This window comes from Marinomonas profundimaris (assembly GCF_000508165.1).
GTDB classification, from domain to species: Bacteria; Pseudomonadota; Gammaproteobacteria; order Pseudomonadales; family Marinomonadaceae; genus Marinomonas; species Marinomonas profundimaris.
Map to the genome: position 1 here is coordinate 57672 of NZ_AYOZ01000004.1, position 57671 is coordinate 115342.

Here is a 57671-nt window from a genome sequence, read left to right on the forward strand (position 1 = left end):
AGCAGCATCGATTACGTTAAACAAAAAGCCAACATCCAGTTTAAATCCTTAAACTTTATGCGCGGGCGCTCTTTTAATAACGCCTTAATTATCATAGATGAAGCGCAAGGACTCACTCAATTTCAATTGAAATCCATCGTGACTCGCATTGGCAGCAATTCAAAAATCATCGTTTTGGGCAACTTGGCTCAAATTGACAATAAATACATTACGCCACTCACCTCAGGACTTACCTATTTAGTCGAAAAGTCCAAAGCTTTTAAATACGCCAGCATCATGCATGTAAATGGCATAGAGCGAAGCAGGCTCGCGGAGTTTGCGGAAGAAAACCTATAAGCAGAAACTAGGATCAATAGAAGCAAAAAAAGGGAAAGACCGACGTCTTTCCCTTTTTTAATACCGCTGTTCCGACCTTAAAGCAGGCGTTACTGAGCGACAGATTTTGCCAGTTCAGTAATTTCATCCCACTTACCCGCTTTAACAAGGTCTGTAGGTACAATCCAAGATCCCCCCACACAAAGCACATTTGGAAGCGCCAAGTATTCACGGAAGTTGTTCGCGCCGATACCACCCGTTGGGCAAAATTTAATCTGCGGCAATGGACCACCAAACGCTTTTAACGCTTTAACGCCGCCATTCACTTCTGCTGGGAAAAATTTGAAACGATCGTAACCGTATTCCATGCCCAACAATATGTCGGAGATGGTCGCAACCGCAGGCAAATAAGGCACGTCATATTCTTTGCCAACAGCCAATAAATCCGCCGTCATACCTGGGCTAATAATGAACTGAGAGCCAGCTTCGATCGCTTGAATATATTGAGCACGGGAGCAAACAGTACCCGCCCCCACAATCGCGTCAGGCACTTCTTTACGAAGTGCCGTAATTGCCTCCAAAGCTGCAGGTGTTCGTAGTGTCACCTCTAAAACAGGTACACCACCCGCAACCAACGCTTTACCCAATGCCACAGCCTGTGCCACATCATCCACAACAATAACAGGGACAACCGGTGTCGCCGTCATTACTTGCTCTGCAGTGTAAGAAGTTGTCATCGTGCTTTCCTTATTTTAAGGCTTAATAATCATGCCAATTACGGCCATCTTTAATCGGTAATGCCATAGAAGCAGCAGGCCCCCAAGAACCAGAAGCGTATTCTTTTGGTCGCTCACTCGTTTGATTCCAAGCAGACATAATGCCATCCACCCACTTCCAAGCCGCTTCAACTTCGTCATAACGCATAAACAAAGTCGCATCATTACGCATCACATCCAGCAACAGACGCTCGTAAGCTTCTGGACTGCGTTTATCATTAAAGGCTTCTGTAAGACTCAAGTTCAAATCTACTGGCTGAAGATTCATCCCCTCGCTCGCACCCGGCACTTTGTTCATTACAGTTAAAGAGATCTTCTCTTCTGGCTGAAGACGAATAATTAGCTGGTTACGCTGTAGCTGGCGATTACTTTCATCACTAAAAATACTGTGCGGAACCGCTTTATACTGAATAACGATTTCAGAATAACGCTGACCCAGACGCTTCCCTGTTCTTAAATAGAAAGGAACACCAGCCCAACGCCAATTATCAATATCAGCGCGTAACGCAACAAAGGTTTCGGTTCTTGAGTCTGGGTTACTTCCTTCTTCATCAAAGTAACCTTTTACATCCTTCCCTTTGATCATGCCTTTTGCATATTGACCACGCACTGTTTTGTTGTATGCATTCGCACCAGCAATCGGGCGCAAAGCTTTTAGCACTTTGATTTTTTCATCGCGAACAGAGTCAGCATCCATTCGACCTGGAGGCTCCATCGCCACCAAGCACAAAAGCTGTATCAAATGGTTTTGCACCATGTCTCGCATCGCACCAGCGTTATCGTAATAACCCCAACGCCCTTCAACACCAACTGTTTCAGACACGGTGATTTGTACATTATCAATGTGAGCACTGTCCCACAAAGGCTCAAAAAGCGTATTTCCAAATCGAATGGCCAATAGGTTTTGTACGGTTTCTTTGCCTAAATAATGGTCAATACGAAACGCTTGCTGTTCATTAAAGTTTTTCATTACTTCATCGTTAATGGCACGAGAAGAAGCAAGGTCTCGCCCAAGTGGTTTTTCTAACACCACTCGCATGCGATCAGCATTAAGACCGTGAGATGCCAATGAAGAACAAATAGAGCCGAATAGGTCCGGTGAGGTTGCCAAGTAAAACACAACGTCGCGGTCTTCTTGACCAACTTTATGGTCATTTAATCGAGAAAAATCAGATTCTTGCTGCGCATCAACGGAAACATAGCTCAAGCGCTCTTTAAAACGCGGCCATGTCTTTTCATCACCAATGCTGGAAGGGACAAACTCATCAAGCGCCGCTCGAATTTTTGTTTGGTATTCTTCTGTACTTACTTCACGTCTCGAAGCACCGATAATACGGGTCGTTGGAGCAAGTAAACCATCCATATCCAAATGGTACAAAGCTGGCAGCAACTTACGCATAGCAAGATCGCCACCGCCACCAAAAATAACAACATCACAGGCTTTTAAACTGGCCTTCATTCTTTATTCTCCAACTAATCTAGGCTTTCGACACAAGATAGGACGCGTAACAGGCACAGCCCATCAGCCCTGGGTATTCAGACATCACAACAAAAGTCGGAATGGGCGAAACAAAATTTCTCATACGACCTTTGTCTTGCATCGCATCACGGAAACCACTTTTCAGAATTTCATTCAAATAACGAGGAACAATGCCGCCCGCGATGTAAACGCCACCACGAGATTCAATCGATAAAACAAGGTCCCCGATAACACGCCCTAGAAACACAAAAAACTGCTCTAAGGCAGCCGTCGCAATAGGGTCATTGCCAGACTTTAACGCCTCACCAATTTCTGGCGCCGTTAAGCGCCTCGTTATTCCTTCACGCAATGCTAAGGCTTCGTATATATTTTCTAAACCCATTCCAGACAAAACACGCTCCGCCGATACTCGCTTATGACGTGTGCGTAGGAATTTAAGAATGTCATCTTCGACATCATTACACGCAGATAAATCAACATGTCCACCTTCGCCAGGCAAAACGATATTTGGACCATTGTCTTGCGGTACAACACATGAAATACCCAGCCCTGTTCCAGCACCGACAACCCAGCATGCGCCTTTGGGATCTATCTCTGAATGCTCACCAATTACGACCATATCAGCAGGCGTAAGGATTTCCAAACAATGCCCAACGGCGTCAAAATCGTTCAGTAATGCAACGGCTTTATCTTCACCAAAATAGGCTTGAACTTCATCACGAGTAAAGTGCCATGGATTATTGGAAAAGCGTATGACAGGCTGGTTCACAGGACCCGCAATGGCCAACACAACCGCTTTGATATTGCCCATATCAACACTACAATTCTCAATATAATCAGCGGCAGCATCAAAGAAGCTTTCGTAATTATCACAAGGAAGCACTCTTACTTCTTGAGGCTCATATTGACTGATTGGAACCAAGGCAAAACGTGCATTTGTTCCACCAAGATCGGCGATTAAAGCATGGGACATAAACGAACCCTATTTGAATTTTTTGAAATTTTACAACAAAATTGAGGTGAAAAATACCGCGAGCTTAAAAAATTAGCACTGTAATGTAATTAAATTACAAAGCCTACCTAAGTCTATTTAAAAACTTAAAGACCTTCGTCGGCACCAATCTTTTACGGTTATTTTTATAATCATAGAGACGCTCATCTGCTATCTTCAACAGATGCTTATAGTTAGTGGGTGCATCAGACATAACACTGGCACCACCGTAACTAATAGTAATAGGTACAAGATTAGATTTATACCTTAAAGGGTTAGATTGTAGGTATTCATGAATGGATTCCGCAACTAAAAGCGCCTGCTCATAGGTTTTTCCGGGCATAACGAAAACAAATTCATCACCGGCAAAACGAAACGCCAAGCCTTGCTTATGAACGTATTTTAACAATCGCTTAGCGATATACTCTAAAACCTCGTCACCACAGTTATGACCCAAGGTGTCGTTAATCGATTTGAACGCATCACAATCGATAAACACCACGGTTAAATCACGCTCCTTCATCTTGGAACGAGCGAACTCACGATCCAGCATCAACTCTAATTGCCGACGGTTTAACAGACCAGTCAAAGGGTCTCGTGTTGCAAGGTATTCAAGCTTCTCTCTTGCCGTTACATTACTGAGACAAATGGAAATTTTGATGGCGAGCTGATCAAGCAGGAAGGTATCTTTCGTCGTTGCATCATAACGCGTACTGTCTGAATCCGCCTGACAAAAAAGCCCAACCAATTCGCCATCTATGGTTAAAGGCGAAATGGCTACAGAGGAAATAATATCGCGATAAACTGGAGGAATAATATCCCAGCAACGGCTTAAATTTGTATTTACTAAAATGGTTTTATTGCTGGATTTGATAATATCAATCATGGATCGTCGACGAGTAAATAACACTCGATCACGCAAGTCTGGCATTTTTTCCAAACTTTCAATCAGATGGGAGAGAGGCGCTTCATTTATGAGGTTTACCCAAACATAGGGCACGTTAAACTGCTTTTGCACTTCTTTGGTTAACGTAGAAACAAACTGATCACAACGACCAATCGAAAGAATACAACGCTCTATTTCAAAGAATTTGCGTGCAATCTCTTCATTGCGTCGAACATTGTCGATCAGTTCATTGATATCATGCATCCATTTTGCCCCACCGCACGAATATTAAACGGTTCACTTATCTTAATAAAAGCAACAGACCCTAAAAATATTATTGATCTATAATGCTTTATAGTACGATGCTTATAGACTTTGAGCCACTCATTGCATAAATTTTGATAGGTAGACATACAAAAAATAACAATCCCCCGTCACCAATAACCGAACACCTCTATGTTCAAAAAAGCCCCCCCCGTACACCAGCATAACTCTAACTAGCCATTCTAATTAATTCACTGTTTTCTTTAAGAAAAATCACTCTGTGCCGATAGCATTATCGTAGCGAATTTAATAGGCAATGAGATGAATATAAGAGACATTGTTGAAACACAGGTAACCCAGAGCAGTAAAGCGGGAAAACCGGTTTCTGGCAACGCTCAATTCGCCTTATTGATGAGTCTATTTAATCAACCTGGCCCATCTCTTATTGAGACGCCTGACACACTAAACGCGCATCAACCTCACGCAATCACTCGCCCGATGCAGTTTTCCCATAGTATTAGTGAAAACCCCATTGCCAACATTGCCCTATTGAAAGCTCTCAGCCTCGAACCCTTAGCCGAAGGTCCCGCCTACCAATACGATGCGGTAGAGAGCTTAGAGCAGCAAATTAATGTTCGAATCTAAACTCACCCTTTAACGGGAACAGAACATAACGCAAACAACTCACTCCAGTGCCTAGCATGAGTCTGAGACGCTCGCTGAAAACGCAACCATTCACTGTTGAATTCGATCAATGAAAATTGATTCATAAACGTTGACATATTAACCCGCAATGGCGCACTTAATTCAGCCAAACGATTCAAAAGCGGCAATACTTGATAAGCACTGCGAGTCACCCGCCCCATATAGGGTTGAATTATTTTTATGTAATTCACATCAAACTGCCGCTGAAAATAAACCATAGAAGCACCGCACGCCATGCTATCCAATTGACTCACCGCTTTAGATACTGTCGCCAGATAACGGCTAATTTGAGCCAAGGTATACAACAACCTTCCGGCATACTCACTGTCCATTAATGCCTTTAAATCTGCCTCGAACGCCTTTCCATTAAGATTGGGTAATTCATTAAGGTGTTCTCCTATGCTGACCAAGCGATTCAGAGCACTTAGTAACACCTGCTGGTCCGCAGTGGAATAATCAAGTGGTAGAAAACCATTAGAAAGACTAAAAAACACTTTACTCTCCGCACCGCTAAAGAGCGCATTACCAAACGCAATAGGCAACTCAAGTCGCTTTTTCTGTGCGATTAAGTTCAGCGCTTTCGATAATTCGCTATCAGAAATATCACACGACTCTATGGCTCGAATAATATCGAGTTCATACAAAAAGCGCTGACTGTCAGGCATGACCTTACCAAGTATGCTGTTTTTCCTACCGGCAACAATTCCAACATCGCACCGCTGCAGCGAGAGGAAATCCAACAAGCCAATATCAAACGTCGATAAGGGTGTTTGGCGGTCTCGTAAGGCAGGTAAACCATTTGGCATTAGAATTGCTGGAACACTAATAGAAAGTAGCTGTGATCGGTTCAAATCACTCACATATTGCGATAAAACAGTGTCAGGTTTGAAACGAGTGTCACAACCACTAATCCCAATGAGTATAATGCCGCTCAACAGAATCATAGAAAGAAAAGGTTTCACTAACATGAACAAACTACTCATACAGAAACGCGAAGAAATATCAGAAACACGCGTTGCCAAAATGGTTTTTCCAGCAACCACTAATCACTATGACACATTATTTGGAGGTATAGCGCTTCAATGGATGGATGAAGTGGCTTACATTGCCGCTACTCGATTCTCAAGAAAAACAATGGTGACCATTTCGACAGAGCAAATCGATTTTAAACAACCAATCCCTTCCGGCATTTTAGTTGAATTGATTGCACGCGTTGTTCATGTTGGACGAACGTCTTTAAAAGTAGAAGTGTCAATTTTTCTAGAACAGTTAGACAGCGATAAGCGAACAAAGGCAGTAACTGGACATTTTAATTTTGTCGCCGTAGATGAAAATAAAAAGCCGACACCCATTTTTGATGAAGAAAACGCCTCATAACGCTCTTCGAACAGAATCGAAAGTGATGAGTAACTCGTTTTCAGTGTTACTCATCACCAATACGTTAGTTCGCGTGACGCTTCGCTATCTCTGACGCTAATTCATCAAAGCTTTTTTCAGATTCTAACTTTTGAAACAACGCTGCTTCGTTTCTCATCGAGGTACGAAGAATACTTTCAGCAATGCCTTCCGCTTGAGCGGGGTCCAACCCCACTAAGACAACCAAACCACCGGATGGCGTGGGCATCTGACGAACCACTTGAGAGCCGATCAGTTTCTGTTCCGTTACTTGCTTAGTCACAACACTGTTCACACGATCTACTGTTTCCGCGTCTCCAGCGCCCGTCGTTTCAACATATTGCTTCACCATATTTTGCAAATCAACACTCAGCACTTGAGCCAATTCAACTCGAGCCGCCGTCGCCGCCATTTGCTTCATATAATTCGGCCCTGCTGCAGACTTTTCACTGTAACCAACCGCAGACAACGCGACACCGTCGAGTGGCACACCACAAACCCAATCAGGAGCCGCTTGATTTGAACCATCGGCAAAAACACAATCAGGGATAGCGGCAACCGGTGTATTAACAACGTCTTTACTACACGCAACCAACACAACACTTGATGCTATTAGACTTGCAAGTTTCAATTTCATTTTATTTCCCTTCAATAACGAACCACTCAGTAAGGCAACATTTAACCTATTGCATGAATCATACTATCTTAGTGTATTTATCCTGTTAAACACAAAAAAAGGGCGCTATAAATAGCGCCCTTTAACATCAATTTACACTCAAAATCACTCAGTGTAAGACGCTTTCTCTTCTTCCGTTACGTCTTTCATAGACAGTTTGATACGGCCACGCGCATCAACGTCTAGTACTTTAACGATTACGTCTTGTCCTTCAGAAAGGAAGTCAGTCACAGCACGAATACGCTCTTCAGCGATCTGAGAAATGTGAACCAAACCATCTTTACCAGGTAAGATGTTTACGAAAGCACCGAATTCAGCAAGACGAACTACTTTACCTTTGTAAAGCTTATCAACTTCCGCTTCCGCTGTGATTTCATGAATTTTCAACAAAGCCGCATCTGAAGACGATTTGTCCGCTGCATAAATGCGTACGGTACCATCATCATCAAGGTCGATAGACGCACCAGTTTGTTCAGTAATGGAACGAATCATCGCGCCGCCTTTACCGATAACGTCACGAATTTTCTCAGGATCAATTTTGATCGTCGCCATCGATGGCGCATTTGGAGAAACTTCTGGACGAGCGTAACCAATAACCGCCGCCATTTCACGCAGGATGTGCTTACGCGCTTCCATTGCTTGAGTTAGTGCGATATCCATGATTTCTTCATTGATACCTTCGATTTTGATGTCCATTTGAAGCGCCGTAATACCTTCTTCTGTACCAGCAACTTTAAAGTCCATATCACCTAGGTGATCTTCGTCACCCAAGATATCAGTCAATACTGCAAAACCGTCGTCTTCTTTGATAAGACCCATTGCGATACCCGCAACTGGCGCTTTAAGAGGAACACCAGCGTCCATCATAGACAAAGATGCACCACAAACAGACGCCATTGAGCTTGAACCGTTCGATTCAGTGATCTCAGAAACGATACGAATTGTGTATGGGAATTCATCTTCACTTGGCAATACGGCTTGAACACCACGACGCGCTAGACGACCGTGACCGATTTCACGACGACCAACGCCGCCCATACGACCACATTCACCAACTGAGTATGGAGGGAAGTTGTAATGAAGCATGAAGCTGTCTTTACTTTCGCCTGTCAAACCATCACTCATTTGAGCATCACGACTTGTACCTAAAGTACAGGTTGCAATCGCTTGCGTTTCACCACGAGTGAACAAAGCAGAGCCGTGTGTTTTGCTAAGCAAACCGACTTCTACATTGATTGGGCGAACAGTTTTATTGTCACGACCATCAATACGAGGCTGACCATCGATAACACGACGACGAACTGTACGTTTCTCAAGTTTAGAGAAAGCACCCGTTACATCTGATTCTGAAAACTCACCGCCTTCAGTAACCAAAGCAGCAACTGCGGCATTACGTACTTCGCCTAATTTAGCGTAGCGTGCCATTTTCTCACTGATACCGTATGCTTCTTCGATTTGCGCTGCATAACCCGTTGCTAAAGCGTCGGTCAATGAAACGTTAACCGCTTCCGGCTCCCACTCCCAACGAGGTTTAGCAGATTCAGCCGCAAACTCAGTGATCGCAGTAATCGCAACTTGCATTTCTTTGTGTGCGTAAAGAACAGCACCCAACATTTCGTCTTCAGTAAGCTCTTGCGCTTCAGACTCAACCATTAGGACCGCGTCTTTCGTACCCGCTACAACCATGTCCAACAAAGAACCATCTAGATCAGAGTAGCTAGGATTAAGAATGTAGCCTGACTCATCATTGAAACCAACACGTGCCGCACCGATTGGGCCGTTGAATGGAATACCAGAAATAGTCAATGCAGCAGACGTTGCCAACATAGCCGCGATGTCAGCGTCCAAGTTAGTGTTAGTCGACATAACCATACAAACAACCTGAACTTCGTTCATGTAACCTTTTGGAAACAATGGACGAATTGGGCGGTCGATTAAACGAGATGTCAGTGTTTCTTTTTCTGAAGGACGACCTTCGCGCTTCAAGAAACCACCTGGAATTTTACCGACAGCGTAAGCACGCTCTTGGTAATGAACAGACAATGGGAAGAAATCTTGGCCAGGTTTTGCTGTTTTAGCGCCAACAACAGTAGCAAGTACTTGTGCATCGCCAATAGTACATAGAACAGCGCCTGTTGCTTGACGAGCAATGCGGCCTGTTTCTAGCGTTACGGTATCGTTACCGAACTGGAAAGTTTTTGTCGTAATACTCACACGTATTCCTTTTTGTTAAAAAAATTGCTTTCTCCCAAAGACCATCTTTTTAAGCCAGTACTCATATGCACTCTTTTATCTCGGTCATATTATTCGAGAAAAACACATATGAAGTACAGGCTGTCCCTTGGGAGACCAATAAAAAAAGGGCCATAATAATTTATGGCCCTTCCTCAGTCTTAGCGACGCAGACCTAGTTTTTTGATCAAACCAGTGTAACGAGCTGCATCTTTACGCTTAAGGTAATCCAACAATTTACGACGTTGGTTTACCATGCGGATTAGACCGCGACGAGAATGGTGGTCATGGATATGAGCTTTAAAGTGACCTTGAAGACCTTCGATGTTCTTAGTCAACAATGCTACTTGAACTTCAGGAGAACCAGTGTCGCCTTCCGCTACTTGAAACTCTTTAACCAATGCTGCTTTTGATTCTGCAGTTAATGCCATAATCTTTATCTCCAAATTAATATGCTATTCAAAAGTAAAGGATAGCCGAGCATATTTTCAGTTATCCTAGGCGAGCAAGTCTAACATTAATTATTAGCTAACTCACTGGTATTTACGAGTCTATGCGGCCTAATAATAGTATCTTTTAATACTCCTAAGCCTAAAAAACGCTGCGTATTATGATCATAGAGCCTAACCAAGCTTCCGTCTTCAAATGACGTAAGATTAGAGACACTTCGACCAAACAGCATTTCCTTTGTCTCTTCTGGACTCAACTCTACTCTATTCAAATGCTCAACGGCAGTATCCATCGTCATTAAATAGGTGTCTAGCTCCGTCTCGCCTTGTTCAGCAATGCGTTCAAACTCTTCCAGTGACAACATACCATCTGGAGAATAACCCGCCGTTGAAACACGATGCAAAGAATGCAAATGAGCCCCACAACCAAGCGCTTCACCAATGTCTTCACCAATGGTTCTAATATACGTTCCTTTGGTACATTGAATATCCAACGTCAGTGTGTCTTCTGTTCGAGACACTAGCGTTAAATTAGAAATGGTGACGGTACGACGCTTGCGTTCAATAACAATGCCTTGACGAGCATATTCATACAGAGGCTTACCTTCATGTTTTAAAGCAGAATACATAGGAGGAATCTGCTCTATCACACCACGAAAGCCATCTAACACCAATTCAAGCGCTTCATCCGTCAAGGTCGGAATCGGCTCATCGGTCAGAATATCACCTTCACGGTCGCCTGTTGTCGTTCTTTTTCCCAACTGAATACAAGTAACATAACGCTTATCTGCATCCAATAGGAATTGTGAAAACTTGGTCGCCTCACCCAAACACAATGGCAACATACCGGTTGCCAAAGGGTCAAGCGCACCAGTGTGCCCCGCTTTCGCCGCTCGATAGAGACGACGGACACGCTGTAACGCTTGGTTCGAGCTTAAACCTATCGGCTTGTTCAGTAGAACGATACCGTCTACTGAACGCCACTTTGTCTTAGACATACGACATTATTACTCGTCTTCGTTACCGTTTTTCGTTTCATCATCACGAATTGCTTCGTCAATCAAACTCGACATTCGCGAACCGTTGACCACACTTTGGTCATAATGGAAGCGCAAATGCGGCATCACTCGAAGTTTTACTTCTTTCGCTAAACGACGACGTAAAAAACCTTTGGCACTGTCTAGTGCCGCCTGATTCTCTGCCAGCACTTCTGGCTGATCGTCTTTACCGAGTACGGTGTAATAAATATCCGCATACCCTAAATCTTTTGCAACACGTACTTCGTTGACAGTAACCAACCCCAAACGAGGGTCTTTTACTTCAAACTGGATCAAGGACGCCAGCTCCTTTTGGAGCTGGTCACCAATCCGACTAGTACGACTAAATTCGCCTGCCATGATTTTTCCTATTAAAGCGTACGAGCAACTTCGACGGTTTCAAAAACCTCGATTTTGTCGCCTACTTTGACATCGTTGTAGTTTTTCACACCGATACCACATTCCATTCCACGGCTCACTTCGTTGACGGCGTCTTTAAAGCGACGAAGAGACTCAAGTTCACCTTCGTAAATAACCACATCGTCACGTAACACACGAATCTGCTTATTACGGTAAACCGTTCCTTCGATCACCATACAACCAGCAATCAAACCAAACTTAGGTGAGCGGAATACATCGCGAACCTCGGCAGTACCTTGAATATCTTCACGAAGATCTGGAGACAACATACCAGACAACGCAGATTTAACATCATCAATGATGTTATAGATAATGCTGTAGTAACGAAGATCAATACTTTCACGCTCGATAAATTGCTTAGCAGAGTTATCCGCACGAACATTGAAACCAAAGATAACCGCATCAGAAGCAAGTGCCAATGTCGCATCAGTCTCAGTGATACCACCTACACCGCTAGAAACAACATTCACTTTTACTTCATCAGTATTCAGGTCAACCAATGACTTGATCAACGCTTCAAGAGAGCCACGAACGTCTGCTTTTAGAACAACGTTCAAAGTACGAACTTCGTCTTTGCCCATTTCAGAGAACAAGTTCTCTAATTTAGCAGAATGCTGACGTGCGAATCGCACTTCACGGTATTTACCTTGACGGAAGTTAGCTACTTCACGAGCTTTACGCTCATCCGCAACAACAATAAATTCTTCACCTGCTTCTGGTGTGCCATCAAGACCTAAAATCTCAACTGGAATAGACGGACCCGCTTCGCTAATTGCATCGCCATTTTCATCCAACAATGCACGAACACGACCCATCTGCAGACCAGCTAGGACGATATCACCTTTGCGTAAAGTACCGTTTTGAACCAACAAAGTAGCCACAGAACCACGACCGCGATCTAGGCGAGATTCAACAACAACACCTTTACCAGGTGAGCTTGGTACAGCCGTCAATTCTAGCACTTCAGATTGCAATAGAACCGCTTCTAGAAGCGCTTCGATACCTTCACCAGATTTAGCAGAAACACCAACAAACTGAACGTCACCGCCCCATTCTTCTGGTACCACTTCTTGTGCAACCAATTCGTTTTTAACGCGATCAAGATCCGCGCCTTCTTTGTCTATCTTAGTGATAGCAACAACCATTGGTACGCCAGCAGCACGAGAATGCTGAATAGCTTCAATCGTTTGCGGCATAACACCATCGTCAGCAGCACAAACAAGGATAACGATGTCTGTTGCTTTAGCACCACGAGCACGCATAGAAGTAAAGGCAGCGTGTCCAGGTGTATCTAGGAAGCTGACCATACCGTGTGGTGTTTCAACATGGTATGCACCAATATGCTGTGTAATACCGCCAGACTCACCCGCGGCAACACGTGTCGTACGGATGTAATCAAGCAGCGATGTTTTACCGTGGTCAACATGACCCATAACGGTAACAACAGGTGCGCGTTTAATTGCTTCACCTTCATAATCAATCGCTTCAATCATGTCGTTTTCAACGGCATTTTCGTCGATCAAAGTTACGGTATGACCCATTTCTTCAACAACAAGCGTTGCTGTATCACGGTCAATTGTTTGGTTAATGGTCGCCATCGCACCCATTTTAAACATGACCTTAATAACTTCTGCGCCCTTCACTGCCATTTTTTCAGCAAGATCCGCAACAGTAATACTTTCTGGCAAAGCCACTTCGTGGATCATCTTAGCCGTTGGTTTTTGGAAACCATGCTCTTGCTTCGACGGTTTTTTACCTTTACGACCCAATTTGCCACGACGAGTAAACTCATCATCACCATTCACATTAACGCGAGAGGTGCGCTTATTTTCTGGGTTGTTACGACCACGAGGTTTTTCTTTGTCTTTATCGTTGTCGTGCCTTACTGGCCCTTTCTTACCTTTAGGCGCAACAGATGGTTTTTTATTATCCATTGCTGGCTGAGGCACTTTCTTCGCTGCTTTTGGCTGCTTAGGTGATTCCACGGGTTCTGCCGCTCCTGTATCGGAAACATTCTGCTCCGTTTCATTTACCGCGCCAGCATCCGCTACGACTGTCTTAACAGCAGCTTCTTGACGCGCTTTTTCTTCAGCTTCAGCCTGAGCTTTGGCTGCTTTCTCTTTTTCTAACTGACGCTCTGCATCTAAACGCGCTTCTTCTGCCGCTTGCTCTTCTAAAAGACGCTTTGCCAGCAATTCTTCTTGCTTTTGAGTTTCTTCATCCACATCGTCGCGCTTAACATAGGTACGCTTCTTTTTAACCGCAACATTAACCGCTTTTCCACCATCTCCACGAGAAAGTGTACTTGTTGTTTTGCGCTGTAGCGTAATACGTTGGCTGCTATCGCCTTCTTCACCGTGTTGACGTTTCAAAAAATTCAACAAGGTTTGCTTTTCAACTTCAGAGACTTCTTGGCTTGCACTCGTTTGAGGAAGGCCAGCGTCTTTCATCTGAGTTAGTAGCTTATCGACTGGTGTTTTCACCAACTCGGATAGTATCTTTACGGTTTGAACTGTCATTAAGTTCCCCCTTATGTACTCAGATTTTATTCAGATTCAGCAAACCAAGGCGCACGAGCTGTCAAAATGAGACTTGCAGCACGTGTTTCTGTCATACCTTCAACATCAAGCAATTCATCAACTGACTGTTCAGCCAAATCTTCCATTGTAATTACCCCAATAGAGGCAAGAACCAAGGCAAGATGGTTATCCATTCCTTCCATTGCTAATAGATCAGCAGCAGGTTTGGCACCATCCAATTGCTCTTCAGCCTGAAGCGCTTTATTTAACAACGCCTCTTTTGCTCGTGAACGTAATTCATTTACTAAATCTTCATCAAATCCGTCAATATCTAACATTTCTTCCATTGGGATATAAGCGACTTCTTCAAGGGAAGTGAAACCCTCGTCAACCATTTGAATGGCCAAGTCGTCATCAATATCCAAACCAGAAACAAAGACATCAATCAATTTTTGTGATTCTTCTTGCTGTTTAGCTTCTGCATCTTCGCTGGTCATGACATTTAAAGACCAACCAGTCAGCGTAGACGCCAAACGAACATTCTGACCATTACGGCCAATGGCTTGCGCTAGGTTGTCACTCTTAACCGCAACATCCATAGAATGGGCATCTTCATCAATAACAATAGAGTCTACTTCTGCAGGCGCCATCGCATTAATAACTAATTGAGCTGGATTATCATCCCAAAGCACGATATCAACACGCTCACCATTCATTTCATTCGAAACAGCTTGAACTCGAGCGCCACGCATACCAACACACGCACCAATCGGATCAATACGGCGATCATTTGTCTTCACCGCAATTTTTGCACGCAAACCTGGATCGCGTGAAGCACTGCGAATTTCAATCACTTCTTCAGCAATTTCCGGCACTTCTAAGCGAAACAATTCGATCATAAACGCCGGAGCGTTACGAGATAATATCAATTGAGCGCCACGACTGTCTTCACGAATTTCAAGCAACAACGCACGAATACGGTCATTCATTCTGAAGCTTTCACGCGAAATCAACTGATCTTTTGGCAATGACGCTTCCGCGTTTTCACCAAGATCAATAATCAAACTATCACGCGTCACTTTCTTGACTTGACCATGAACAAGCTTGCCAACTTTTTCAGTGTATAAAGCCACCATTTTAGCGCGCTCAGCTTCACGTACTTTCTGTACGATAACTTGCTTCGCCGTTTGCGCTGCAATGCGGCCAAATATTTCAGACTCTACTTCTTCTTCGTAAATCCCGCCAATATCAATGCCAAGATTTTGTTCTTCAGAATCGTCTATAGTTAATTCTGATGCTGGATTAGAATAATCTTCGTCTGCGACAATATTCCACTGACGGTAAGTTTTATAATCACCTGTACGCTGATCAATAGAGACACGAATTAATGCGTCTTCTTCAAAACGGCGTTTGGCAGCACTAGCTAAAGCAATTTCAACGGCTTCGAAAATAACTTGTTTCGGAACATCTTTCTCGTTGGAAACGGCTTCCACTACCAAAAGAATTTCTTTGCTCATCCTTTTAGCCTCTCTTCAAGGTTAATTTTTAAAATTGTGGAACAACATTTGCCTTATCGATTAAATCAATTGGCAATAAGTATTCTTCTTGATCTACGCGAATAACAATATCTTCGCTTTCGATCCCCATTAGTTGCCCTTTAAATTTACGGCGGCCATCAAACGGCACTCGTAAACGTAAAGAAACAATAGAACCGATATACGCCTGATATTGAGCCAAACTGAATAAAGGCCGATCTAAACCTGGTGATGATACTTCTAGGTTGTACTCCCCTGTAATAGGGTCTTCAACGTCTAGAATAGAACTCACTTGACGACTAACTCGGGCGCAATTTTCTACATCGATCCCCTTTTCGTCGTCCGTTTCAATAAAAATACGAAGCACAGAATCCTTGCCTAATGACAAGTATTCCATACCCCAAAACTCAAACCCCAAACCTTCAACGACTGGTCGAATAAGTTCTTCTAAAATCGTATATTTTGCTGACAATCGTTTTCTCCGAAAACCAATTTTGTAAAACGCAGAAACAAAAAACGGGCTCAAGGCCCATTTTCATTAAACAGTACAACAGTGCAGATAATAAAAAACCCCATATAGGGGCTCTCAGTACTCACATCGATTAAAATCGAGAGAGCATCCTTCATTGAAGAAGGTCGTCAATCCTGACACTTAATACCAAGAACAAACTGGTGCGGATACCTAAAAAGGAAAACCATGAGAAAAGCACATCAAAGGCACTTTAAACTCGACAAACCAGATCACTCTGCATCAATATCTCGACATCATACACACAATACGACATCAATTCAAGATTGGTGCGGATGGGGGGACTCGAACCCCCACGAGCAAAGCTCACCACCCCCTCAAGGTGGCGCGTCTACCAATTCCGCCACATCCGCAAACTCTTTACCCGACAACGAATCGCCTTACAGAACAAAAACTTATTCAGTAACAGGAATATCCGATGTCGTTTTCTTACTACCACCTAACTCAGGTAAACCAACAGTTTCTTCAACTTGAGGCGCCGAAGGAACATAATCAAGCGCACCAGAAACACTTTTTGCTTGTTCGCTAGCAAAGAAAGCCAAACCAAAACTAGTCAAAAAGAATACCAACGCAAAGACAGCGGTCATCTTACCAAAGAAACTACCGCCACCTTGACTACCAAAAACGGTCTGAGACGAACCGCCACCAAAAGAGGCTCCAGCGTCCGCACCCTTACCTTGCTGCAACAAAACCAACGCAATAATGGCCACTGCCGCCAGTACATGCAAAACTAAAATAAGTGCTTCCATCAATTAACCCGCTGCTTTTACTATTGCTATAAATTCTTTTGCATCAAGTGATGCACCGCCAACAAGAGCACCATCGACATCAGGCATTTGAAACAAAGCCGAGCAAGTTGATGCTTTAACACTTCCACCGTACAAAATCTGAACCTTTTGAGACACAGACTCTGACGACTTAGCCAAAAAGGCTCTAATTGATTGATGTACTTCTTGAGCTTGCTCTGCGCTTGCCGACAAACCAGTTCCAATTGCCCAAACTGGCTCATAAGCTACAACCATATTTTCAAACGCTTCAATGCCGACAGCATCAATAACCACTTGAATTTGGCGCTCACAAACAGAAAGAGTCTGATTCGATTCACGCTCTTCTAGCGTCTCACCAATACACAACATTGGTGTCAATCCAAACTCCAGTGCCACTTTCACCTTTGCCGCAACAACACTATCTGTTTCACGGTAAATGGCGCGCCGCTCTGAATGCCCAAGCAATACATACTTAACCCCAAAGTCACCCAACATAGAAGCCGAAACTTCACCAGTATAAGCGCCTTTCACCTCATCACTTATATTCTGAGCTGCTAAGACAAGACAACCCCCATCAACAAGTGCATTCACTTGTGACAAATAAGGAAAAGAAGGTGCAATAACCACTTCGGAATTAGAATCCCCCATCTCAAGCAAGCCGCTCAACAGTGAAAAAATCGACTCTTTTGAGCCATTCATTTTCCAGTTACCAGCAACTATTTTTTGACGAATCATATTCCAACCCCTAAATTCGAGGCGCCCATTCTATGGAAAGCCCACTTTGGTTTCAAGTATTTATTAATATTCAGCACATAAAATACGCGATTATGCCTTCATTTTTTCAGCAACAACCGACTTCACCTCTTCGACCAGATAATCAACAAGCTCATCCACGGTTTTATCATCCCGCCCTTCAACCATTACTCGAATCAAAGGCTCAGTCCCTGAAGCACGAAGTAAAACACGACCCAGGCCATTTAATCGCTCATTCGCTACCGCAATGGCCTTTTGCAAAGCAGGCTCTTCATTAGGAACAAACCGCTTCGCCACTCGAATGTTTTTTAATTTCTGAGGAAATTTCACCAAGCCAACTAAAAGCTCATCGAGCGCCTTACCCTCTTCGACCATAGCGCGAAGAACCTGTAGTGCTGCGATAATACCATCACCCGTTGTCGTAATGGATCGACAAACAATGTGTCCTGACGGCTCACCACCTAACACCCAGCCATGCTGCATTAGCTTCTCATTGACATACCTATCGCCTACCGCAGCACGACTAAAGCCAATACCTGTTTCGGAGAACGCCAATTCCAAACCAAAGTTACTCATCAAGGTACCAACAACGCCACCACTAAAACGCCCTGTCCGCATTAAATGATTCGCAATAATATAAAGAATATCATCGCCGTCACGAACAACCCCATGTCGATCAACTAATATCAATCGATCGCCATCACCATCTAGAGCAATACCGAGGTCAGCTTCTTCAGCCAAAACATTTTTACGCAACAACTCAGGCTTAGTCGCACCACTAAACTCATTGATATTTAATCCATCAGGATTCACACCAATGGAAATAACCTCAGCACCGAGTTCAGAAAATACTCGTGGAGCAACATGGTAAGTCGCACCATCGGCGCAATCGACAACAATTTTCAAACCGCTCAATTGCAAACCAATAGGAAAGGTGCCTTTACAGTATTCGATATAACGACCAGCAGCATCATCAATGCGTTTTGCCCGACCAATCAAACTAGACTCAACTACTTCCATTGGCTGCTCAAGGAAGTACTCGATACGTTCCTCTATTTCGTCGGAAATCTTACCGCCTTCCGCAGAGAAAAATTTAATACCATTATCCGTATAGGGGTTATGCGACGCACTGATCACAATGCCGGCGCTGGCACGAAAGGTTCGTGTCAAATAAGCAATTGCTGGTGTTGGCATAGGACCAACCAGGCGAACATCCGCACCCGCCGCAACAATGCCAGACTCAAGTGCTGACTCAAACATATAGCCCGAAATCCGCGTATCTTTACCTATCAGGATTTTCTTGTCATTTTCTTTAAAAACCTGCCCTGCCGCCCAACCAAGCTTGAGCATAAACTCTGGCGTAATTGGCGTCGTACCGACTTTTCCACGAATTCCATCTGTACCAAAATATTTACGCATTAGTTTTCTCTCTCAATACTAGACATTAACGCCAACATTTGAACATGCGGCTTAACGTCATGAACTCTAAAAATACGAGCTCCCTTTGAATAGGCGGCAGCATTTGCCCCCATAGTGCCGTACAGGCGCTCTTCTACCGGAAGACTTAATACATCCCCAATCATCGTCTTTCTAGAAAGACCAATAAGGACGTCAAAGCCTAATTTTTTAAAATGATCAGTGTGATTCAATAAAGACAGATTATGAGAAAGCGATTTGCCGAAACCGATACCTGGATCAAGAATAAGACGAGTACGATCGATACCAGCCGCCTCACATTCACCGACACGCGATAACAAGTAATTTGAAACATCCGTCACGACCGAATCATAATCGGGGTGATCCTGCATTGTTTGCGGCACACCTTTCATATGCATTAGACAAATTGGGAGGCTGGTTTCCGCCGCTGCCTGCAAAGCGCCTTCTCGCTCTAACGCTCGCACATCATTAATCAATCCGGCCCGTAAAAGAGCCGCACCTCGAATCACTTCCTCAGTACTCGTGTCGACAGAAACCACGATATCAAAACGCGTCTTTATAGCGTCAACAACAGGCAATACGCGATCAAGTTCTTGCTGAATAGAAACAGGGGACGCTCCGGGACGAGTAGACTCGCCACCCACATCAATAATGCTAGCGCCCTCTTGAATCATCTTATCGGCTTGATGCAACGCGGCATCTAAGGAATTAAACGCACCGCCATCAGAAAATGAATCTGGCGTGATATTTAGTATCCCCATAACATGAGGAAGGGACAAGTCTAACGACTTGTCCCCAAAAGGCATTAACGACATGAAAAGACCACATCAGTAATTAATGACACAAGCTACTCACCCGCAGGTTTAGGTGCTTGATCCGACGGTTCAACCTGATCATCTGAAGATAAACCCACCTCTGGAGAGGCTGTTTCATCAGTAGATTCAACACCATCATTTTTCGATGGGTTAGCCCCTGGATCAGACCACCCTTCAGGAGCAGATGGTTTTTTACCGTCCATTATTTCTTTGATTTGCTTAGCATCAATGGTTTCATACTGCATCAAAGCTTCAGTCATCACTTCAAGCTTATCGCGATTATCTGTCAGAATTTGTGTCGCTTTTGCATAACAACGACTAATAATATCCTGAACTTCCGCGTCAATTATTTTCCCAGTCTCAGGTGAGAAATAGTTTGCTTTCCCCCCTGTAGGCGCAGAAATAAAACCACCACCATTATCGTCTTCTTCGTAAGCAAATGGCCCCAACTTTTCAGACAAGCCCCATTTAGTCACCATGTTACGCGCAATACTCGTAGCACGCTCAATGTCATTGGAAGCACCCGTCGAAACGCCATCAAAACCATGAATAAGCTCTTCCGCAATACGACCACCGTAAAGACTACACACCTGGCTCTCTAACCCGGTTTTACTAACACTGTATTTATCCTCTTCAGGCAAATACATAGTAACCCCAAGCGCACGTCCACGAGGAATAATAGAAACCTTGTAAACAGGGTCATGCTCAGGCATCAAATAACCAATAATGGTATGACCCGCTTCATGATACGCCGTGTTTAATTTTTCTTTGTCACTCATCACCATGGTTTTGCGCTCGGCACCCATGAGAATTTTATCTTTCGCCAGCTCAAGTTGCTCCATGTTCACCAAACGGCGATTAGAACGCGCCGCAAACAATGCCGCCTCGTTAACCAAGTTAGCTAAATCCGCACCGGAGAAACCAGGCGTACCACGAGCAATGTTTTTTGGTTCAACATCGTCATCGCAAGGCACTTTACGCAAATGCACTTTAAGAATTTGTTCACGTCCACGAATATCCGGCAAACCAACTTGCACTTGACGGTCAAAACGCCCCGGACGCAACAACGCTGGATCCAATACATCAGGACGGTTAGTGGCTGCAATAACAATAATGCCTTCATTGCCTTCAAAACCATCCATCTCAACCAACAATTGGTTCAATGTTTGTTCGCGCTCATCATTGCCGCCGCCCATACCGGAACCACGATTACGACCAACAGCATCAATCTCATCTATAAAAATAATACAAGGAGCGTGTTTTTTAGCTTGCTCGAACATATCACGAACACGAGATGCACCAACACCAACAAACATTTCTACAAAGTCAGAACCCGATATTGTAAAGAAAGGCACCTTCGCTTCGCCAGCAATGGCTTTAGCGAGCAAGGTTTTACCTGTACCTGGAGGACCACACATCAAAATACCGCGTGGAATCTTACCGCCAAGGCGTTGAAATTTACTTGGCTCACGCAAGAAATCAACCAACTCAGACGTATCTTCTTTTGCTTCATCACAACCAGCCACATCAGCAAAGGTTGTTTTAATCTGATCTTCCGGCAAAAGGCGCGCTTTGGATTTACCAAAAGACATTGGGCCGCCTTTACCACCGCCGCCGCCTTGCATTTGACGCATGAAAAACATGAAAATGGCAAGAATAAGCAAAATAGGAAAACTGGCCACAAGTAACTGCGTCCAAATGCTTTGCTGTTCAGGCATGCGCCCTTCCACAACAACATTATTGCTAAGCAAGTCATCCATTATCTTAGGATCTGCCGCCGCTGGGCGCACAGTATCAAAAGTGTCCCCACTGGTGCGGCTGCCGCTAATGGTATAACCATCAACAATGACCTTCGCGATACGACCGTCTTGCACTTCTTTCACAAATTCAGAATATGAAATCCGGTTTGTATCAGGCGTCGTATTAAAATTATTAAAAACAGTCAGTAGTACAGCAGCAATCACTAACCACAACAGTATATTTTTCATCATATCGTTCAAGAGCACACCTCTAAACGGTTATATTTAATGTCTCTGGCAATGATACCAGAACATTTCTCATTAACCTTTGTATTGTCTTCCTAATAAATACACTTCGCGACTTCTGGCTCGCGATGCATCCGGCTTACGCGTTATAACAGATTCAAATTGAGCCCGCATAGTCTTGAGGTATTCATCAAACCCTTCACCCTGAAACACTTTTACCAGAAAATTTCCACCTGGACGAAGTACTTGGGCCGCCATATCCAAGGCAAGCTCCACAAGATACATAGCTTGTGGCTGATCTGCAGAGTTGTTACCACTCATATTGGGGGCCATATCTGAAATTACAAGATCCGCTTTCTCTTCTCCAATTTCAGCTAAAATAGCCTCGTATACTTCTTGCTCAGTAAAATCCCCCTGAACAAAGCTAACACCAGGTAACGGAGCCATCTCTAAAATATCCGAGGCCACTATTGTACCTTTATCGCCAACCAACTTTGCGGCGACTTGAGACCAACCGCCCGGCGCCGCCCCCAGATCAACCACACGCATCGCAGGCCGAAACAATTTATCCTTGTCATTGATCTCCATCAGCTTATAACTGGCTCGAGAGCGATAACCATCTTGTTGGGATTTTTTGACATATGGATCGTCAAAATGTTCCTTCATCCAACTATTACTACTTTTTGATCTTGCCACGTTTTCATCATACCTAAATCAGTCAATATTCCGCTATAATATCGCTTAACCTCTAAAGCCTCCAATAAAGAGGGTCAACTAATATGAGAAATTTATACTATGAGCATTACAAACGCCCAAAAAAAGCAATATCGCCTAATCGGTCACGCCCTTAATCCAGTGGTAATGATTGCAGGCAACGGTTTAACAGAAACCGTATTAACAGAAATTGATCGCGCACTCGAAGATCACGAACTTATCAAAGTACGCATTAGCATCATGGATCGCGAAGTCCGCAGCGAATTGATTGCAGAAATCAGTAAAATAATGAAATGTGAAACCATTCAAACGATTGGCAAAGTAGCGCTATTTTACCGAGCTGCACTAGAAGCAAACCCAAAGCTATCTAACTTGCTACGCTAAGAGCGACTATTGAGATAGTCTTTTTGCACGAAAAACAGACTATCTCTAAACTCTTCAACATTGTGGCCGATACCTTTGACAGCAAACAAAGGAGCCGTACACATGCTATTTATAGAGGCGATTAACAGAGCCAGCACCCAGTCAAACGAGAAAAAATTGCTTTCTAGGACCAAATATCGCCCTACAATCAGCAATAAAGATTCTGTCGACTTAAGCTCTGCTGCGCATCAAGTAAAGGAAATACACCTAGATAGCCAAGTCAAAACACCACTCACCGCGTCAGTTAGCGTTTTTGCCAACCTAATTGAACACACCTTGCGACATTTAATCAGCACCAACCTACACCTATATTCACCTGAAGAACTCAATTTAGACCTAAAAAAATGGGCCCTTTTTCTACAAGTCCCGCCAACAAGCGCGGACAAAGACAACCCATCTGTGGCCTATAAAACATCCACTGGAAACCGGCGCCCACCTGCAAAACAACTCATTTTCCACATTCCGGTAAAACCATCTTATGGGACACCCATTGAAATGACATTATTACTGTCACCTCATAACGGATCGCCAGAAACGCCGAACATTTTTCACACATTCCAAAAAGAAAGCACGCTGCCCGTTTTACGCACCCCCTATCCACCTGAGTTCCTTCGACAACAAGCAACACACCACCATATACTGCTCGATCAAGACGGTGAGCCAGATCAACTTTCTCCTCTTTATGCTCACATCAATCAAAGCAGGATAATCAGTAGCGATAACTTGCCACCTGAAATTACTGGCTTGAGAATCTGGCGGTCAAAAAATAATACACTGACCCCTGTCGTACTGGGTGACGATAAAATTGGATTATTATTTGTTGGCCACCACAAACCGCTAGAAGGAAATACAATCAGCGAAGAAGAACGAGCCAGACGCGCGAACAATCTTTATACAAAGGCCTAAACAAAACGCTGGCCATAAAAAAACCCTTCACACAATCTGCATGAAGGGCTTATTCATTACCTAATCTATCGCGGCACAAGAACCTGCTTAAATACTAAAGCTCGCGCCACAACCACACGTAGAGGTCGCATTGGGATTTTGCACCACAAAGCGAGAGCCTTCCAAATTTTCTTTGTAGTCCACTTCAGACCCAACAAGATACTGAAAGCTCAGAGGATCAACGACCAAGGTCACACCATTTCTAACCACTTCAGTGTCGTCTTCTTGGTGCTCTTCATCAAACGTAAAGCCATATTGAAAACCAGAACAACCACCACCCGTCACATAAACACGCAACATAAGTCGATCATTCTCTTCTTCTTCAATCAAAGATTGCAACTTCGCTGCAGCCGCGTCTGTAAATTCGATAGGGTCAACCGATTCAACCATGCTCATTTTAATACCACTAAAACCATTATTAATTAACGAATTATCCGCTTACCCTACTATTTTAGTCAAGTATTGATCAATGCTCTCGAGTTGAACGGAAACGAACTTGCGGCCATTTCTCTTCCGCCATCATGAGATTTACTCGGGTTGGCGCCAAATACGTTAAGTGTCCACCGCCATCAATGGCCAAATTATCTCGACACTTATTTTTAAATTCTTCAAACTTCTTAGGATCATCACACTCAACCCAGCGAGCCGTATTGACGTTGATCGCCTCATAAATACATTCCACTTTGTATTCATCTTTCAAGCGATACGCAACCACTTCGTACTGCAACTGACCTACTGCACCAACAATCAGTTCATTATTACGTTGTGGCATAAACAACTGAGTAGACCCTTCTTCAGAAAGCTGCTGCAAACCTTTTTGCAACGCTTTCATTTTCATTGGGTCTTTTAATCGAACTCGGCGGAAAAGTTCAGGGGCAAAATGCGGAATACCCGTAAACTTCAAGTCTTCACCTTCAGTGAAGGAGTCACCTATCTGAATCGTACCGTGATTATGCAAACCAATGATATCGCCAGAAAATGCCTCTTCAACACCTTCTCGATCGCCTGCGGTAAAGGACACAGCGTCTGTAACCTTAATGTCTTTTCCTAAGCGGCAATGACGCATTTTCATGCCACGCTCATAGGTTCCAGAACACACTCGCATAAAGGCAATACGGTCACGATGCTTTGGATCCATATTGGCTTGTATTTTAAAAATAAAACCAGAGAATTTTTCTTCGCGAGCATCAACGTTACGAGTGTTTGTTTCACGACCAATGGGAGATGGCGCCCATTCGACAAAACCATCCAGCATTTCTCGAACACCGAAGTTAGACAGTGCTGTACCAAAGAAAACAGGCGTTAATTCGCCCGCAAGATAAGCGTCGTGGTCAAACTCATGACTCGCCCCACGAACCAACTCAATTTCTTCCATGTACGCCGCCCATTCATCACCCAACAACTCTTTTGCTTCTGGTGATTCCAAGCCTTCGATTCGAATATCGTCCATCAAGGTATGACCTCGACCACGAACAAACACGTGAATGGTATCGGTATAAAGGTTATACACACCCTTAAAAAAAGTACTCATACCGATCGGCCAAGTGATAGGAGCCGCCGCGATCTTTAAGACTTCTTCCACCTCATCCAGCAAATCAATTGGATCTCGAATGTCTCGGTCCATTTTATTGATGAAGGTTAAAATGGGTGTATCACGTAAACGACAAACGTCCATTAACTTGATCGTACGATCCTCGACACCTTTTGCACCATCAATAATCATTAGCACAGAGTCTACTGCGGTCAATGTACGGTAAGTATCTTCCGAGAAATCTTCGTGTCCCGGTGTATCTAATAAATTCACCATGCGGTCTTTATAAGGAAACTGCATCACGGAAGACGTGATGGAGATACCACGCTGCTTCTCCATCGCCATCCAATCGGATGTGGCGTGTTTATCACCTTTTCGACCTTTCACCGACCCAGCCGTTTGAATCAATTGGCCAAGCAAAAGGAGTTTTTCCGTAATTGTTGTCTTACCTGCATCGGGGTGCGAGATGATAGCAAAGGTCCTTCGCTTATTGATTTCATTAAGAAAATCTTGGTTTGCCATGTATAAATTCTTTTAGTTTGTACACGGATTTGTACACACTTTTGGAAGTACTCTCTTTTCAGTTCTTCGCTTGTCAAATCCGTCGTGTTAATCGTAATTGGCCGCTATTTTCGCTGATCTTGACTTTATAAACAATCAATGGTTATCTAATCGGTTACCATTTACTCTCAGCGTGCGCCAGTGCTCAGTTGTAGCTGTTTGCAATCGTTGCTTCTTCAGCTCATGAACAACTGTGGCTAAACCACAAATTCCTTCGCTACCAGAAATCGATGATAGCTTGTCGTACTACACCGATGATGGTGCAGTTGCCGTTGATCGGTATTGCCGGGTATTGCGGGTTCAAAGGTTTTAGATACTTCTGTTCACCATCAATAACCAACTGCTTAAAGGTTGCTTCTTTCGAATCATCCAAACGCGCAACAACCAATGAACCTGAAGAGTAAGGTAACTCAGGATCAACAACGATCACTGCTCCCTCAGGTATGGATTTTTTTCCGCTTGGATTTTCCATACTGTCGCCTTTTACGCGAAGTGCGAAACAACCCTCATGTGCTTTCCCAGTGACTTCACGCCACTCCTCAGCATCTTCATGGGCAAATCCCTCCGCTATTTCAGTCCAATCACCGGCCTGAACCCAGTTAATGAGAGGAATTCTTCCCTTAATATCAGGCCCGACTTCTACATTACCGACCCCCAAGCCAATCTCGCCATCACCTGTGGCGAGCCAATGAGCATTCACGCGAAGCGCCTCCGCGATCTGCATGGTGTAACGAGACCTAGCCGATTTACCAGAGCAAATCTGGCTGATCGACTGCTGTTTAATACCAATGCGACGAGCCAACTCAGACTGAGTCACCCCAGTAAGCTGCAAGGCATGGTTTAGTCGTTCGGATAAAGTTTTCATAAGCCCGTATTCTACAAATAAAACTGTAGCCTTTCAACAATTTTAACTGTTGACTTATCTACAGTTTAAACTGTAACATTCAATCTTGTAACAGTTTTTATTGTAACAGGAGACGGTATGGAAGTGTTCAACATGACACAAAAACATCTCCGCCGTGCCATTGACTTGGTCGGCGGGCAATCAGCATTAGCACGAGCCATCAACTCAAAGCAGCAAAACGTCTGGTTTTGGTTGAATAAATCAGGGCGTGTTCCCGCTGAATTCGTTTTACCCATCGAACAAGCTACGCAAGGACAGGTAACCCGATCTCAGTTAAGACCGGACATCTATCCCGAATGCCCAAGCGAGCTGAAAGCCAGTAACCAGTAGGATTAAGGGCAAATAATGGTCAGCATTTTACGTAAACACAAAAGCGAGTTCCTCCATGCGTGATTATGGCAAGGTCTATACCCGCTTTTGGCTAAAGCAAAATGTTTTGTCCTGGAGTGACTCAGCGAAGTTGCTAGGACTGTATTTGCTTACATGCCCACATTGTAATTTGCTTGGCTGCTTTCGACTGCCGATTGGTTACGTTGCTTCTGACTTGAACTGGGATGAGCAACAGGTTGCCAAGACGTTAAGTGAGTTAGAACAAGATCAGTTCCTGATTCGTTGCGAGGCATCTGGTTGGACTTTGATTCGAAGCTTTCTGAAGCACAACCCAATCGAAAACCCAAACCAAGGTAAGGCAGCCTTTCGGTTGCTTAAAGATGTACCTGCCGACTTCATTGGTATGGCATCGCTTTTGAAATCTCTTGCCGCTTTTCAAGCTCGGCTACCAGAAGAATTTTCATCATTGTTTATGCCTGATGGCAACCCGGTAAGGGACTCTCAACGGTCGGATGACTCTGAGAGAAGCAATAAACCAACAGTTAAAACTGTTGACCACATACAGTTTGAAGACTTCTGGGATGTACAAATACGCAAAGAAAAAAAAGCGAAAGCCAAAGAAGAATGGCTACGCATGGGCCTCAATGAAGACCATGAACTCGCCTTGGAAGTGCTAACACGCTGGAAAGAGCAACGAGACAACCGATTGCAGTATCAAGATCGGACTAAGACCCCTATCCCACATAACTGGCTTTTAAACCGGCAATGGGAAGACGAGTACGTTCGCATTGATGAAGTACAGCAATCATCGACGAGCCTAAAGGGCAGCAATCACCAATTGAATATTGAAGAAAGCAATCGCCGCATTGCTGAAAGCTGGGCCGGACCAGGTATTCGGGAGGTTCGTTCAAGTGCAAGAGGTTGATAAACGCGAGTTTGCTGAAGTCTGGGGAGCAGCTTGGGCCATGTATGGCAAAAGCGTATCACCGCAATTGCTATCCATCGCATTTGAAGCCCTTCGTGCTTACAGCATTGAAGAAGTGCGAATCGGTCTGACTCGGCATATTCAATCACCGGATACTGGGCAATTTTTTCCAAAGCCCGCTGACGTCATCAAGCATATCGATGGCAACTCGGGTTCAAGAGCCATGGTTGCTTGGAACAAAGTTGACAAGGCAGTTCGTCAGGTTGGCGCTTGGACATCCGTGATGTTTGACGATGCACTTATCCACCGCGTGATTTCAGACATGGGGGGATGGGTTGAACTCTGCAAAGTTGATGACAGGGAATACCCATTTAAGCAAAAAGAGTTTTTAACACGCTACCAGGCTTACTTGTTGCGGGACGAAGTGGGTGAATACCCAAGGCTATTACAAGGTATTGCAGACCATCAGAACCAGCAAAAAGGATTTGATATGCAAGCGCCTGTTGCCGTAGGCGACTGGTCAAAAGCGGCACAAGTTTATACGAGAGGCATCGCCGACTTTAGCGCAGTGCCATTAAAAAGAATAAGCCCGAAAGCCATTCAGGCGCTTCTCGGAAATCAATTAGAGGACAAAAATGAAAACGATTAAAGCAAAAACCATTGCCCTAGTGATAGCCATGTCCGCAAGCACTTCAGTCTATGCGTTTCCGGGCTATCAGTGGGAAAAAGCAGCACAAAGCGTTGGTATTGATCCTGTCATGCTCTACGCCGTTGCCTTGGCTGAGTCCGCCTCACATCGTGGTCTCAACATGACCAGTCCATGGCCATACGCAATTCGCAATGGTTCAAACGCAACCTACGCCAAATCTAAGACAGAAGCGGAGCAACTGTTAAACCAGGCACTTCAAGAGAGTGAAAAATACCAGCTCGATATTGGCCTAATGCAAATCAATTTGCATTGGCATGGGCATCGGGTGAGCTCACCGGCGGAACTGCTAGACCCCATCACCAACCTTACCGTCGGCTCAAGTATTTTGGCCGAAGCAATCAAGTCTTCACCAAACGATTTAGAGCTTGGCATAGGCCGCTATCACAGTTGGAACGAAGAGCGTGCACGCTGGTATGGGCAAAGAGTGCTTTCTATCTATCGCAATATTTTACATGAACTGGAGGTCCGTCAATGACAACCAATCAACAAGACTTCTATCAATTAAATTTGGCGTACCTGCACGCAGCACGCGAATTGGCGCGCATTGATCCGCAAGAGGCCGTCTTGCGCTTTGGACTTACACGCGACGTGGTTGATGCTCTGATTAATGCTGGTGTTGACGACCTGCAACGAGTGGCGACCTCATCATTCATGCTGTTTCAACCAAGGGGTAACCAAAGCCAACTGATTGAGATGGTGAAGAGCAAAGGCACAGGTATCCCAAGAATCGCTTATTTATTATCAACCCTAAACAACAAGGGGGATGCATGATTGATAACCTGTCCAAAAGTGAGCTGTTTACCCGAGCCTCGCTACTTATTAAATACGGATTTCGAACAACCATAATCGCGCTCGATACTGGTTTGCCAATCCACATTATCAGAAGGCTTCACAAAGAAGTGACTGGCAAGTCACCTTGTCCTGGTCAATTGCCAGAATCTGATGCCATTGTTAAAAGCAGAAGAGCATTAGTTGAAGGCTCTCTACTGATGGCGCTTTATGTCAATATTGGTGGTGATAATGTCTACAAGCAATTAAATATCGATGCTTTGATGAAGGCTTACGATGCGTACTTGGTTGCAAGAGAAGAAGCAGATCTTCCAGCTGAGATCCCCTGGAAAAAACTGACCATCAATGAAGGTTGGGTTCTAGCTCGTGATTTAAGATCACAGCTTGCATCCTTACACCGGTGTCGATGCGGTAGTCTTTATTTGACGGTATCTCAACAGCGCATTCAGCTTAAATGTCCTGTGTGTGAGATTATGGCCGAGCAAACCACTAGAGCACTTTTTGAGAACTAACATGCTGATGCATGATTTGATTGTGCACCGCCCGTGCACTTTGAGAGAACTAAGAAGATGGCAAACTTACTTAAATCTTTACCAGCACGCTGCTGGGTTATATCACTGGGGCTTTTTCTGGCGACTTTGGCTGCGGCTCACTTTTTTCCATCAGAAATATTAACAGCATCAGCCAAGTTAGCGGCTTTACCATTTCTGTTCTGCACCGTCGTTTTTTTCGGCTACTTGGGATTCAAAGCGACCTGTAACCCCATCGGCCTAATAGCCATCATCACGATGCTTTTAGCAATCGCATATTGGCAAGCGAGTTGGACAATTGTTGGTTTGGGACTCTTTTTCATAGCTATTTGTACTGGAATTAGATTCTTGAGTAGCCAAGTTAAAGATTCGGGTAGAACTTTGAGCATTGAAGAAAAATGGTATTGGTATAAGCTCCATTCGTTTTTTGATGGCTTTTATCCAAGGTATCCCAAAAAGCCAAAAAAATAGCCAGCCCACCACAAGCTGGCTACCTTCTATTTTCAGTTCCTTCCTGATGCCTGGTTATAAGCCCTAATATCGATCAAGTTGTTCTGAGCATAATCTCCCGCTAGCGATGCATTTGAGATCACCGCTATCTGCTTATCCACAAATGCTTTATCTTCTTCGGACACACTGTCAGGGATGTAAGCGCCACTCTCATCCTTTTGACGATACTCATTTAGCATTTGCTCCCTTAGACCAAGCATTTCAGGCGACCAACTCGATGAGTCTTCAGAATTGAAAACGCGCCCCGCCAAACCTTCATTGAAAGCTTGAGCGAAAACTTGACTTTGAATCGGGGTCAATCCCATTCTCTGCCCTTCGCTGTATGCTTCCTGTTTAAAATCATCAGCATACTGCTCTAGAAACTCACCATATCGATTGTTAACTGCCGCACCGAATGCCCCCGCCAACATGGCTTCAGACTTAGTGCCCCAGTTTACTTCGGAGGCATACTGCGAACTCGATCCACTGTATGCATCATTAAACGCCGTCAATGGGTTTTCCAAAGAGGTTCCTGCATCAACGGCGGCTTTTAAGCCATCCCAGGTTGATTTGCTGGCCACAGTAGCGTTGTGCAAGAAACCTCGTGAGCCAGGATCTTCAAGCGCTTGTTCTTTGTAACTCTCATAGTCTTCGCCAAAGTGATTCAGGGTATGCAGAGCTGCATCAGTATGCTTGCCACTGAAATCACCGATAGCACTGGCGCTGTTGAAGAACATTTCAGCACCTGAGACTCCGCTATCATCAGCCATAATGCGAGATCGCCACTGAGAGCCAGCTTCACTGTTTAGTCCAGATTGATAGGTACTTGTGTCAGAAGCTACGGCCTGCTGGGCTTGTTGCTGATGCGCATTCAGCTGTCCATCTACACCAGAAAGATTGGTTTGGTAAGCAGATTGAGCCGAATTGAACTGCGTTTGAACTCTTGCAGCACCCTCATAGCCTCCCAGAACACCGGATTCAACTTGGCTTTGAGTGCCACCAAAAGTAGGTGCCGTTGATGACAAGCCTTCATTAGAGCGTGGCTGAATTGATCGTAAATCGGCTCCGGTAGCCATGGCCATAACAGTCATTGCTGCTTGATAGTCATTGTCTCGTTCAGCGGGCGTCGAGGAGTTGCTATAGGTTAAAGACTCCATAGCTGCGGCCACATACGCCTGATTATCATCAGGTAGCAAGCGCTGATACATTGGAAGGTTTTCACGTAATCGGTTACCTGCTTCAACATGCTGGTTCATATAGCGACCTAAATAATCCATGACTTCAGGATTATCCGCTGCTAATCGAGTTAACGTCGCACCATCCGTGTTCCTTTGTCCTGATAGACTGTAGCTGGCCTGATCAAGCTCACTAAAGCGGTTTGATGCCGTGATAACGTCTTGTGCTGAACTCTGAAGTGACTGATAGTCTTGATTAGACAACGACATCTCAACGCCAGAGCGTCTTGAATCTGAAAGGTCCTTAACCATCGCATCGCGAAACTCAGCACGTCGTGAATCACTCGATGCCAAGCTTTGCATCTCCCCAGTGAGCGTATTTGCGGTCGTAGACCGAGAACTGCCTTCTGACGACTCAACTTGGCCACTAAAGTTACCACCTAGATCCAACCCAGCTCGTACCCTTGATAGTTTTGGTACACGAGATGAATCTGGCTTATCCATTCCTGGCAAGTTGCCCTGTGGAGAATCATTGCCGCCCGTACCAAGAAGCCTTCCAAGAAAACCCTTATCAGCAACTTCTTTCTCACCGGGATTAGTAATAGTTCCATCGCCACCGACCCTTAGGCCTCCCGATAACACGCCAGATACCAAGCCACGTACAGCATCTTTTTTATCGTCTCCGAAACCATACCGTGTTTGCAGGTCATCAGTAACCTGATTAACAACGGCGCTAGATGCGGAATTAGAAGAACCGATCTGACGTCCAACTGAAGACAGGTTGTCGTAACTTAGCTTTTCACCAAAGGTTCGACTCATGGTATTGCCAACCTGACGGCTAAAGGCTTGAGTTGCCTGAGTCATGGATTCTTTTGCAGAGCCGACCATTGAACCCACCGCATTTCCGACAGAGAAACTGCTAAGTAGGTTTGACGCGCCGGTCATAGCAGAACCAGTGAGGGCTGAATTTTGGAACATTGACTGTGATTGCATCACCGGGGCATTTTTCGCGACATCTGGACTTGCCATCTTTTCATCAATGGCATCACCGTTTTGAAGACGTCCAGCCAAGTGGGTTGCAGTTATTGCTGAGCCATACACGAGCATGAGCGAAATTGCCGGAACACTCGACGCCAACATGCCGCCAGTAGCTATCCAGGTTTGCAGCACTGAATCCATCTGCATCATCCCAGCAAAAGATGGCACTTCTGTACCTGCAAAGGCATCAAGAGCCGACATTTTCCCTGCAACGGTTAAATGAATATACAGGTTAATGATAGCCATGACAGGCATCCAAAGTTGAATCCAAAGCAGGATTAACAAGTACTTCCCAGCCATTCGCATCCCGATTTGGCCAAGGGCTATCACAAAGGCCATCAAAGGGGTGATGGCGTAAATGAAACCCTCAAAAAACGTCATCATCGGACGAACGATACTTTGGAAAAGAGTCTGCTCCGCCGCCCATTGTGTATTGCGCTGTTCAATCGCTTGATTAACCATAACGGCGGCGGTGAAAGCTTGATCATCCATATACTTGCCCGTCACGCTTTGCTCATAAATAGGCAAAAGCACTGACGCGGTCATGTACTCTTGGGTGTTAACCGAAGCCAAACCAAGGTTATTCAGTGCATTTCGGATCACGTCATCAGTGTCAGTGGCTGACGAAGTCCCCAATGAGGCTGACAGAACCTGTTTAAGCCTCGGAATGAAGGTTGATTCTGTCATGAGTTTCAGTTGGCTATAGGCATCGGTGCAGTCCAGATCGCTACTGCTACCACTGAGCATGATGCGTGTGCCATATATGCGCGAATCAAACCTAATCGCAGTCATCGGGTTAGGATCACTCAGCACCTGATCTAGGTTCTTTTGGCCGATGTCGATGCCAATCAAGGTGCATTCTTTGATGTAGTTAAACCACGATTGCTCGATATCTGAGCCACCGACACGATTTGCATCACCCAACCCCGAGCGATCCATCACCTGTTTTCTCACTTTAATCAGTGACTGTAAACTGGATGCAAAGCCGTATTCCGTCATGGCGGGAGTTGAGAACGCCGTTTCAAACAATCGCGTGATTTGAAAGCCGACAGTTGAAATCGTACTGCCTGCGGCAGCAACACCGATGGGCACATTATCAACCACTCGAACTTGTCCCGTGTACGCATCCTCAATGCTCACTCGGGTACTGGGTCCAAACATGGTTGCAAAGACTAACCATGAGACTAAAACGTGTTGAAAGTTAATGCCACGACCGCCTTGCATTAAGGCCTGAACAGAGACCATCAATACCCCAATGAGCAAGCCAATGCGAACCATTGAAGTAAAGTCGCCTGTACCAGTAATCATCGCGACAGCGTTCAAGACCTGCTCTAAAAATGCCGAATCCCCGATGGAATAGATCTCCCACATGACCTATTCCCCCAGTGCCGTAGATTTAACGGTGTAATAACGCTGTTTGCGAATGGTCTGAATCACCTGGTTAAAATGCGCCAGCAATTCTTGCTCTGAGCCGTATCTTCGCTGCAACGCAGCGTACTCCTCATTGATTTGGCGACGTGCACGTTCAAGGTCTTCCGTTAATAACTTCGCATAGGCATGATCTTCCACACCGGAGGTACTTCTAGCTGCATTGAGCATGTCTTCAACCAATGCTCGCGCCATCTCAACAGCAATAAATGGTGCCGTTCGTGAAGCAAACGACCTAGCGGCCCCTTCATTTAATGCAGAAAGTGTTCGAATCATGCCGCCAATGCTCGCAGGAGCCGATGTCATAAAAGCCTTTTCGGTGGTGCTAGCAGCTCCTGTATTTCGAGCAAACTTAAAAATAATGCCGTTACTGGAACCTGTACCAAGAAGTAAATTTTCTACTTGGGTTGATAACCCCGTCAGGGTCACGTTAGTGATTGTCGGATTCAGACAGCCGTCTTGTGTCACTGTGTCACATCGGTACATAGCGACGTTACCGCCGTGAATTAGATGCTCAATAGTCACTTTATTGCCATTCAGTCTGGTCAGTTTCGGGGCTTTACCTTGGCCATCAGCGGCATTAGCTAGATCACCAACAATGATCGAACCAGTCACCGACATAACTGCTTCAAGAAAACGGTCATCCCCCGATGCAAACCAGCTTGATGCCGAATGACGTTTCAGTGCTCGCCAAACCAAATTACCTTTAATCGTTCTGTTTACATCAGATGCCGCGACACTCGAAGCGTTCTCATATGGGTTCTTACCATTGGACTCACTCCAACTGGTAAAAATGTCCCCAGCCCCTTTAAGTGAGCTCAACATGCTGGCTTCTGTTTGCCCCTTTTTTCCAAAAGCAGCCAGGGTATCGTTCACGACTCCCTGAGCCATTTGACAGGAATTACCAAAATACTCGTTCAACTGCTGGATTTTCTTTTGCAGTGTCTCCATGTGCTGAGAGCATTTCTCACACATAGCACTGAGCGCCAATTGGAATGCATACCCCTTGGCGTTTGCAGCAACAGAGCGAAGTAATTGAACAAACTGATCCGCGTTAACAAATGACAAACTTCCCGCGAACATATCAATGCCGCCACAACCGGCTTGGAATGACGGTGGCACCATAGAGACGAGGTTCTCGTTCATGATCCTGTTACGAACAACAACGCTTCCTCCAGATATAACGCCACGCCGCTGACTCTCGAATACACCAGGCGCAGTGGTGTTGGTCATTGAACCAAACAACTGGTTCATCTCCTGTTGCAAGCTTGCTTGGCTCATAGATGAAAAACCAATCGCACAGGCGATTAGCGATACTCGGATTACTTTTTTCATTGTTATAACCCTCCTTGTGCACGCAGATAGCGAACAAGGAACTCAGGGTCCTGTAATATCTTTTCGTTAAGCTCTTGGGCTGACATCGCGAGTGACACGCCGGGTTGAACAGGTCTGGTGGCATAGTAAGTTTGATCGTCAATCCAACCGGCTTGATGGGCTGCGAGAATGATTCGATTATTGAGCTCATCAAGGCTCATTGCGCCTTGTCCAATCGGAGTAATAACGTTAGGCGGGTCAACTAAGAACACGGCAGGGACAGTCGTAACGGACAAGGATTGTGCTTGTCCTGAATCGACTTTGTAATTGGGAAACTCTCCACCGGGTAAAGGCAAGCCATCGACAGCAATAGCAAACACCTCGAACCCATAGTTCAAGGCCATAGATTCGATGATAGGCGCTTGAGCATGGCAATAAGGGCAATCCGAACGATAGAAAAAGAACAAACCAGCCCGCTTCGCTACTTCACCTAAAGCTACATCACGTTGAGCGCCAGCTTCTCGATCCATCCGATTGGCAGCATAGGTCGCCAAGGGTCTGCGACTGATTTCATCCAAAACAGGATCGCCCATGACCACCTGCTGACTAACATCAGCAAACTGTGAGCCCTTATCCATCATGACGCGCTGGAGATACAGATAGGCTCTGACGTTCTCATTCGTCGGCTCATCAATTGCCTTGTCCATGAACGACTGCATGTGCTCACGAAACCAGGCAGCACTGAAAGGCTTTAGCCCGTCCTTAGTGGGCTCCACAACACCAGATTTCGGCTTCATTAGGTCTTCAGACTCGGCTGGCTCGGGAATGACCTGATACCAAAACCAACCTTCCTGACCACGCTGATAGAATTGCCCATCACTAGCATAGGCGGGCAAGATGAATAGAAAGAAAATAATGATTGGGATGGTCACCCATAGGATGAACCAAGGTAACAAAGGCGTTCTCATTGTCAGCTCCAGAAATTTCACAGAGCTAACATGCTAAAGATCCCCGTAAGAGCGATTGGCCAGATAGATGAAGGAATCGTGTGTGTTTCTGACTATCTATTAAACACTGTTACTAACGTAAGTGCTTTGGCTGATGGCACCATCACAAAGTGCATACCAGAGCTCCCATGACACCAAAACTCTGCCTGTACGAAATATTTTTTTGCTTTCTTTGAAGCTATACATTCTGGCAATAAAGATTTTGCCAATTCTGTGCTACACAATTTAGCGCACAAAGCCTTCCAAGGATGCTTAGGTACACCGCCTGAAAGCCGTTCCACAAACCTTTCCAGTGCATGACGAGTCACCACGACAGGCCCAATGTTCGGAACGTTGATGACCTCATCGATTTCTCTCACGGTAGCATTATCGACGCTGTATTCTTCGAAGGAATATGAGAGCCAATCTTCCCGTTTCTCTACCGATATCTGTGCTTCCTGGTATCGAGTGAGCAAAAACCTAGTCAGGCTGTAAAGTGAATGCTGAGTTGAGCGTTGTTTCTGTAACTTTTTGATAGCTCCTTTACTGACCCGGATTTGAAGCCCATTACCGCTTCGGTTACTCCCCATCACCTCTTTCACTGACAGTAGGTGATGAATCGCATAGAGCTCAGCTGCAATTGGCTTTTGCTGCTCAGTTAGCTTGTCGTATTGCTCACCTAAATCGACCTTTAGTTCACCACCTCTTCGAAGGCCGGTCTTCCAGTAAACCGTAAACTCACCATCAATCTGCTTTGTTAACAGGGTTAATACCATCATGTTTGTTTCTCCTATTGGTTATCTATTTTTCATTCTCCATGATTTTTCAAATATGCAAGGCGCAAAAAAAGGGGCCGAAGCCCCTTAGATCAGATATGAACTTTCGGAAAGCCCATGGCTCCGTAAACATTCAGCACATCATTCCAATCCCAACTTTTCACGCCAAGTGACGTTGGTATCGGAGGGATCAGAACTTGTGTCAGAATGCCTTTTTGCCAGGCTTTTTTCTTGAGTTCATTCGCTGCATTCAGGCCGGTCTCAGAGAGATCGTGATCTGCCCAGATGTACAGCATTTTCACATTACTTGGTGGTTCAAACCTAGCCAGTAGCGTTGCATTCACAACCGACCAACATGTCTGTCCCGTAGCTCTGGTAACCGCTAAAGCTGTTTCGATGCCTTCAGAAACACCTAATACCTCACCAGGCTCACCTATCGGAATGGCACCACCAGTGATTGTTCTGTCACTTGGTATCGGCATCATCTTTTTAGGCTTTTCAACCGGCGCTTTGAATCCATCTTCACTTAGGTAGATCCGATGAAACGTGGCCGAACGCCCTTGCTGAGTAACGATTTTACCTAGCAGCGCTGGGTAGCTATCGATAAACAAGCCATCTTCATCATGGTAAGGCAAGTTTGGATGATACCTCAGCACCGAATCCCATTCAGGACGAAGCCGGGTAACAATGCCACGACGATGCATGTAGTTCCAAACTGGTTGCGCACGAGTATCTGCAAGAGAAAACGTTTCTCCCCAGGTTTGATTCAAGCGATGGATAATCGCTTTGTCCTCGTCCTGCTTTCTAGCCTTCCAATCAACTGCGTTACTCGGTATTGGCCGAATAGGCGCTTGTATTTGTCCGGGTTGAATACCAAGAACCTGGCCGATTGCTTCAATAGACTGAGCAAAGTTCCATCCATTAATCCAAGACAACAGTTCAAAACCATCATGAAAGATACCGCAGGTGTTACAAACGCCACCTCCGGTATATTCAGCATCTTTGAATAGCCTAAAGCCATCACGACCGCCATGAACAGGACAAGCCACATGACGGCCCTTTCGAGCAATGGCGGCATCAAGTTCTGGCACCAATACCGCTAATACTTGAAGCCATTGGCCATTAAGATATGGCCTTACTGTTTCAATTTGTAAAGGTAACGCCATATAACCTCCTTAAGTAAAAAGCCGACTCCTACCACTGGTGGTAAAAGTCAGCTTGGGTCCTGCATTGAGCCGTTTGGTTAATGCAGGAACGTTAGTCAAGCTGGATACCATGTCGTCTTAATAGCCACATGATGGAATCACGAAGCACATCAGGATCGACAACCGCAGCCATCGCGCAAACACGAAAGCAAAATGGCGTTAATTCGTCATTTTGAATCCACGACAACACATCCCTTCGCAATCGAGTACTGACACGACCGTCCAGCAATACACGGATCGCATCCAATAGAATGCCTTCGCGTAACTGCCAGATTTCCGTGTCAGACCAAGTGACTGGGGCATCATCAAACTCAAATAGAAATTCGAGCTGTGATGACGTGTGTTGATAGGACTGCTTTTGTGATGAAGGAGAATGGGCAATGCGCCCATTCATTAAAGATAACCGCGTTCGGCAAGCGAAACGCAGCCCTCGGATGCGACCACGACATGGTCAAGCGTTCGAATATCAACAAGTGACAAGGCGTCACGGAGTCGATGAGTGATGCGTTTATCAGCTTCACTGGGTTCAGGATCACCCGATGGATGGTTATGAACCAGTATCACTGCTGCCGCATTAAGTTCTAGCGCTCGTTTTGTTACTTCCCTTGGATAAACGCTCGCTGCATCTAAAGTGCCTTTGAACAGCTCTTCAAATCGAATAACGCGATGCTTTGTATCAAGAAACAGTACGCCAAAGACTTCGTGCTCATACTCGTGCATCAGTGTTTGCAGGTATGAGAACGCCGACGATGGCTGTTCAATTTTTCGACCTTTACTCAATCGACCACGGGCAAGCTTGAGCGCCATATCTAAGATATCCGCTTCAGTCACTTGCTCAGGAACGATGTAAGTACCGGCTTCTTCGCCAGCTAAGAACTTTCTGTTTTTCATAGGAGTCTCCAAAAAAAACGGAGACGAACCCATGCCCAGGCGGGGACGGAATCGTCCCCGCAGGGTGGTAAAATGGATGTGGTTACTGAATTATCAGTTGTTGTGTTACTTCGAATAACTCACGCTTCAGATCTTTGACGTCGTTAATCACGATGCTTCGAGGAAAGAATTTCTCAACACTGCGTGTTTGAATCCCGATCCCCAGCAGCTCAAAGCCACTGCGTCTGCACCGGTCAACAATGTCATGCGTGGCAGCCCAATCATCTGGGTCACCATCCGTTAGCACTATCATTAGCTTTCGCTTCTGTTTTTGTGCCAACAAACTGTTTGCCGCAAACCACATAGCTTGTGCCATAGGCGTACAACCTCTTGGTTTTTGGTCAAAACAGGCGGCCCGATGTCGAACCGATTGCTTGGGCAATAACGCGATAGAAACTTCCTGATGAATACCAGGAAAATAACTGACCGCAGGTACAACACCCGGTATACCTTCCAATGCCATGGCTAAAGCCAAAGCGGCTTCATTGGCAACATGAAAATACTTGCGATTACCTTCGCCAATGGGCTTACCCATTGAGCCCGATATATCGACAAGCAAGTGCACAGCAGCATTAGGCGCAATGCGGGGCTGCCTTTGAATAAACAATCTCGACTCACCTGCTTGTGAAGCGGCAAGACGATGAGTTGCCACTCGAAGACCGTACCGTTTGGCATGATTCCGATTGTCCTGACTGGACTGAACCATGCCCCTAAGTCGGGCTCGAATTTGAGCCGACTCAGACGCCGATAAGGTCAAGATAGCCTCATCACCCAACATAGCTTGCTCTGCTTGGGGCAAACTGAGTGGAGTGACGCCCTGATGTCCTTCTGCTTGTTCCGACAACACTTCTGCCACTTGTGCAAAGGTATCGAGTTCAAAGTGAGCGGCACTGGCCTCTAAGGCTTGTCGCAAATTGTCAGCTTGATCAGAGTTATCTGAATCACTCGTTTCAGCAGCATCCCCTGTTGCAGACGAACTTGTTTCCGGGGTTTGACTGTCACTACTGCTATTGCTGTCATTACTCGCATCTTGTCCAATGTCATCACCGCCATCAGCATCAGACTCATCCTGTGGTGGACGAGATTCTTCTTCCAACATGGCAACGATGGCATCGACAAGTTTCAGCACTTCACCTGTAGATGCCAGGCTAGGCACTGCTGTCAGCATGGCGCTTAACCGGCTCATCGCTGCGGCAGGAAAGAGTTGTCTCACTCTTTCATCAACAGCTTGATACAAAGGCGTCAGCGCTTTCTGGCCCAGAAAATGGCATCTCAAGCGAAACAACAACCAGGCTTGCAAGTTAGATGCAGGCTCAGGCTGTTCAGGTACACACATTTGCTGTGTGTCCACCATGTACTCAATCACTTGCGAAATACTGCGCCGGGTTCCGGGGTAATCCTTTGCCAATTCGTTTTCAATGCGCACATCCTCAATAATATTGAGAAGTGCCTTACGGATCGGCTTAGACGACGCCTTCTTCACCATGTCAAAATTGGTATGCCGAATATGCGCCGCTTCATGAGCCAGATAACCCCAAGCTATTTGTTGATAGTGTGGGTCGTCTGGGTTTGCTGTTGGGATCACAATCCGCTCACCATCGGTAAACGCATCTTGTCCTTGAATAAGCACCTTCACACCAAACTTTTCGCCATAAGCGGCGGCAACGATTGGCAGTGCATTTTTTAATGGATGATTCATGGGAGTCACCTAATCATTAGGGGGAAGACTCCCTCAGCGGGAGCGTTTCCCCGCTGGGAATGTAAGTGTTTAAACCTGTGCTTTTAGCTTAACCAGGTCGTATTTTTGACCTAACCAAGCCACCAATTGAGCGGTACTCTCGTGCTGCTCAAATGACGTTTTAAGCTGGTCTAAACTCAGGATGTCATCCAATGTCAGACCATACTGGTCTTGTAACTGAGTAGACACCTCGTGTTGATATTGCAGCCAGGCCCGCTCATGAGCGGTTTGCTGCAATGCCATGTTTGGAACAAACACCATGGCCGTTACCCAAACACCTTGCCCGTCCGCATCTGCGATCAATACAGGGTTCTTGGGGATCACGACACTATGTGTTGAGTACGATCGTTGTACTAACGTTCGACAACACGCCACTTCTGGTATCGATTCACTTTCAACCGCATCAGTCACACCACGAAAATGCGGTTCAAACTGGTTCAGTTGGCTGGGGTTATGGATGGTTGATTGCATAATTTCCTCTTACATAGTTCAGAGGACATGCGCCCTTAAGGGCAACATGCCCTCAAGGACGTTAGAAATAAAATGAGTTTGGTACAGTCGAACCAAGGTTTGGTCTGACGGTTGGTTGTGGTATTGCACGTAAGTTATCTGCCTGAGCAGATACTGGCTGTGCGGGTTTAGGTTCAGGTTTGGGCATCAGTTGTCTGATATCCAATTGACCTTCACCGTGCATTCTCATCTTGTCTGGATCAGACAAAATTAAAATGGTCGCCATCAGTTCGTGATAGAGATTGTCTGTCACAGGGCCGGTCTTCGGCAGACGAACAAATAAATTGTCCATCGCTTCAACCATCGGCTGAACTCGATGATCCAGGAAGGACAAACCATCCAACTTGTCTCTTAACCGTTTGAGAGGATTAAGGGCTCGCTGGCTGATTTGATTCTTACCTGCAACGGAACGCTCAAACAGTTCGTTGGCATCACGAGCCACCTCCCTAAAGAGGGTGTGCCCCATGCCATTGACCTTGTCATCTAAGCCACCAGCTTGGTCAGCCGGTTGCATTCGATAGATGGCATAATCGAACTGAAGGCGTTGTTCCACGTCTTCGATGGGTGATAATGCACGCCGAATTGCATCTGCAAATTCCGGGTGTTTTGCAACCCAGTCAAAAGTCACCTGATCATAGTTGTCCAAGAACAACTGCTTGCACTGCGCAAACTCCTGACCGATCCGGTCAAGCTCTGGAACAATCTGATCAATTCGGTCTTCAGGGACGGCATAGCCACCTAAGAACCGCACACCGACTTGCTCACACAAACGCTGCGCTTCTTTCTTAAGCCTTTCAAAGTTCGCCAATGCCTCAGGGTCGCAAATTCTTTTACTCCCTAAGCTGGCAACATCCTTCGGTGGAAGTTGGCTGCCATTGGCTAATCTGAAATCTTCAGGCCTTAGTTTTTTTCTACCGCTCCAGATGGAACAGTCGATGTGACAAATCAAAAGTTTGTCGAGGGTTTGAATACTCATAGTGCATCCTCATGCGAGATGGGGACGCACCACTCCCAACAGGAGCAATGGCCCCCGCTTGGGTGGTAGTAGTTGACGCGCTAATGGCAATACCACTATCAGAAATAGTAATTTTGCGAATCAGGCGACGATTGGTTGAGATCGATTTTCACAGGCATTAAGTCCAGTGCTTCAGCTATCGGGCGAACCCGCTCTAAATCACTGCCTAGCAACCGCAATACATCTTTTTCCAACTTCAGTTGGTCGGATACTTCTATCCCTTCAGGACTCGCTACTGTGAGCGAACACAGTGGTGGTAATTGACGCTTAAAAGCCAGTAACAGCAACAATGGCCACGGGCCATCATCAGTGTTAACAATGCCAGCGCCTTCACCTGACACCATGCTGATTTGATTGGTACTAGGTAATCCGCTTTTGCAAAACCCTAATGACCATTCTCCAATCCTGACTTGGTTATCATCAATAACAGCCAAGCCATAGGCTTCAAGCAGCTTTGCCATATCGAACAACGCTTTTTGCGCCAGCGAGATTTGACCATTGACGTCCTTGCGAGTACGAAACTCCCAACTGACGTTATTGGCGCACGCGACGCTATCAAGCGCATTTGATAGTTCAAATGGCCGCCCTTGATGATCAATGCCGACTTGTCCAACAAATCGATAACCCTTGTTGATTTTCTCATTGATTCTTCGGTCTGCTTCTGCGTTAGGATCAGTCGAGTCAATTAATCGCTGCTGCGACAATTGACCTGCTTTTCCAAACCGAACTTCAATCTCCTGGGTATCTGATCCAACGTAAATGGCCCATTCTTTGGCTGTCCCATCAGAATGACTGTAACGGTAAAGAGCAAAGCACTTTTCCATCATCAATCCTCCCAGTGGTCACCGAAGACATCAGCGGCAATACGGTGAATGGCTTCACGTTGCTCCAACTCAGCACGAGCCGTCAAAGACCGAACCAGTGCATACTCCACTGCGTTAGGAGCGCCTTTAAAAGCAAGTGTTAACTTTGCCCAGCGCACCAAGGTCCGAGTGGACATGGTGATACTAAGCTCTGCACCGCCATCCGCGCCCCCAATAAAAAGACGACGAATGTCACCAGCCACCTTCACCATTTTTTGGCGAAAGACCTCTGGTAAGCCCGGCGCAACGTTCTCCAGAATGGCTTCCTCTACAGATGGTTCTGCATAGGTCGCTTCAATGATTCTAAAGCGATCAAGGAAAGCCAAATTCTGTTGAAGCACACCTTGATACAAGCCCGTTTGGTCACCGCTGCCCGCACTGTTGCCGGTAGCGATAAAACGAAACTTGTTATGTGGCATGATGATCTCACCGCCATTTTGTGCGATGACCAAAGGGGCACCTTCCAAAATGTCATTGAGCCCAGCCAGTTCAGCAGGCTCAGCAAGATCCATTTCATTAATGATCAGCAAATGGCCATGCTTTACAGCCAGTGCCAGCGGTCCATACACAAAGGTCATGTTGCCATTAACCAGTGTGTGGTGACCGATAAGATCGGACAATTCCAATCGACCGTGCGCAGTAATTTGCTGAACAGGCCAATTCAATCGAGAAGCAACTTGGCAAATTAGCGAGGTCTTCCCGCATCCAGTGGGGCCTGTAATATACAAACCGTCACCGTCTGGGTTAGACAAGAACGCCAATACGTCACGTAAGTCTTCTTTTCTAAAAACATACTCGTCCTTGCGAACGGGAATGTTTGGATGGGTAGTGTCGGCACTAAATCCTTCCAGAACGAAAGCATCAGGAGCCGGGACATTAAACGCTTGATTCACTTGAACCAAAAATGGGGATTGTTCAGTCATGGTAAACCTCATCAGTTTTGACGAGGCTCCATGCCCCAGCAGGGAATGAAGTCCCCGTCGGGTGGTATGTTGATTGTGGTATGGCTGTGTATGTAAGAGTTCAGCTCGCTCTATCATTCGTACCCAGCATTGGCTACGAGTGAAACTGCTTTCTGATGCACTCCATATGAGCGCATTAGAAAGGAGCCGAAATCGGCTCCAAGTGAACGTTAAAAATAAAATGAGCTCGGCGAGTCACCTGGCAGAACCAAGTTCTCTTGCTCAAGGCTGATTTTGATTGGTGTTTCAACGGGCTGCTCTGGCTTATTGGTGCTAATGCGCAACCGCTCTTGTGGCGCTTTTCGGTAAGCGGCTAAAACCTGTTCATCCAGCTCGCCTAACTTATCGGTGGCCAATTGCTTATAGTCCACCGTGCCCGCCATCATGTAGCGGCTGAGTTTGACCCCAGCATAGTCGGCATGAGCGTAGTTACCCATCATGGCGACCAATTTTGACTGGGCGTCTCGCATTTCCTCTTTCAAAGATTTAATGTGATTTTCCAGTCGGACCACTTCGGCATGTGCTGAGCAATACTGTCGAGACAGCGATGTCCAACGGTATTGGGCTTCACCCTTAGGAACAAAACAATCTTGCTCAGGGCATTTTGACGGTTCTTTTTTGGTCTGTACTAACTCCCAAAACTGAAGCGCTGTTTCTTGCAATTCAGTTAAGAACGCCGCGTCTCGTTGTATTTCAAACTCAATCAGTTGATCCTCAAAATAGAATACCAACCAACCACGCGTGCTATTGGCGACCAGTATTTGATGCTGTACTTGCACCCAATACAACTGGTACGCCTCGCTTTGTTCTCGATGAGCTTGCACATCCTCAAAAACTGACTGGCAAGGACATTTCAGTTCAACGGGCTCGCCCGCATCGTTGATGCCATCAAAGCTGGCTCGAAAGATTGCGTTATGATCGGCTTCTGCACATAACGGCAGAAGAAAGTCATTATGCGCATTTTCAAATGCTCGCCTTGCTTGAGGCTCCAACCGTATACCGCGAAGCACATTTGGATTATTCGACAGGTCTTCCGGTAATACGAATCCAGTTTTTTCTGCCCATAATCGCCAAGGTGTTTTGTAGGGTGAACGCCCCATAATAATTGGGGCTTCAGATGCCGTAACCCCTGCAATGCGCCACTGGTGCCATGCAGGAGTACGTTGTGATAGGTCGATAACCTTCATATTGCCTCCTTTGAAGGGAGACTCCCCCGAAGGAGAGAACTCCCCTTCAGGGTTAAGTGGTTACTTTGCAGCTTGTGCTAACGCTGTTTGGTGCTGAACAACACTTGCTTGAAGCGAATCAATTGCCGTTTTACCGGCTTGAATCGAACCTACGACAAGGGCAACAACCAATACCAAGCGAAAAAGTGAGGCTGATTTAGTCATGGAAGATCTCCAAAAAAAGACGAGACCTTCCCCCTGACGGGAGAATAATCCCGCCAGGGTTAGTAAAATGAATGCGTGGCTCTAAGAAGCTAAAGGCTGTGTGAGCGCTTTGGCTGCTTGTTGCTGTGCATTAAATATTTCTTGTTTCGCAAACGTCAGTTCAACACCTTGAAAATGTTCATTGGCATATTCCAATGCACTATTCCAAGCGTTTGAAGCTTCCGCCCGCTCGATAAGCTTGTAAACAAGCCCTCGGGTTCGATCATCAACTTGCTCGGGTGGAATCACCGATGGCTCAACAACGTGTGTTGCTTGGCCTTCGATAATTCGCTCCGCTTCGTCTTGATCGAAAATTCCCACAAAGCCAAACGCAATGCGGGAACACTGGATCATGGATTTATGTCTTAGCATTCGCTTAGTGTGCGTCTGCCATGGACCATCTACCCGGTAAGGGCCATTTTTGCCGTTACCTTCAAAAGGCGGTCGATAGACTTCATCCAGATACTCAGTGATTTTGACTGGGTGCGAACGGTCGCGCCGATAGATGATGCATTCCATCCATTCAGGGCATTCTTTCGCGCCATCCAGTGAGACTTTGTTTTCTGAAGTCTTAAACTCCATGCCATCAAACTGGTCGTGTTGATTGATGATGCGAGACCATCCATCGACACCTACCACTGGAATAATTCCAGCTTGTTTATCAGGGAACGCAAAAATCTCTTTGGTGAAAGGGTTCAAGCCGTACTGATCTGCAACCACCAAGAGCGCCATCATCTGCTCATTGGTCGGTGCACTACCGTCACGTTGCTTGAATGCTGTTGCTTTTAGGGTATCGAACAATTTGTTTGGATCGACACTAAAGCGCTCAGCAAAGCGTTGGATTAGCTTTGGTTTTTCCATTATGGACTCCGACAATCAAAGTGGGAGTCTGCCCCTGACGGGAAAGTACTCCCGGCTGGGTTAAAGCGTTTTTGCTCGGTTAAAAATCTGGTTCAGGATAAGTTTGTGCCCAATTAGCTTGGGAGCTCGCATCATCCGCCGGTGATGGCTCAGATGCTTTGTTCACACTATCAAGAAGCAGAAACTCGTCCGCGTCCACTTCGGTCAATCGATGCTTAATGCCATCTTTCTCCCATGAACGCGTGCGCTGAGGCCCTTGAACAAAAAGCTTCGCTCCTTTTTGGATTAAATCTTTTGCTCTTAGCCCTAACTTAAATCCACCACGATCTCGAAAAACGACCCGATGCCATTCCGTATGCTCTTTGAGCTCATTGGATTGACGGTCGCGCCATTTCTCAGAAGTGGCCAGTGAAATACTGGTCACTAAATCACCTGATGGATAGGCTCGTGTCTCTGGCTCAGCGCCAACGTAGCCTATGAGTGTTACTTGGTTTTTCATGATGTTCTCCTCGTCTTAGTTGAACTCTGTGCACACAGTCGCTTCTACCCGGCTGGGCAAAGAAGACTGACGACGCAGATAGGTTGGTATTTCGAGTAAAGCCATGTCGTACTGATGTGGCTCTTTGTAAAACGCAGATGTCAAACGGGGCATACCAGGAGCTTTAGGCACTGCCATTGGACGACGTTTTGGTGTTGGTGTGAGCAATCGCTTGATTTGAGTAAGTACAAATCGAAACGGACGCACGCTTTGACGAGCAAGCAATCGCAAAAGCGACCAGCTCAGTTTTGCTAGCAACATAATGCCCGCGATTTGGATAATAAATCCGAAGATATATTCCATTGGTGACTCCATAATTTGGTTTTGAAGGAGTCACCCCCAACTGGGGAAAACTCCCCCAGTTGGGTGGTGAAAAGGCGAACCGTAAGGAACGCATGGTTGAGCATGTAAGAACATGCAGGCTATTTGTTTAAGGAGGCTAGCTACCTCTTAGTACCACTGAGAATACTCAGCGGCGGGCTTCCTTTGAGCTCATGCTCTCAGGCGCAGATATCACTGAAACAGATCAGCAATATTTGATAGTCAGTGTAACCGTCTTATCCAGACAGGATAGTCAGAAAGATGCTCAATTCTTCCACCTAGCTGAAAGGCCATTACCTCACAGAGGATTAGTCTAGGGACTGATTATTGTCATATCAGGAGCAAACTTATGGCCCAAGCAAAACCCAGTTACTCAAAACCCATCTTTGAACAATCATTCACAATTAATAGCTTACAGGCGCAACGTGTCGTTGACCGTGTTTTTAGACGGACGGTCAGTGCGCTTTACGGAATCGATGTCATCCTGCGCATCATTGGCGATGAGAACGAAATTGATGACGTGGAACAGATCATTAGCCAGTTGATCGAGGATTGCGCTAAGGCGGTAGACAACGAACAATCTCGTTTGGACAAATTGATGGAGTCCAACGGCATCGATGAAGTACCTGACTACACCGACCCGATTACCTTCAACGCTAAAATCAGCTCGCCTCAGGTTGGCCAGTTTGTCGGCTTAGTGCGCAAACTCGATTCGTTGATGATCTCAATGGACACACTCTGGTTATCTAGCGTGCTTAGTAACAAGCAACGTGTTGATGGCAACTACGCATGGCAACAGCGCATTATCAAACTTGCACGACGCATTATTGATATCGAAATTCGTGCACGAAAATCAGCCCAAGCTAAGGGTAAAGAAGCAGAAGTTGAGCAAGCGGTGCCTTCAACCGATGACGATATCACTGAAGAGGAAACAGATACTCCCGCCAACTAGCGAACGGCTCCCATCACACAGCCCCTCTTGAAGGGGCTTTTTCAAGATACGACGCAAGGCTTGCGCTGCATATAACTATTCAAGCATTGGTTATATATGATTTTTGTAAGCGTGGTAGTTATCGAGTACTTGATGATAAAGCATGGCCGACTTTTTTCTTGCGGCAGGATGGAAGGCATTGATGAAGACAACCCCGTCATTAACATGCACTCGTTCGCTAACTTTTTTAAGCTCAGGGAATACGTAACGTTTAACTTGATTATATGTGCCGCAAAGCACAACAATATCAGGGTTAATCAACTCAATTTGCCTTCGAACAAAAGGGGCAAATTCTTTGGCATGGGCGTCAAATGATTTTTGGTCGGTTCGCGCACTTCCAGATGTTTTCCTTATATTTATGTATGCAATATTCTTAACTGCATTTTTTTCATTTAATTTAGCATCTCTCAGTGACGGCACAGCCCCATCATATTTTTGAAGTCCGTAAGCCCAACGCCCCACCCGACGAAGAACCTTTCCTCGCCACCATCCACTTGCCTTCACCTCAATAGCCCTATTAATAGCGTTGACAATATTTTGCTTTGCTTCATTTGTTTCCTTTAAAACAAACAAAACTTTTTTACCACAACTATCCCAGTCCTCAGTTGAAATCACTCCATCGTAGTTGAAATACCAATCCTTCGGGAATGCCTCTGACCATGCAACCATTAACTTATCAAGACAGTCTATTTCTGAAACATATTTATCATCCATAGGAAAACTCAGGCTGGTTCTTATAAAACATCATTTGGATAGATGGGTAGTTCCATTAGGTAGCCATTCAATATTTAAAGTGCCACCACCAAAACGCACAATCCCTTCCTTTTTCGGCAGCTCGTTACATTGACCTCGGTATTCTATGAAATTATCCAGAAGTTCAAGCAAGTGTAATTTGAAGCCTGATTCGGTGACCTGATCAAAAATGTCATCTTCAAGAGTCCAAGATGTTCCGCTTAGGCGGTCTTCGTCATCTTCCGCACGAAACACCACCTCACCCGACACCTTCACAATGTCAGGGTGTTGTTTTGAAAGCATAGACAAACGAGTAGCTTCAAAGTTTTGATCGAAATTAGGCATTATTAATTTTCCTTTTATCATAAATTTTATATGTGCCAGACTATCAGCTTTTCCTTTTTGCAGCAGCCTCCTAAGTCTGAAAATGGTAAAAAAATAAGAGCAAATTGCGCACACGCTGAACAGAAAGTATAAGAGGCCCAAAGTGCCAAATTGGTTACCTTAAGGCGCAATAAGCTCATTAAAGTAACCATGATGGAACATTATTGGCAAAGCTGTTTTAGATGGATACGCTCAATTATTCCCCGAAATTTCTTCCGTCGCCTCCTGACGCAGTTTCTGTGCATCCATTCCGTTTAGCCGTTCAATGGCTCTATCTGCGGCACTCTGACGATTTCCATCAACGTTTAGCGTACTTCCTGAGCCTGTGAGTCGTTCCAGATCCAGTGACGGTACTTCGGGTAGGTTGCCTGTTATCGACAAGATACCTATCCATTCATCGAGATTGACTTGGCTCCAATCTACCTGGTTTAACTGACTCGCGGTCAAACCTTCACAGTTTGGTGACTTGGCACTGCCCCAACCAAGGCCCAATTGAGGACGTACTTGTTCTTGAATGATCCGTGAAAGTGGCGAAGTAAAACAGCAATATGACTGCCGTTTTTCAACACAGGCACCTAAGAACTTAGACTTGCAGTAAGAGCCTACATAGTGGCAACTCTTCAATACCCGCTTGGCGTTCATTTCAAACTCGCTCTGCTCACATTTCCAGATAAGCTGAATGAGGATCATAGTGACTGAATAAATCATGTAGGCCGTCATAACCGTACTCAGAACCGCGCCCGCAGCGCCCCCCAGGGCAAAGTTACCACCCGAAACGACACCATCGGCTCCAACCGCACCACCAACGTTACTAAACAGTGCCGATTGCGCCCCCGAACCAAACGTAGAGCCTACCCACTCAGCCGTTTTGTTGGTCAACACCTGCATAAAGCCAGTCGCAGCTTGCTCCGCTCCCGCGCCAGCAGCCGTTGATGGCCCAGCCCCCATGAGAGAGTCCCATGCAGACACAAAAGGCTCTTTAACCGCACTCCAGGTACTGGTGATTGGTTCCCTGAGCGTATTCCACGAACCATAGATTGCCGAAGACGGATTCATGGCCATGACTGCCGTATCAAGCTTGTTAACCGCCACTATCATCGTGATGTAATCCGATAACGACACGCCACTTGGCTTTTCACAGCAATCCACTATGCCACCAACGGCTTTTTTGCACTGGCCAGCATTACCTTTAAAGACCGTACACTCGACGTTATCTTGGCCATCAGCTCCCGTACATGACATATCATTGGTCATAAACTGCGCCGCATTAAGCATCGCTGCGGCTTCTGCAAAGTTAGCCTGCTTGATTGACTCTGGCTCTAAACAATCTGTGCCCATACAGCGAACTGGCCCCTCACAGTTGTATTGAGTTTCCATTCGTGCATTTTGCACTTCAACGCTTTGTCCGCAGTCATACACCAAACTTTGGATATAGCAGAAGCCTTCATGACCAGCCCCGCCTTCAGTGCATTCGGTTCTGACGTACTGGCAGGCCAGGTTTTGCTCCAGCGCGGCACACGTATTGGTGGTCGTGTTTTGTCCGTTATTAACGATGGTTTGTGTATTACCATTGGCATCTACCCAGCTATCTGAGCTGCCCATGTTGAACTCTGGATGAGCAGTCGAAGCATTGTAGGTTGCTCTTGCCCTCCAGCATGAGAGTCCCAGTCCATCAGAGCTGCCGCGACTGGTTAAATGAACAGGAGACGAAACAACCGCTGGATAAAGGCTCCCAAGATTGGCCAACTCGCCACTACCAACCGTTAACCCGTCGATTCGTTTTGTGCCCGTATCCAAACACTGCCACTGCACGGCAGTAAACTGATCCGTTTGCATCAAGCATTGGTCTATGCCCGGATCACTTGATTGATGAACAACGTCCTGTTCTAAGTACTTGCCAGAGAAGGTCAATGAAGCGCTCAGTTTCGCAGGAGCCAAACACTTCTGAACTTCTCGGCTGCAAGTATCGAAATCGACTTTGTTCCAGCCGGATTCACATCTGGAACGAGTAACTTCCTGAGGTTCATGCCACGAAATAATCGACCCATTGGCGACTTTACACAATGAACCAACCAAGGTTCCTTTTGGACACGTCATTTCAGGGTATTTAATGGACGGTTTCGTCTCAGTCACCGTTTCCTTATTGCCCGTCAGTGAGAGTGTCGTTTTCCAACCATTTGCCTTGGATGGCGACTCGGTAATTTTTATCTCAGTATTTTGATTATCAAAAATTCTCAGTATCGCGTTCCCAGTTTGCATAGTACTGCTGTGCTGTGGAACAAAGCTGAGCGTTTCAGAGCTAAAGCAACCACGCTCAATAGACCAGCTTTGTTGATGAGTTTCAGCGGATACACGTCGTTCTAACTGACACTCAGTAAGCGTGCTGATCTTCTCGCACACCTGGTAATCCGGTACATGCTTGGTTTCAGTAAATGGCGTAATCGTCTGAGTAGGCTCACAGGCCTCAAAACTACTTGGCATAAGGTTAGATACCACACACTTTGGATCGCTGGTTTGCAATCCACAGTCATAGGTATCGGTAAAACGAATGCATTCACCTTTATCATTGGTCTCGGCACATTCTGACGACATGAATCCACAGGAAGGATTCGCTTCAAGCACTTGGCAGGCCTGATTTTCAATCCCCTTATAGCTTTCATCATCCACACTGACTTGTACACGCCGACACAAAGGCGATATGCCAGCCACAGGGCTAGGGGCAAAGTAGGATTCACAAACTGAAACACCATTGACCACCGTACATCCGTTGGTTGAAGAAGGCTGATCCGTGCATTGAATGCTGTAGTCTGAAAACTTCGTCGGGATATCCGCTGCTTGTTCGATACAGGATTGTGGCGACCAACTATCATTCATCACTACCTTGGTTGGATCAAAGCGCACCTTTATGCGTGCATAGCCCTCACCACTACCCGTAACCGATACGCGAATTTTTACCGGCACTTCTAAACCTGGTTCTACCGCTTTTAGCTTGGCAGTGAGATCGGTATTTGGATTGCGCTCCCAACTGGTACTGAGCTCGCAACGACCTGCCGTTTCTGGTGGAAAGTTATTGTTCGGCCCAGACCAGACTTTCTGATCACCAAGCCACACTTGCATGTAGTCATCCCATTTGGCGTATTCAAGAACGGCTGAGGTAATCGCATCGGGGTTCACGACTTTGAGTGTGATGGCCTGTTCAAACACTTTACAACGGCCACTCCAGTAGTTGTCGCCAATTCGTCCAATCCAAACTTCAAGACACCCCTCACCACAAGAGCGAAGGTTCATCGGCCCTGAAACATGCTCAATGATGCCTGCCGTGTAATCGTGAGTAATAGTGCAGCTGTTAACCGCTGTATTGAGCCTGTCACATTGCTGGTAATTTGGGCTGCCTTCACCTTGAGACTCACAGCCGGGGAAGCTTTGGGTTAATAGATTGGGGTCAGTTTGAACCGCATCAGTTAATGCCCAAAGCGGATCATTGACCATATCTGGCCGAGACCTGTCTTTGATTTGCTGTAGCGAGCGAAACGCCTCACCCGTAGCGCCACTTTCGGATGCCATGCTCTCTTGGCGCTGCGTCCCCAATTGATTCATGCTGGCATCAGAGCCATAAACGCCCGTTAAGACATCTAATGAGCCCTGATCCATACCAGGAAATAGCTCTTGCAAGTTAATGGACTCATTACCACTGCCACTCGGCACCAACAATGTATTGCCGTTAAGTGCGGGCATCGTCCAGTTTTGCAGTAATTGCTTACCTTCTTGTTGTCCGCTTAAGCCGGATTGGCGCTGCACATCAGCGGCCACACCATGTAAGGGCAAGCAAGCCATAGTGATTGATAAAACACCCGCTAAAACTCGGGTAAAAAGTGTTGGTTTCATAGTTAACCTCCCGAGTTACAGCAGTCTTGCCAGCGCCACAAAATGTAGAGCGCATCTTCACCGGCACCGGGGATCGTTCGCCACTCTCCCCATTTCATGGTGCTTTCACCGATGACATGCGCACTTTCAGTTTCCGGTACAGGGAAGAACATACTCATCTTGTATTGGGATTTCGGCAGCATGGGTTCGATAACAGGTCGGCATAGCGCACTGTTCCCCATTGTTCGCCTAGCAAGACCACGCCTGTGTTGAGCCGCGATTGCACGCGCCGCTAAATGGCTGGTGTTTTCTGCTAATGAGCCAATGGCTAAGGTGTGGCCAGATAAGGGATAGAGATGGCCCCAACTGCCAGCACACCAAAACAACTGGTCGATGGGTTTACCAAGCGTCGATGAGGCAGCGTCAGCGGTACAAGCCGAAATAGCCAATGGATTGGCAACGGCAGCAGCTTCAGGCTGAGTAAAAAAGGCCAGTTCATCGTTCAGCCATGTTGGGTCCAATTCCGACAAATACATCAAGTCAAAGTCCATGTAACCATCGGCATTGCAATTGCCATCCATGAACAAATCGAGCATGACCAAAAGCGGAAAGGCGTAATAATGGTAATGGTAGAAAGCGAGATCACCGGTGTCGTATTCACCCTCGCCATGACCACCTTGCAGTCGTCTATCACCTAACGGTAAACGAATCCCTCCCAGGGAAGGCGAGCAACCCGGCGTTCTGACCAGTTCAATCAGACGCGCTGGCTCCCACATGCTGGTAACAATACCTGGCCTTGGCACACCTAAGTTGTCTTCACATAAGCAAAATGACTTGTTTGATGCGCCGCTTGGGACATTTCCAGAACCAAGAGGAAGACCGGCAACCCGGATAGGAAAAATGCATGACCAGCAAACATCCGTCAGCAACTTGCCGGACAATAACCCCGCGTCTGGGCAGGTCAGGTCGGCTTTTGCAGGAATAGATGCGCTTAGGACAAACATGACAACGAGAGTCCGCAACAGACGATACGTATTATTGAGCTTTTTCATGAACAAGCTCCTTTGCTGGAATTTCTTCTATTTCAAACGCGAGTCCCTTTGCTTGAACAAACGATGGGGTGACTTGCAAATCAAAGCGCTGCTTTAGCGAGGCATTGAGAAGATAAACCGGACTGTCCAATGTCTTTTCTATCGCATTGAGGCGATTCCAGCCTTGAGTACGGTCGAGCTGCGTGGTGATAAGCGTAATGCGGCGCAGTGTCCTATCTTGGCCCTCAAGCCAATGCGCTACTGCGTCCACTTCTTCAGCGTTCGACGCATTAAACACCACGAGCTGCTGAGTAAATGGCAAGGCTTTTAGCGGGTTAATACGCGTTCCCGCTGGGATCAATGTTCGGCCATTGGCATCCAATAGTGGCCGCTGCATGACGATGGTTGGATCAACCGTTCTTATCCGATACTGCGTGGCTTTGGGTAACTCAGTAAATGTTTGGCGAGACCAGAAACGCTCAATGGCTTTTTTCTTTAACGCTCCCAAGTCAATCGACTGTAAACGCTGCATCGCTACTTGCACCAAATCCGGTTCTAAAATCGAATGAATAGGACCGCGTTGACCCAATGAACCGGTATTGCCTGTTTCAATTTGACGCTGCAACCAGTCCTTGCTGTAAACCCCTAGTGCACTTGCAGTCACCTTGTCATCTTCTATGCGGAAAATAGCAGGCACGCTAGTCACCCGCCAGTGCACAAAGGCTTTCGGATCGATTCGAACCTGAGGAACAGGATCAAGCCCCGTCATCAGCGTATGCCAATCACGGATAGCCGCCCCCAAGGTCTTTCCTTCAGGAATTCCCCGAAACAACACAATAGCGCCGGTAGCACTGGCCTCTTTAAATAGCTGCTTCAGTGAGGAATCTCCCAGTGAAGACGACGCAAAAATCAACCATTCATCGTTATGTTTGAGCGACGCAGGTTGTTCAATCGGTGAAAAAGGCTCGATAAATTCAGATGAACCATCCACAGCACTTTGTAAAATGCTGCGGCTCATTTCAACGATCTTTTTGTCCTCATCAGACAACGGATAAGGCTCTTGTGCCCAGGAAACTTGAACCCAAGCCAATGGAGCAACCAACAAAAATAAGAGGCATAGTCTTCTCATCATCCACCTCCTACCAAAGCGGCCAAGCGCGACCAACAATCTGCTCGCGCTTAACGGCATTCCAATAGCGGGAGTCAAAACTCGTTGCAGCCTCACCGGAAAACCAATATTCGTTTTCTTGCAGCGTCAATGAGCGGCTAAATTCTGTTTCCGCCACACCAAGACGCTGGGCTAATGCCATGCCATTTGAGACTTCAGCACCGTTCACCATCACATGCTCAGGCGTCACCTTGACTTCATCCCCAGGCATCCCTGTTAGGCGTTTCAGCATCCGAGTACCGTCGTTATATAACGGAGCGAGTCCTTTTGAGTGGAAGGCATACAAACCATCCTTAACGGGCTTTTTATTCCATAGGTCAATCAGATACACCGTGGTATCAGGCAGGCAGCGCTCTTGCTGGGTATCAATACCTATTCGGTAGCGCATCATGGCGTAGGTGCCTACCAAGGCCATGATTAACGCAAGAACAGTCAACTGGATGAGGTATGGCCGCCAAGGCATTCTTTTACGGAGTATCTGCATGAGACACCTCCTTTGAGCCTAATGGCACAAATACGGAATCATCAGCACCCACCACCGCTTGGGCATCCAGCACGATAAAACCGGCTGCTTTTAGCTTTTCAATTTGCTGATTGGTCTGAAGCAACCTGGATTCGATGTCTTGTTCGCTGGCATTGGGGCCCAGTGACAGCACAGCCTCCCCAAAATCCACGACCGCAATGGGCGTACTTAACGCCAACTGGCTGTGGATGGGTTCGAGTGTTTTCATTAAGAGCCAGCTGGTCATTAAACCGCTACCAGCAATAGACAAAGTAATAGAGGCCATAAATGGCCAAAGCGTGGTCTTATTCATAGCCTCGCTCCTTCAACAACTGAGAGATGGCATCAGCAACAGAAAGGCCTTTGCGCGTTAACTGTTTAATCGCGTTTACATCTTCTGCACGGGACGAGTACAACAGCTTGTGAAACGGATCGACGATGAGGCGGCCAATCCCGGTGCCCATTTCGGTAATAAAGAAAATTTCGGAATAGACACCAGTGACGGTATGAACCGTTTTCAGGTATTCATAGCCGCCTTCACCTAGTGGCAAGCGGCCTTCTTTTTTGAGCGCGTTGATGGTTTCAGCTTTTTGACCAAGCAGGTACATATTGGCTGAGTTTTCAGCGATGGCTTTACCTGTAGGGCTATCATACAAATCGTTGACCGATTGCGTTACCGTTACAGCACTGCCACCATATTTTCGAAATCGCCGGTAACCCGTTTCGATAAATTTACCGACATCACCTTGAGTCAGCAGATCCCAGGCTTCGTCGATGAACACAATCTTGCGACGATCCCGCTCACCTAAGTACATCTCTTGTTGGATTTGGTAGATAAGCTGAAGCAACACCACTTGTTGTAGATGCTTACGCCCCTTGAGCTCTTCTAACTCCAGAACGGTGAAACGGTTTTTGAAGCGAATATTATTGTGGCCATTAAAGAAGCGGCCATATTCGCCCTGTGTCGTAAATGGATAGAGCTGCTCACCCACGTCTTGCACACGTCGGTCTTCGTGATTTTTCAAGGCCTCTGCCACATCATCAACCAACATGGCACGACCTTTTTTCTCCCACAGTTCACGGGTCTGACGCT

General features: G+C 45.9%; 60 protein-coding genes and 1 tRNA gene (2 of these 61 cut by a window edge). 13 read left to right on the plus strand and 48 right to left on the minus strand.

Annotation, left to right across the window (positions count from 1 at the left end):
* Positions 1–336: the final stretch of a PhoH family protein gene (locus tag D104_RS22890; protein ID WP_024022990.1), read on the plus strand. 1071 nt of this gene lie to the left of the window's left edge; 336 of the gene's 1407 nt are visible here — the last part of the coding sequence; its start codon lies beyond the left edge, outside the window; its stop codon occupies positions 334–336.
* 89 nt (positions 337–425) lie between these two features.
* On the opposite strand, the gene D104_RS22895 is transcribed toward D104_RS22890, so the two are convergent.
* The 4 genes from D104_RS22895 to D104_RS22910 form a co-directional block, all read right to left on the minus strand.
* A complete protein-coding gene (locus D104_RS22895; protein WP_024022991.1) occupies positions 426–1052 on the minus strand; it encodes a bifunctional 4-hydroxy-2-oxoglutarate aldolase/2-dehydro-3-deoxy-phosphogluconate aldolase in 627 nt (208 codons plus the stop codon).
* A 22-nt stretch (positions 1053–1074) separates the two neighbouring features.
* Positions 1075–2550, minus strand: coding sequence for a glucose-6-phosphate dehydrogenase (gene zwf / locus D104_RS22900; protein ID WP_024022992.1), 1476 nt, complete (start codon positions 2548–2550; stop codon positions 1075–1077).
* Positions 2551–2569: 19 nt separating this feature from the next.
* A complete protein-coding gene (gene glk / locus D104_RS22905) occupies positions 2570–3544 on the minus strand; it encodes a glucokinase (protein ID WP_024022993.1) in 975 nt (324 codons plus the stop codon).
* Between the two features lie 103 nt (positions 3545–3647).
* Complete coding sequence (locus D104_RS22910; protein WP_024022994.1) at positions 3648–4712, minus strand: sensor domain-containing diguanylate cyclase; 1065 nt, start codon at positions 4710–4712, stop codon at positions 3648–3650.
* A gap of 321 nt (positions 4713–5033) precedes the next feature.
* Here D104_RS22910 and D104_RS22915 point away from each other — a divergent pair, with 321 nt between their 5' ends.
* Positions 5034–5357: a hypothetical protein gene (locus D104_RS22915; RefSeq protein ID WP_024022995.1), complete on the plus strand. Its 324-nt coding sequence runs from the start codon at positions 5034–5036 to the stop codon at positions 5355–5357.
* Positions 5358–5359: 2 nt separating this feature from the next.
* Here the strand turns inward: D104_RS22915 and D104_RS22920 are convergent, their stop codons facing one another.
* On the minus strand, positions 5360–6385 hold the full coding sequence (locus D104_RS22920; protein ID WP_024022996.1) for a DUF3080 family protein: 1026 nt from the start codon (positions 6383–6385) through the stop codon (positions 5360–5362).
* Here D104_RS22920 and D104_RS22925 point away from each other — a divergent pair.
* Positions 6384–6794 carry an acyl-CoA thioesterase gene (locus D104_RS22925; RefSeq protein WP_024022997.1) on the plus strand — a complete coding sequence of 137 codons (411 nt, stop codon included), beginning with the start codon at positions 6384–6386 and terminating at the stop codon, positions 6792–6794. The genes D104_RS22920 and D104_RS22925 overlap by 2 nt on opposite strands.
* Positions 6795–6858: 64 nt before the next feature.
* Here the strand turns inward: D104_RS22925 and D104_RS22930 are convergent, their stop codons facing one another.
* From D104_RS22930 to rlmE, 15 genes are all read right to left on the minus strand, one after another.
* The gene (locus D104_RS22930; RefSeq protein WP_024022998.1) at positions 6859–7449 is read right to left on the minus strand and encodes an LPP20 family lipoprotein; all 591 of its coding nucleotides are present in this window, start codon (positions 7447–7449) and stop codon (positions 6859–6861) included.
* Positions 7450–7593: 144 nt separating this feature from the next.
* On the minus strand, positions 7594–9702 hold the full coding sequence (pnp, locus tag D104_RS22935) for a polyribonucleotide nucleotidyltransferase (protein WP_024022999.1): 2109 nt from the start codon (positions 9700–9702) through the stop codon (positions 7594–7596).
* A 179-nt stretch (positions 9703–9881) separates the two neighbouring features.
* Positions 9882–10151, minus strand: coding sequence for a 30S ribosomal protein S15 (rpsO, locus tag D104_RS22940; RefSeq protein WP_009835750.1), 270 nt, complete (start codon positions 10149–10151; stop codon positions 9882–9884).
* Between the two features lie 86 nt (positions 10152–10237).
* Positions 10238–11167 (minus strand): tRNA pseudouridine(55) synthase TruB, encoded by a 930-nt coding sequence (gene truB, locus D104_RS22945; RefSeq protein WP_024023000.1) that lies wholly within the window; start codon positions 11165–11167, stop codon positions 10238–10240.
* 9 nt (positions 11168–11176) lie between these two features.
* Positions 11177–11566 carry a 30S ribosome-binding factor RbfA gene (rbfA, locus tag D104_RS22950; RefSeq protein WP_024023001.1) on the minus strand — a complete coding sequence of 130 codons (390 nt, stop codon included), beginning with the start codon at positions 11564–11566 and terminating at the stop codon, positions 11177–11179.
* A gap of 11 nt (positions 11567–11577) precedes the next feature.
* Positions 11578–14145: a translation initiation factor IF-2 gene (gene infB, locus D104_RS22955; RefSeq protein ID WP_024023002.1), complete on the minus strand. Its 2568-nt coding sequence runs from the start codon at positions 14143–14145 to the stop codon at positions 11578–11580.
* A gap of 26 nt (positions 14146–14171) precedes the next feature.
* On the minus strand, positions 14172–15662 hold the full coding sequence (nusA, locus tag D104_RS22960) for a transcription termination factor NusA (protein WP_024023003.1): 1491 nt from the start codon (positions 15660–15662) through the stop codon (positions 14172–14174).
* Between the two features lie 28 nt (positions 15663–15690).
* Positions 15691–16152 (minus strand): ribosome maturation factor RimP, encoded by a 462-nt coding sequence (gene rimP / locus D104_RS22965; protein ID WP_031214485.1) that lies wholly within the window; start codon positions 16150–16152, stop codon positions 15691–15693.
* Positions 16153–16476: 324 nt separating this feature from the next.
* Positions 16477–16562 (minus strand) — tRNA-Leu (locus tag D104_RS22970).
* Between the two features lie 42 nt (positions 16563–16604).
* Positions 16605–16958, minus strand: a complete 354-nt coding sequence (gene secG / locus D104_RS22975) for a preprotein translocase subunit SecG (protein WP_024023005.1) — start codon at positions 16956–16958, stop codon at positions 16605–16607.
* 3 nt (positions 16959–16961) lie between these two features.
* Positions 16962–17711, minus strand: coding sequence for a triose-phosphate isomerase (gene tpiA / locus D104_RS22980; protein ID WP_024023006.1), 750 nt, complete (start codon positions 17709–17711; stop codon positions 16962–16964).
* Positions 17712–17801: 90 nt separating this feature from the next.
* Positions 17802–19148, minus strand: coding sequence for a phosphoglucosamine mutase (gene glmM / locus D104_RS22985; RefSeq protein WP_024023007.1), 1347 nt, complete (start codon positions 19146–19148; stop codon positions 17802–17804).
* On the minus strand, positions 19148–19981 hold the full coding sequence (gene folP / locus D104_RS22990) for a dihydropteroate synthase (protein ID WP_024023008.1): 834 nt from the start codon (positions 19979–19981) through the stop codon (positions 19148–19150). The genes glmM and folP overlap by 1 nt, the downstream gene beginning before the upstream one ends.
* 32 nt (positions 19982–20013) lie before the next feature.
* Positions 20014–21981, minus strand: coding sequence for an ATP-dependent zinc metalloprotease FtsH (gene ftsH / locus D104_RS22995; RefSeq protein WP_084545990.1), 1968 nt, complete (start codon positions 21979–21981; stop codon positions 20014–20016).
* A 60-nt stretch (positions 21982–22041) separates the two neighbouring features.
* Entirely contained in the window at positions 22042–22662 is a 621-nt protein-coding gene (gene rlmE / locus D104_RS23000; protein WP_024023010.1) for a 23S rRNA (uridine(2552)-2'-O)-methyltransferase RlmE, read from the minus strand.
* A 99-nt stretch (positions 22663–22761) separates the two neighbouring features.
* Between rlmE and D104_RS23005 the strand changes: the two genes are divergently transcribed.
* Together D104_RS23005 and D104_RS23010 are read left to right on the plus strand one after the other, a co-directional pair.
* Positions 22762–23064, plus strand: a complete 303-nt coding sequence (locus tag D104_RS23005; protein WP_024023011.1) for a YhbY family RNA-binding protein — start codon at positions 22762–22764, stop codon at positions 23062–23064.
* A 102-nt stretch (positions 23065–23166) separates the two neighbouring features.
* Entirely contained in the window at positions 23167–24009 is an 843-nt protein-coding gene (locus D104_RS23010; RefSeq protein ID WP_024023012.1) for a hypothetical protein, read from the plus strand.
* Positions 24010–24096: 87 nt separating this feature from the next.
* Here D104_RS23010 and erpA read toward each other — a convergent pair whose 3' ends face one another.
* The 3 genes from erpA to D104_RS23025 form a co-directional block, all read right to left on the minus strand.
* On the minus strand, positions 24097–24444 hold the full coding sequence (gene erpA, locus D104_RS23015) for an iron-sulfur cluster insertion protein ErpA (protein WP_024023013.1): 348 nt from the start codon (positions 24442–24444) through the stop codon (positions 24097–24099).
* Between the two features lie 70 nt (positions 24445–24514).
* Positions 24515–26101 carry a peptide chain release factor 3 gene (locus D104_RS23020; protein ID WP_024023014.1) on the minus strand — a complete coding sequence of 529 codons (1587 nt, stop codon included), beginning with the start codon at positions 26099–26101 and terminating at the stop codon, positions 24515–24517.
* 256 nt (positions 26102–26357) lie between these two features.
* Entirely contained in the window at positions 26358–27005 is a 648-nt protein-coding gene (locus D104_RS23025; protein ID WP_000854920.1) for a LexA family protein, read from the minus strand.
* A gap of 117 nt (positions 27006–27122) precedes the next feature.
* Between D104_RS23025 and D104_RS23030 the strand changes: the two genes are divergently transcribed.
* The 7 genes from D104_RS23030 to eexS are packed head-to-tail and all read left to right on the plus strand — an operon-like array spanning position 27123 to position 30798.
* Positions 27123–27374, plus strand: a complete 252-nt coding sequence (locus tag D104_RS23030; RefSeq protein ID WP_024023015.1) for a helix-turn-helix domain-containing protein — start codon at positions 27123–27125, stop codon at positions 27372–27374.
* Between the two features lie 55 nt (positions 27375–27429).
* A complete protein-coding gene (locus D104_RS23035; protein WP_024023016.1) occupies positions 27430–28299 on the plus strand; it encodes a hypothetical protein in 870 nt (289 codons plus the stop codon).
* Entirely contained in the window at positions 28286–28948 is a 663-nt protein-coding gene (locus tag D104_RS23040; RefSeq protein WP_007105460.1) for a DUF6475 domain-containing protein, read from the plus strand. The genes D104_RS23035 and D104_RS23040 overlap by 14 nt, the downstream gene beginning before the upstream one ends.
* Positions 28935–29483, plus strand: a complete 549-nt coding sequence (locus D104_RS23045) for a lytic transglycosylase domain-containing protein (protein WP_024023017.1) — start codon at positions 28935–28937, stop codon at positions 29481–29483. Before D104_RS23040 ends, D104_RS23045 begins: the two co-directional genes overlap by 14 nt.
* The gene (locus tag D104_RS23050) at positions 29480–29779 is read left to right on the plus strand and encodes a flagellar transcriptional regulator FlhD (protein WP_000210563.1); all 300 of its coding nucleotides are present in this window, start codon (positions 29480–29482) and stop codon (positions 29777–29779) included. Before D104_RS23045 ends, D104_RS23050 begins: the two co-directional genes overlap by 4 nt.
* A complete protein-coding gene (locus D104_RS23055) occupies positions 29776–30309 on the plus strand; it encodes a FlhC family transcriptional regulator (protein ID WP_000566753.1) in 534 nt (177 codons plus the stop codon). Before D104_RS23050 ends, D104_RS23055 begins: the two co-directional genes overlap by 4 nt.
* A gap of 57 nt (positions 30310–30366) precedes the next feature.
* A complete protein-coding gene (gene eexS / locus D104_RS23060) occupies positions 30367–30798 on the plus strand; it encodes an entry exclusion protein EexS (protein WP_024023018.1) in 432 nt (143 codons plus the stop codon).
* A gap of 32 nt (positions 30799–30830) precedes the next feature.
* Here the strand turns inward: eexS and D104_RS23065 are convergent, their stop codons facing one another.
* The 17 genes from D104_RS23065 to D104_RS23140 all read right to left on the minus strand — a co-directional run bounded on the left by D104_RS23065 (position 30831) and on the right by D104_RS23140 (position 47888).
* Positions 30831–34400 carry a conjugal transfer protein TraG N-terminal domain-containing protein gene (locus D104_RS23065; RefSeq protein ID WP_024023019.1) on the minus strand — a complete coding sequence of 1190 codons (3570 nt, stop codon included), beginning with the start codon at positions 34398–34400 and terminating at the stop codon, positions 30831–30833.
* A gap of 3 nt (positions 34401–34403) precedes the next feature.
* The gene (locus D104_RS23070; RefSeq protein WP_024023020.1) at positions 34404–35792 is read right to left on the minus strand and encodes a conjugal transfer protein TraH; all 1389 of its coding nucleotides are present in this window, start codon (positions 35790–35792) and stop codon (positions 34404–34406) included.
* Between the two features lie 2 nt (positions 35793–35794).
* Positions 35795–36739 (minus strand): thioredoxin family protein, encoded by a 945-nt coding sequence (locus D104_RS23075; RefSeq protein ID WP_024023021.1) that lies wholly within the window; start codon positions 36737–36739, stop codon positions 35795–35797.
* 92 nt (positions 36740–36831) lie between these two features.
* Positions 36832–37536, minus strand: coding sequence for a hypothetical protein (locus D104_RS23080; protein WP_024023022.1), 705 nt, complete (start codon positions 37534–37536; stop codon positions 36832–36834).
* Positions 37537–37625: 89 nt separating this feature from the next.
* Complete coding sequence (locus D104_RS23085) at positions 37626–38699, minus strand: DUF7146 domain-containing protein (RefSeq protein ID WP_024023024.1); 1074 nt, start codon at positions 38697–38699, stop codon at positions 37626–37628.
* Positions 38700–38790: 91 nt separating this feature from the next.
* Positions 38791–39132 (minus strand): hypothetical protein, encoded by a 342-nt coding sequence (locus D104_RS23090; RefSeq protein ID WP_024023025.1) that lies wholly within the window; start codon positions 39130–39132, stop codon positions 38791–38793.
* A complete protein-coding gene (gene radC, locus D104_RS23095) occupies positions 39132–39629 on the minus strand; it encodes a RadC family protein (RefSeq protein WP_000797298.1) in 498 nt (165 codons plus the stop codon). Before radC ends, D104_RS23090 begins: the two co-directional genes overlap by 1 nt.
* An 82-nt stretch (positions 39630–39711) precedes the next feature.
* A complete protein-coding gene (locus tag D104_RS23100; RefSeq protein ID WP_024023026.1) occupies positions 39712–41367 on the minus strand; it encodes a VWA domain-containing protein in 1656 nt (551 codons plus the stop codon).
* Between the two features lie 69 nt (positions 41368–41436).
* Positions 41437–41877: a hypothetical protein gene (locus D104_RS23105; protein WP_024023027.1), complete on the minus strand. Its 441-nt coding sequence runs from the start codon at positions 41875–41877 to the stop codon at positions 41437–41439.
* A gap of 61 nt (positions 41878–41938) precedes the next feature.
* The gene (locus D104_RS23110; protein ID WP_024023028.1) at positions 41939–42892 is read right to left on the minus strand and encodes a DUF3150 domain-containing protein; all 954 of its coding nucleotides are present in this window, start codon (positions 42890–42892) and stop codon (positions 41939–41941) included.
* A gap of 98 nt (positions 42893–42990) precedes the next feature.
* Positions 42991–43758: a hypothetical protein gene (locus tag D104_RS23115; protein WP_000970191.1), complete on the minus strand. Its 768-nt coding sequence runs from the start codon at positions 43756–43758 to the stop codon at positions 42991–42993.
* Positions 43758–44717, minus strand: a complete 960-nt coding sequence (locus D104_RS23120; RefSeq protein ID WP_007104990.1) for an AAA family ATPase — start codon at positions 44715–44717, stop codon at positions 43758–43760. Before D104_RS23120 ends, D104_RS23115 begins: the two co-directional genes overlap by 1 nt.
* 209 nt (positions 44718–44926) lie before the next feature.
* Positions 44927–45943, minus strand: a complete 1017-nt coding sequence (locus D104_RS23125; RefSeq protein ID WP_000862954.1) for a YqaJ viral recombinase family nuclease — start codon at positions 45941–45943, stop codon at positions 44927–44929.
* A gap of 60 nt (positions 45944–46003) precedes the next feature.
* Positions 46004–46147 carry a hypothetical protein gene (locus D104_RS37440; RefSeq protein WP_000167276.1) on the minus strand — a complete coding sequence of 48 codons (144 nt, stop codon included), beginning with the start codon at positions 46145–46147 and terminating at the stop codon, positions 46004–46006.
* Between the two features lie 81 nt (positions 46148–46228).
* Positions 46229–47047, minus strand: coding sequence for a phage recombination protein Bet (bet, locus tag D104_RS23130; RefSeq protein ID WP_000414662.1), 819 nt, complete (start codon positions 47045–47047; stop codon positions 46229–46231).
* Between the two features lie 79 nt (positions 47048–47126).
* A complete protein-coding gene (locus tag D104_RS23135) occupies positions 47127–47546 on the minus strand; it encodes a single-stranded DNA-binding protein (protein ID WP_000795984.1) in 420 nt (139 codons plus the stop codon).
* A 15-nt stretch (positions 47547–47561) separates the two neighbouring features.
* Entirely contained in the window at positions 47562–47888 is a 327-nt protein-coding gene (locus D104_RS23140) for a hypothetical protein (RefSeq protein WP_000455722.1), read from the minus strand.
* A gap of 367 nt (positions 47889–48255) precedes the next feature.
* Between D104_RS23140 and D104_RS23145 the strand changes: the two genes are divergently transcribed.
* Positions 48256–48858: a hypothetical protein gene (locus tag D104_RS23145; RefSeq protein ID WP_000035788.1), complete on the plus strand. Its 603-nt coding sequence runs from the start codon at positions 48256–48258 to the stop codon at positions 48856–48858.
* A 90-nt stretch (positions 48859–48948) separates the two neighbouring features.
* On the opposite strand, the gene D104_RS23150 is transcribed toward D104_RS23145, so the two are convergent.
* The 8 genes from D104_RS23150 to traC all read right to left on the minus strand — a co-directional run.
* Positions 48949–49611: a uracil-DNA glycosylase family protein gene (locus D104_RS23150; protein WP_000342215.1), complete on the minus strand. Its 663-nt coding sequence runs from the start codon at positions 49609–49611 to the stop codon at positions 48949–48951.
* A gap of 30 nt (positions 49612–49641) precedes the next feature.
* A complete protein-coding gene (locus D104_RS0118675) occupies positions 49642–49974 on the minus strand; it encodes a hypothetical protein (protein WP_001132435.1) in 333 nt (110 codons plus the stop codon).
* A 231-nt stretch (positions 49975–50205) separates the two neighbouring features.
* Entirely contained in the window at positions 50206–53898 is a 3693-nt protein-coding gene (gene traN, locus D104_RS23155) for a conjugal transfer protein TraN (RefSeq protein ID WP_000805219.1), read from the minus strand.
* Positions 53899–53900: 2 nt separating this feature from the next.
* Positions 53901–54929: a TraU family protein gene (locus D104_RS23160; protein WP_000735888.1), complete on the minus strand. Its 1029-nt coding sequence runs from the start codon at positions 54927–54929 to the stop codon at positions 53901–53903.
* Complete coding sequence (locus D104_RS23165) at positions 54913–56040, minus strand: TrbC family F-type conjugative pilus assembly protein (protein ID WP_002040538.1); 1128 nt, start codon at positions 56038–56040, stop codon at positions 54913–54915. The genes D104_RS23160 and D104_RS23165 overlap by 17 nt, the downstream gene beginning before the upstream one ends.
* Positions 56041–56047: 7 nt before the next feature.
* Positions 56048–56560 carry a S26 family signal peptidase gene (locus tag D104_RS23170; protein ID WP_002040537.1) on the minus strand — a complete coding sequence of 171 codons (513 nt, stop codon included), beginning with the start codon at positions 56558–56560 and terminating at the stop codon, positions 56048–56050.
* The gene (locus tag D104_RS23175; RefSeq protein ID WP_001044649.1) at positions 56544–56891 is read right to left on the minus strand and encodes a hypothetical protein; all 348 of its coding nucleotides are present in this window, start codon (positions 56889–56891) and stop codon (positions 56544–56546) included. The genes D104_RS23170 and D104_RS23175 overlap by 17 nt, the downstream gene beginning before the upstream one ends.
* Positions 56884–57671, minus strand: the 3' end of a protein-coding gene (gene traC, locus D104_RS23180; protein ID WP_024023029.1) for a type IV secretion system protein TraC. 1612 nt of this gene lie beyond the right edge of the window; the window shows 788 of its 2400 coding nt (coding positions 1613–2400); the start codon falls outside the window, past its right edge; it ends in the stop codon at positions 56884–56886. Before traC ends, D104_RS23175 begins: the two co-directional genes overlap by 8 nt.

Bases quoted from the DNA above. Each gene is read 5' to 3' on its own strand.
- D104_RS23035 (WP_024023016.1), top strand. From the start codon at position 27,430: ATGCGTGATTATGGCAAGGTCTATACCCGCTTTTGGCTAAAGCAAAAT.
- D104_RS23120 (WP_007104990.1), bottom strand. From the start codon at position 44,717: ATGACTGAACAATCCCCATTTTTGGTTCAAGTGAATCAAGCGTTTAAT.
- D104_RS23005 (WP_024023011.1), top strand. From the start codon at position 22,762: ATGAGCATTACAAACGCCCAAAAAAAGCAATATCGCCTAATCGGTCAC.
- D104_RS23055 (WP_000566753.1), top strand. From the start codon at position 29,776: ATGATTGATAACCTGTCCAAAAGTGAGCTGTTTACCCGAGCCTCGCTA.
- bet (WP_000414662.1), bottom strand. From the start codon at position 47,047: ATGGAAAAACCAAAGCTAATCCAACGCTTTGCTGAGCGCTTTAGTGTC.
- D104_RS22895 (WP_024022991.1), bottom strand. From the start codon at position 1,052: ATGACAACTTCTTACACTGCAGAGCAAGTAATGACGGCGACACCGGTT.
- eexS (WP_024023018.1), top strand. From the start codon at position 30,367: ATGGCAAACTTACTTAAATCTTTACCAGCACGCTGCTGGGTTATATCA.
- D104_RS23030 (WP_024023015.1), top strand. From the start codon at position 27,123: ATGGAAGTGTTCAACATGACACAAAAACATCTCCGCCGTGCCATTGAC.
- D104_RS23125 (WP_000862954.1), bottom strand. From the start codon at position 45,943: ATGAAGGTTATCGACCTATCACAACGTACTCCTGCATGGCACCAGTGG.
- D104_RS22920 (WP_024022996.1), bottom strand. From the start codon at position 6,385: ATGTTAGTGAAACCTTTTCTTTCTATGATTCTGTTGAGCGGCATTATA.
- D104_RS22915 (WP_024022995.1), top strand. From the start codon at position 5,034: ATGAATATAAGAGACATTGTTGAAACACAGGTAACCCAGAGCAGTAAA.
- D104_RS23075 (WP_024023021.1), bottom strand. From the start codon at position 36,739: ATGAGAACGCCTTTGTTACCTTGGTTCATCCTATGGGTGACCATCCCA.
- D104_RS23110 (WP_024023028.1), bottom strand. From the start codon at position 42,892: ATGAGTATTCAAACCCTCGACAAACTTTTGATTTGTCACATCGACTGT.
- zwf (WP_024022992.1), bottom strand. From the start codon at position 2,550: ATGAAGGCCAGTTTAAAAGCCTGTGATGTTGTTATTTTTGGTGGCGGT.
- D104_RS23160 (WP_000735888.1), bottom strand. From the start codon at position 54,929: ATGAAAAAGCTCAATAATACGTATCGTCTGTTGCGGACTCTCGTTGTC.
- truB (WP_024023000.1), bottom strand. From the start codon at position 11,167: ATGTCTAAGACAAAGTGGCGTTCAGTAGACGGTATCGTTCTACTGAAC.
- D104_RS23010 (WP_024023012.1), top strand. From the start codon at position 23,167: ATGCTATTTATAGAGGCGATTAACAGAGCCAGCACCCAGTCAAACGAG.
- D104_RS0118675 (WP_001132435.1), bottom strand. From the start codon at position 49,974: ATGCCTAATTTCGATCAAAACTTTGAAGCTACTCGTTTGTCTATGCTT.
- glk (WP_024022993.1), bottom strand. From the start codon at position 3,544: ATGTCCCATGCTTTAATCGCCGATCTTGGTGGAACAAATGCACGTTTT.
- D104_RS23090 (WP_024023025.1), bottom strand. From the start codon at position 39,132: ATGAATGGGCGCATTGCCCATTCTCCTTCATCACAAAAGCAGTCCTAT.
- D104_RS22910 (WP_024022994.1), bottom strand. From the start codon at position 4,712: ATGCATGATATCAATGAACTGATCGACAATGTTCGACGCAATGAAGAG.
- D104_RS23070 (WP_024023020.1), bottom strand. From the start codon at position 35,792: ATGAAAAAAGTAATCCGAGTATCGCTAATCGCCTGTGCGATTGGTTTT.
- erpA (WP_024023013.1), bottom strand. From the start codon at position 24,444: ATGAGCATGGTTGAATCGGTTGACCCTATCGAATTTACAGACGCGGCT.
- secG (WP_024023005.1), bottom strand. From the start codon at position 16,958: ATGGAAGCACTTATTTTAGTTTTGCATGTACTGGCGGCAGTGGCCATT.
- glmM (WP_024023007.1), bottom strand. From the start codon at position 19,148: ATGCGTAAATATTTTGGTACAGATGGAATTCGTGGAAAAGTCGGTACG.
- D104_RS23050 (WP_000210563.1), top strand. From the start codon at position 29,480: ATGACAACCAATCAACAAGACTTCTATCAATTAAATTTGGCGTACCTG.
- folP (WP_024023008.1), bottom strand. From the start codon at position 19,981: ATGTCGTTAATGCCTTTTGGGGACAAGTCGTTAGACTTGTCCCTTCCT.
- tpiA (WP_024023006.1), bottom strand. From the start codon at position 17,711: ATGATTCGTCAAAAAATAGTTGCTGGTAACTGGAAAATGAATGGCTCA.
- D104_RS23140 (WP_000455722.1), bottom strand. From the start codon at position 47,888: ATGGAATATATCTTCGGATTTATTATCCAAATCGCGGGCATTATGTTG.
- radC (WP_000797298.1), bottom strand. From the start codon at position 39,629: ATGAAAAACAGAAAGTTCTTAGCTGGCGAAGAAGCCGGTACTTACATC.
- rbfA (WP_024023001.1), bottom strand. From the start codon at position 11,566: ATGGCAGGCGAATTTAGTCGTACTAGTCGGATTGGTGACCAGCTCCAA.
- D104_RS23045 (WP_024023017.1), top strand. From the start codon at position 28,935: ATGAAAACGATTAAAGCAAAAACCATTGCCCTAGTGATAGCCATGTCC.
- D104_RS37440 (WP_000167276.1), bottom strand. From the start codon at position 46,147: ATGACTAAATCAGCCTCACTTTTTCGCTTGGTATTGGTTGTTGCCCTT.
- D104_RS23165 (WP_002040538.1), bottom strand. From the start codon at position 56,040: ATGATGAGAAGACTATGCCTCTTATTTTTGTTGGTTGCTCCATTGGCT.
- D104_RS23020 (WP_024023014.1), bottom strand. From the start codon at position 26,101: ATGGCAAACCAAGATTTTCTTAATGAAATCAATAAGCGAAGGACCTTT.
- D104_RS23170 (WP_002040537.1), bottom strand. From the start codon at position 56,560: ATGCAGATACTCCGTAAAAGAATGCCTTGGCGGCCATACCTCATCCAG.
- D104_RS23105 (WP_024023027.1), bottom strand. From the start codon at position 41,877: ATGCAATCAACCATCCATAACCCCAGCCAACTGAACCAGTTTGAACCG.
- D104_RS23115 (WP_000970191.1), bottom strand. From the start codon at position 43,758: ATGATGGAAAAGTGCTTTGCTCTTTACCGTTACAGTCATTCTGATGGG.
- D104_RS23025 (WP_000854920.1), bottom strand. From the start codon at position 27,005: ATGAAAACTTTATCCGAACGACTAAACCATGCCTTGCAGCTTACTGGG.
- D104_RS23100 (WP_024023026.1), bottom strand. From the start codon at position 41,367: ATGAATCATCCATTAAAAAATGCACTGCCAATCGTTGCCGCCGCTTAT.
- traN (WP_000805219.1), bottom strand. From the start codon at position 53,898: ATGAAACCAACACTTTTTACCCGAGTTTTAGCGGGTGTTTTATCAATC.
- D104_RS23145 (WP_000035788.1), top strand. From the start codon at position 48,256: ATGGCCCAAGCAAAACCCAGTTACTCAAAACCCATCTTTGAACAATCA.
- D104_RS22925 (WP_024022997.1), top strand. From the start codon at position 6,384: ATGAACAAACTACTCATACAGAAACGCGAAGAAATATCAGAAACACGC.
- D104_RS22930 (WP_024022998.1), bottom strand. From the start codon at position 7,449: ATGAAATTGAAACTTGCAAGTCTAATAGCATCAAGTGTTGTGTTGGTT.
- infB (WP_024023002.1), bottom strand. From the start codon at position 14,145: ATGACAGTTCAAACCGTAAAGATACTATCCGAGTTGGTGAAAACACCA.
- D104_RS23150 (WP_000342215.1), bottom strand. From the start codon at position 49,611: ATGGATGATAAATATGTTTCAGAAATAGACTGTCTTGATAAGTTAATG.
- D104_RS23175 (WP_001044649.1), bottom strand. From the start codon at position 56,891: ATGAATAAGACCACGCTTTGGCCATTTATGGCCTCTATTACTTTGTCT.
- D104_RS23080 (WP_024023022.1), bottom strand. From the start codon at position 37,536: ATGATGGTATTAACCCTGTTAACAAAGCAGATTGATGGTGAGTTTACG.
- rpsO (WP_009835750.1), bottom strand. From the start codon at position 10,151: ATGGCATTAACTGCAGAATCAAAAGCAGCATTGGTTAAAGAGTTTCAA.
- D104_RS23085 (WP_024023024.1), bottom strand. From the start codon at position 38,699: ATGGCGTTACCTTTACAAATTGAAACAGTAAGGCCATATCTTAATGGC.
- D104_RS23135 (WP_000795984.1), bottom strand. From the start codon at position 47,546: ATGAAAAACCAAGTAACACTCATAGGCTACGTTGGCGCTGAGCCAGAG.
- nusA (WP_024023003.1), bottom strand. From the start codon at position 15,662: ATGAGCAAAGAAATTCTTTTGGTAGTGGAAGCCGTTTCCAACGAGAAA.
- D104_RS23065 (WP_024023019.1), bottom strand. From the start codon at position 34,400: ATGTGGGAGATCTATTCCATCGGGGATTCGGCATTTTTAGAGCAGGTC.